The organism is Mesorhizobium sp. M0088 (genome assembly GCF_040322895.1).
In the GTDB taxonomy this organism is placed as follows: Bacteria; Pseudomonadota; Alphaproteobacteria; order Rhizobiales; family Rhizobiaceae; genus Mesorhizobium.
In genome coordinates, this window is record NZ_JAMYUI010000028.1 from 54,993 (window position 1) to 109,968 (window position 54,976).

The window sequence follows — 54,976 nt, forward strand, 5'->3', positions numbered from 1 at the left end:
CGCCTGAGCGATGGAGTTGACCGGGCGCTTGTTGGTGCCGGTGTAGTACTCGGTGATGACGACGATGAGACCGGTCACCACGAGGCCGATCAGGCCGCATATGAACAGGTTCTTGCCGGTGATGACCATGCCGGCGACTGTGCCGATCTCGCCCCAGCCGAGCGTCACCTGTGTGGCGACGCCGAGGCCGACGATGGACAGCAGGCCGGTGACGATCAGGCCCTTGTAGAGCGCGCCCATGATCGAGCCATTGGAACCGAGCTTGACGAAGAAGGTGCCGACGATCGAGGTGAGGATGCAGGCGCCGCAGATGGCGAGCGGATAAAGCATGGCCGCACCCAGAACGGCGGTGCCGCCAAAGAAGATGGCAGCCAGAACCATGGTGGCGACGACGGTCACCGCATAGGTTTCGAACAGGTCAGCGGCCATGCCGGCGCAGTCGCCGACATTGTCGCCGACATTGTCGGCGATCGTGGCCGGGTTGCGCGGATCGTCTTCGGGAATACCGGCTTCGACCTTGCCGACGAGATCGCCGCCGACGTCAGCGCCCTTGGTGAAGATACCGCCGCCGAGACGGGCGAAGATCGAGATCAGCGATGCGCCGAAGCCGAGCGAGACCAGCGAGTCGATGACGATGCGGTCATTGGGCTGGAGGCCCATGAAGTGGGTCAGGATGAGGTAGTAGATCGACACGCCGAGCAAGGCCAGGCCAGCAACCAGCATGCCGGTGATGGCGCCCGATTTGAACGCGATATCGAGGCCGGCAGCAAGGCTGTTCGATGCGGCCTGCGCCGTACGAACGTTGGCGCGAACGGAGACATGCATGCCGATGAAGCCGGCGGCGCCCGAAAGCACTGCACCGATCAGGAAGCCGATCGCGGCGGTGATGGACAGCAGCCACCAGGCGAGCACGAGGACGACGACGCCAACGATGGCGATGGTGGTGTACTGACGCGCCAGATAGGCCTGTGCGCCCTCGCGGATAGCCGCGGAGATTTCCTGCATGCGTGCATTGCCTTGATCGGCCGCAAGGACCGAACGTGTCGCCCAGATGGCGTAAAGGATTGAAAGCAGGCCGCAGGCGATGACGGCGGAAATAATTGTCATTGCCGGATTTTCCTCGATTGATGGCCCAAAAGAACCCCTCCCTGGGCCGTTGAGACAAAGACCGGATTCCGCGCACGGAATCCGCCTCTTCGCATCGGTGTATGCGAAACAGGGCTGCGAACGTCAAGATATTGTTCGGTTTTTGCCCGGCTTTCGCCTAAATGGTTAGACGGCGGCGTGCTTGGCAATGATGTCGCCTGATTAGATCGATTGAAATGACGCTGCGGCACTGAGCTGTCAGCTCCTCCCACCCGATCCGCTAGCCACGTGGAGCGTGAACGCGTCCGCCGGCGCCTATGCTTCTTTGCAAAGACCTGTAGGGTAGCCTATCTTCAGGATGGAACCGGAGCTAGCCCATGAATTTCAAAGCTATTATCCACGAAGCCGACGAAGGCGGGTTCTGGGCAGAGGTGCCGGCAATTCCGGGCTGCGCGACCCAGGGCGAAACCATGGAAGAACTTGTCCAGAATTTGCGTGAAGCGATCGAAGGCTGCCTCTCAGTAGAGCCGCTGTCATTCACGTCGGAGCCTGGGCGGATCGTGGAAATCGCTGTTTGAAGTCCATTTCCGGCAAGGAATTTGCGCGTGCCGTCGAACGGCAAGGCTGGAAGCTTTTGCGCATCGCCGGAAGCCACCACATCTATGGCAAGCAGGGAAGCATTGTTCGGCTTTCAATCCCTATTCATGCCAATAAACCGCTCAAAACCGGACTTCTACGACATCTCCTAGCGCTGGCTGAAATGAACGAGCGCGATATCTGAGATACTGTCGACTATTCGGCCTCTCTGCCCATGCGGCGCGCCGTGTAGCGCTCGATCGCCGACAGACCGTCATAGATCAGCACGGCAAGCGCTGCCACGATCAGGCCGCCCTGCAGGATGAAGGCGAGATTGTTGGACAACAGCCCGGCGATGATCACTTCGCCCAGCGTTTTGGCTGCCACGGTCGAACCGATGGTCGCGGTGGCAAGACTGATCACCACCGACAGCCTGATGCCGCCGAGAATGATCGGGGCGCTGAGCGGCAGCTCGACCTTGGTGAGCCTTTGCCAACCGGTCATGCCGGCGCCGCGCGCCGCCTCGACGACATTGGCCGGCAGCGTCGTCAGGCCGGTCAGTGCATTCTCGAAAATCGGCAGCAGGCCATAGAGAAACAGGGCGATCAGTGTCGGCTTCTCGCCGAAGCCGACGGCCGGTACGGCAAGCGCCAGCACCGCCACCGGCGGAAAGGTCTGACCGATGTTGACGAGGCTGCGCGATAGCGGCAGGAATTCGGCGCCGGCCGGCCTGGTGACCAGGATGGCAAGCGCCACCGCAACGATGGTTGCCGCCACGGTGGCGATCAGAACCGTGCGTAAGTGCAGCAGGGTCAGCGTCAGCAGGCTGCCCTGGTTGTAGATCACCGGCGCGTTGTTTTCGGTCAGCGGCTTCAGCAGCGGCACGAACCACCCGGGATTGGTGACGAAGGCGACAAGCAGCACCACCAATGCTAGCCTGAGCAGCGATGGAAGCCAGGCCTTCATGCCGGCCTCGCCGCACGCTTCACCAGCCCTTCGACGGTCACGCGGCCAAGCGGCTTGCCGTCGGCGCCTTTGACCGACAGCGCCGGCCGGCCCGACCACAACAATTCGGCCAGCGCGTCGCGCTGGCTCGCATCGCCGGGGATCGCCTCACCTTCGGCGGAGCCCTTCTCCACGGCATCGCGGACCCGGCCGAGCGACAGCAACCGGAACGGCCTTTCGCTGGCGCCAACCAGGGTCTCGACGAAGGCGCTTGCCGGCTTTGCCAGGATCTCGGCCGGCTTGGCGTATTGCACCAGCTTGCCGGCATCCATGACCGCGATCTTGTCGCCCATATGCACGGCCTCTTCCATGTCGTGGGTGACGAGGATGATGGTGGTGCCGAAGCGCTTCTGGATCGCCAGCAGATCTTCCTGCGCCTTGGTGCGGATGATCGGGTCGAGGGCGCCGAACGGTTCGTCCATCAACAGCACGTTGGGTTCGGCGGCGAGTGCGCGGGCAACACCGACGCGCTGCTGCTGGCCGCCGGACAGTTCGTGCGGGTAGCGAGGCCCGAAGGCTTCGGGATCGAGCTGATAGAGCGTCATCAGCTCGTCGACCCGGGCCTTGATACGGTCCTTGTCCCAGCCAAGCAGCACCGGCACGGTGGCAATGTTCTGTGCCACCGTGCGATGCGGAAACAGGCCGTGCCCCTGGATAGCGTAGCCGATGCTGCGGCGCAGCTCGTAGCCGGGCAGCGAACGATTGTCGGCGCCGTCGAGCTTGATGATGCCCGAGGTCGGCTCGACCAGCCGGTTGATCATGCGCAGCAGCGTCGTCTTGCCGGAACCGGACGTGCCGACAATGACGGCGATGGTGCGCGGCTCGATAACCATCGACACGTCATCGACCACGGTCGTCGCGTCATAGCGCTTGGTGATGCTTTCGATCTCGATCATGCCGTTTCAACCCTGCGCCTGGTGTCGGTCATTTCGATCACCGCATCGAGGATGATGGCGGCGGCAAAGGCGAGCGCGACCGTTGGCACCGCGCCAAGCAGCACAAGGTCCATCGCCGTCTGGCCCACACCCTGGAAGACGAACACGCCGAAACCGCCGCCGCCGATCAGCGCGGCAATGGTGGCGAGGCCGATGTTCTGCACCAAGACGATGCGGATGCCGGTGAGGATGACAGGAAAAGCCAGCGGAAACTCGACGCCGAACAGGCGCTGCCTGTCGGTCATGCCCATGCCGCGCGCCGCGTCGTTGGCCGCGCGCGGCACGCCGGCCAGACCGACCACGGTGTTGGCCACCACCGGCAGCAGCGAGTAAAGGAACAGCGCCACAAAAGCCGGTGCGGTGCCGATGCCGCGAATGCCGAGCGCGGCAGCTCCCGGCACATGCGTGGCAACCCAGCCGAGCGGCGCGATCAAAAGGCCGAACAGCGCGATCGAGGGAATGGTCTGGATGATATTGAGCACGGTGAGAACACCGGCGCGCAGACTTTCGAAACGATGGCAGAGAATGCCGAGTGGCAGGCCGACGACCACCGCCGCAAGCAGCGACCCTAGCGCCAGCGTTACATGCTTGGAGCCCTCTACCCAGAAACTGTCGGCGCGGTTGAAATATTCCTTCAGGATCGACAGATTGTCCCAGCTTCCCGAAATCAACAGCAGCCCGATCGCCAAAGCCGCGACCACAAGCACGCCAACCCGCGCCAATGGCGACAGGTTCAGCCTTGTCAGCACGTCGGCGAGCAAAAGCGTGAAGGCAAAGATCAGAATCCAGAAACCGGAGGCTGGCGAAACTCTGGCGAAGGTGTTGCCCGCCGGCGTGAGAAATGTTCCGGCGACACCGATCAGCAGCGCGAGCGCGGCAAGCGCCATCACGCTGGCGGCAAGGCGCAGCACGAGTGGTGTCTTGAACAGCGCAATGAGTGCCGCGGCGACAATGATGGCGAGCAGCAGCGTTCCGGTCGTTGCCGGCAGCGCCTCGAGAATCGAGCGCGCCTGGCCGGGGACGATGCGGTTGGCACGGAACGTGGCAAAGGGGGCGGCGAAGGCCGCATATGCTGATATCGCGGCGATGACCACGCCGAGCTTGTCGAAGCGGATGTTCACGCCCTGCCCCGTCAGTCGATCCGGCGCGCCACGAAAGCGGCGCGCCGGAATCGTCCTACTTCAGGAAGCCGTTCTTCTTCAGGAAGTCCTCGGCGACGCCCTTGACCGGCTCGCCGCCGACCTGAACGCGACCGTTCAGTTCCTGCAGGGTGACGAGGTCGAGCTTGGCGAAAACCGGCTTCAGCAGCGTCTCGATCTCGGGATGCTCCTTCAGCACCGCTTCGCGGATGATCGGCGCCGGCTGGTAGACCGGCTGCACGCCCTTGTCGTCGTCGAGCACGACGAGCCCGGACGGTGCGATGCCGCCATCGGTGCCGTAGACCATGGCCGCATTGGCGCCATTGGTCTGGTTGGCGGCCGCTGCGATGGTTGCCGCCGTGTCGCCGCCCGAGAGGGTGATCAATTGCTCAGGCTTCAGCGTGAAGCCATAGGTGGTCTGGAAAGCCGGAAGTGCGGCCGCCGAATTGACGAACTCGGCGGAAGCCGCCAGCACCACCTGACCGCCGCCCGCGACATATTTGCCGAAGTCGGTAAGCGTGGCGAGCTTGTTGGTCTCGGCGACTTCCTTGCGAAGCGCGATCGCCCAGGTGTTGTTTGCGGGCGACGGCGACAGCCAGACGATCTTGTTGGCGTCGTAGTCGAGCTTCTTGGCCGTTTCATAGGCCTTGGCGGCGTCTTTCCAGACCGGGTCGTCGGCCTTTTCGAAGAAGAAAGCGGCGTTGCCGGTATATTCGGGATAGATGTCGATCTCGCCGGCGGTGATCGCCTTGCGCACCACCGGCGTGCCACCGAGCTGGATACGGTCCGATGTCTTGATGTTGTTGGCGTTGAGCACGAGCTGGATGATGTTACCCAGCACGCCGCCCTCTGTGTCGATCTTCGAAGAGACAACCACCTGGGCATTGGCGGAAGCCACCGTGATGCCGAGCGCCAATGCCGCGCCGGCCAGAAACTTGACTGAAAACATTGTGGAACCCCTTGCTATGAACCGAAACGCGGTGACCGCATATGAGCATGGCTTCAACGGCCAGTCGGGGCACACGGTTTCATAACAATAGGTACAGACGCAATATTTTTGTTCCGAAGCGGTAAATTCGGCCGACATCGTGCTGACAGCGCCGTGTCAGGTGAAACGGCGATGGATCAGGCTTCGGCTTTGCGCAAGCTCGTCAGCTTGAGCGCGCCGAGCGCCACGAAGCACAGGACGGTAACCGGAAAGACTATCCAGTTCAGCATCTCCCAGCCCCAGGCGTTGTAGACCATGCCCGACATCAGCGAGGCGCAGGCGACGGAGCCGAACAGGACGAAGTCGTGGAAGCCTTGCACTTTGCCCTTTTCCGACGGCCGGTAGGTGGCGGCAACCATCGCGGTCGCGCCAATGAAGCCGAAGTTCCAGCCAAGGCCCAGCAGGATCAGCGACGTCCAGAACTGCCACAGCGCCAGGCCCGACAGAGCGACAATGGCGCAGCCGATGAGCAGGATCAGGCCTGTGGCCACAATGCGTTCGGCGCCGAAGCGATGGATCAGCGAGCCGGTGAAGAAGCTTGGCGCGAACATCGCCATGACGTGCCAGGAGATGCCGAGCGTCGCGTCGTTTTCCGAAAGGCCGCAACCGACCATGGCCAGCGGTGCGCCCGTCATGACGAAGCTCATCAGCGCATAGCTGCCGACCGCGCAGAAAAGCGCGGCGACGAAACGCGGCTGCGTGATGATTTCAGCCAGTGGTCTGGCGTCGCTGTCGGCGATCTCCACCTTGCCGGATGCTTTCGCCGGCAGCCGCAGGAACGACAGGATGATGGCGCCGACGGCGGCCAGCGGCAGGATGGAGATGAACGAACCGGCAAACATGACCGGCGCAAGCAATTCGCGGGTGAAGATGACGATCTGCGGCCCGAGGATGGCGGTGACGACGCCGCCGGCCAGCACGAAGGAGATGGCGCGCGCCTTGAATTCAGGCGGTGCGTTGTCGGCGGCGGCAAAGCGGAACTGCTGGACGAAGGCGCCGCCGACACCGATCGTGAGCAAGCCGAAGGCAAACAGCCAGAAGCCGCCCTGAAAAAGCGCCAAGGAGGCGATCAGGCCACCAAGCGCCGTGACGATCGTGCCGGTCATGAAGCCGCTTCGCTGGCCCATGCTGCGGATGATGGCCGCTGCAGGCAGCGCGCCGAGCGCCACGCCGATGTTGAAGCCGGTGATCGGCGCTGTCGCCAATGACTTGTCGGGACCAAGCAGATATTGCCCGGCCAGCGCGCCCACGGAGATGGCGATGGGGGCCGCCGAGCCGATGATCGCCTGCGAGGCGGCGAGGATCAGCGCGGTGCGGCGCGCCTCCTGACCGGTCTCGAGGGCGATCGCCGTCATGATGCGTCCTTGCCGCGCCCCTCGCCACGCACCCGGCGAGACACACGGTCGAGCACGGCATTGACCAGCTTCGGCTCGTCTTCCTCGTAGAAGGCCTTGGCGATGTCGACATATTCGGAGACGATGACGGCGACGGGTACATCCTCGCGCTTCATCAGTTCGTAGACGCCGGCGCGCAGGATGGCGCGCAGCGTCGAATCCAGCCGCGACAGGGGCCAGTCCTCGGTCAGCGCCTGGCGGATGATCGGATCGATGGTCTTCTGGTTCTCGACGACACCCGCCAGGATGGCGCGAAACCATTGCGCATCGGCCTCGCGATAGAGCGCGCCGTCAACTTCCTTGCCGAGACGAAAGGCCTCATATTCGGCGGTGATCTCGAAGACACCGCTGCCGGCGACATCCATCTGATAGAGCGCCTGCACGGCGGCCAGACGGGCAGCGCCGCGCTTGTTGGCGTGGCGCACCGTGGGCTGGCCGGGCGAAGCGGGTTCGCTCACGATCGCGCTCCCAATTGTTCCTTGAGGGCAATCATGGTCAGCGCCGCACGCGCGGCAAAGCCGCCCTTGTCGCCTTCCGAGCGCTTGGCGCGAGTCCAGGCCTGGGCGTCATTCTCGGTGGTGAGGATGCCGTTGCCGATGCAGACAGAGTCCTGCACGCTCAAATCCATGAGCGCTCGGCTGGATTCATTGGCGACAATGTCGAAATGATAGGTGTCGCCGCGGACGACGGTGCCGAGCGCGACAAAGCCATCATAATGTGTGCCGCCTTCCGTTGCGCCGTCCAGTGCAAAGGTGATCACCGCGGGGATCTCGAGCGAACCTGGAACGGTGACGACATCATAAGTCGCGCCCGCTTCATCGAGCGCGCTTGTCGCGCCATCGAGCAGCGCGTCGGCAAGGTCGTCGTGAAAGCGCGCTTCGACAATGAGCAGATGCGCCTTCGCCTTCGGACGAATGAAGGCTTTGCCGTGTTGGGATGTACCAGCCATAAAAGTCTCCGGGGAGTTGCCGGTGACTTAGGCCGAAGCCGGGTTCATCGCAAGCGAAGATGTTGCGCACGCCCGGTTTGCCGACCTATTCAGGTTCACCAACCTCGTTTTTGAGATGGCCGTCGAGGCTCTCAACCCAAGCCAGCACGGCCTGATGATCAATCACACGACCAGCGTCCACATCGGCCAAGGCCTCGAGCGTCCGTCGCCGGTATTCCTCTTCCGGCACAGCCGAGATCCGTCTATTCCTGACCATCAAAGCCCCTCTTTCGTGGCCTCCACCAGCCGCGCCGCGTAGCGGGCCATGGTATCGATCTCGAGATTGACGCGGTCACCGACCTTGCGCTCACCCCAAGTGGTCACGGTCAGCGAATGGTGGATCAAAAGCACGTCGAAGCGCGCGCCTTCGACCTTGTTGACGGTGAGCGAGGTGCCGTCGAGCGCAACCGAACCCTTGGGCGCGATGAACTTCGCCAGGTCGCGCGGCGCCTCCAGCGTGAAGCGCACCGCGTCGCCCTCATCCTTGCGCTCGACGATCTCGGCCATGCCGTCGACATGGCCCGAAACGATGTGGCCGCCGAGTTCGTCGCCGATCTTCAGCGCCCGCTCCAGATTGACCTTGGTGCCGGATTTCCAGCCCGAGGCCGTCGTCAGCCTGAGCGCCTCTTCCCAAGCCTCGACCTCGAACCAGCGCGCATTCGAGCCGCTGTCGGGCAAGGCCGTCACCGTCAGGCAGACGCCGCCGCAGGAGATCGAGGCGCCGATGGCGATGGTCTGCGGGTCATAGGCTGTGTCGATGCGCAGCCCCACCCCTTCCTTGAGCGGCTTGACGGAAGCGACAGTGCCGACATCGGTGACAATTCCGGTAAACATCGGTGTTGATCCCTAGAGGTCTCTTATCCACTCGGCGTAGCTGTCTTCGCCGAAACGCATCTCGCGCAGCTTGCGAAATCCTGCCGGGATATGGTCAGCGTCAACAGGCGATGCAATGCCGTCGTCGCCGATCGCTTCCGGCCCCTGGAACAGCACAATACGGTCGACCAGCCCATCGGCCAGGAAGGCGCTCGCCACCTTGGCGCCGCCCTCGACCAGCACGCTGGCCATGCCGAGCGCGGCCAGATCCTCGAGCAATTCCGGCAAGGCTACGCCGCCCTCGTGCGTCTCGGTGCCGATGAAGCGCACGCCGGCGCGCTCGAGTGCTGCGCGCCGCAGCGGATCGGCCTCCAGGCAGGCGGCGATATAGAGCGGCACCCGGTCGACGCCAGAAACCAGCTTCGAGGCCTCCGGCAACCGGATCTGCCGGTCGAGCACGATGCGGGCAGGCGAACGGTTCTCCAGCCCCGGCAAACGCACCGTCAGGGCCGGATCGTCCTCAAGGGCCGTGCCGATACCAACCAGTATGCCATCCGCCTCGGCCCGCATCAGATACACTTCGCGGCGCGCGATATCTCCGGTGATCGACACCTGCCCACCGCCTTCCCTGCCGATCTTGCCGTCGCTGGAAAGCGCAAGCTTGAGAATCACTTCCGGGCGTTTTCTCAACGAACGAATCAAATAGCCGGCCATCTGCTCGGCGGCTTGCTCGGCCAACACCTTCTCGACCACCTCGACACCGGCGGCACGCAGGATCGCGTAGCCCTTGCCGGACACGCGCGAATCGGGATCGCTGGCCGCACCGACGACGCGCGCGACACCGGCATTGACCAGCGCGTTGGCGCAAGGCGGCGTGCGGCCGTGATGGGCGCAAGGTTCCAGCGTGACGTAAGCGGTGGCGCCGCGCGCGAGCTCGCCGGCCTCGGCCAGGGCCTCGGTCTCGGCATGCGGGCGGCCGCCGACAGCGGTGACGCCGGTGCCGACGATCATCGGACCGTTGCCGTCATCGCGTACGATCAGCGTGCCGACGGACGGGTTGGTCGCGGTGCGCCCGGCATTTTTTCGCGACAGTCTGAGTGCCGCCGCCATGAAGCGGCGATCAAGGGCGGCCTGTTCGCTTGCAGTCATGCTCAGCTGGCTTCCTCTTCACCCTTGATTTCGTCGCCCTTGAGCTCGCCCAGCAATTCATGGAAATCCTTGGCCTCGCGAAAATTGCGGTAGACCGAGGCGAAGCGGACATAGGCGACATCGTCGAGCGACTTCAGCGCTTCCATGACCAGCCGGCCGACTTCTCCCGAAGCAACCTCCGTCTCGCCGGAACTTTCGAGCTGGCGCACGATGCCGGTCACCGCGCGGTCGATGCGCTCGGGGTCGACATTGCGCTTGCGCACGGCGATCTCCACCGAACGCAGCAGCTTGTCGCGGTCGAAAGGCACTTTGCGGCCCGATTTCTTGACCACGACGAGGTCGCGCAACTGCACGCGCTCGAAGGTGGTGAAGCGACCGCCGCAATCGGGGCAGACACGCCGCCTGCGGATCGCCGCGCCATCCTCTGCGGGGCGCGAATCCTTCACCTGCGTATCTTCTGACTGGCAATAGGGACAGCGCATGGAGAAGCCTTTGGTTGGCGAATCTGGTGAAGCGAAAGGCTTAGAGGTTTTTGCAGCGATGGCAAAGTGTCGCCAACAGCCCCTCGCCCTTCAGAGATAGCGAGGCGCAAGCAGGATTGCCAGCCTCGCCAGCCAGCCGCACCGCGTACCGATGTCTTCAGGGAGCTACGTCGGCGGTCGGGAATCCGCACGATGCACCGAGGCTGCGATAGGCCTTGGTGAAGCCGTCCATGGATATGCTTCCAACAGGCGCGTCGCCAAAGGAGACATCAAGCACCGATGCCCGGCGCATGGCGCGCAGGAGCGCCAGGCTGATCTTGGCCTGATTGTCCACGGTCCAGCTGAGCCGGCCGTGGACGGCGCCATCGGAATGGAGTTTGGCGGCGACACGGCCCTTGTCGTCGCCGAAGGTGGCGGCAATCGACTTGCCGGCCGGCAGACCCTTGTTGTCGACGGCGATGGTTATGGAGGGGTAGGCATCCGGCGGCAGTGCATCGCCGTTCGTGATGACGAGCGTCAAGGTACCGGGCACGCCGCCCGCGCCGATAAAGGCGGTCGAGGCAGCGCAGGTCTTGCGCAGATCCTCACCGGTGTCGACCTCGTCGACCAGGGTCGACCATCTGCCGAACGTTTCGAGCTTGGGTGCCACCTGGGCGGGCGCCGCCGGCTCGGCCTGAGGTGCGGGTTGAGCGGGCGCTGGTTGAGCAGAGGCGGTTTGCGCCAAGGCGATGCCGGGAAAGGCACGGCGATCAAAGCGGCCAGAGCGCCAACGGCACCAAGGTCGGCGAAACGAAATGGTCGCATCATCAAGGCTCCTGCCGGTCGCCCCGGCCTGCTGAAACGGCGCTTGTCGTTGCAGCAGGCGGTAAGACTTCCTATCGCGTCAGCCGAGATAGGGATAGAGCGGGAAGCGATCGGTCAGCGCCACGACCTTGGCCTTGACCGCAGCTTCGACAGCGGCATTGCCCTCGTCGGAATTCGCAACCTTGAGACCGTCCAGCACTTCGGCGATCAGCTTGCCGATCTCGCGGAATTCGGCCTGGCCGAAGCCGCGCGTGGTGCCGGCCGGGGTGCCGAGACGCACGCCCGAGGTGACGAAAGGCTTTTCCGGGTCGAACGGGATGCCGTTCTTGTTGCAAGTAATGTTGGCGCGGCCGAGCGCCGCCTCGGCGCGCTTGCCGGTGGCGTTCTTGGGCCTGAGGTCGACCAGCATGAGATGGTTGTCGGTGCCGCCGGAGACGATGTCGAGACCGGTTTCCTTGAGGCTGGAGGCGAGCGCCTTGGCGTTGGCGGCGACGCTCTCGGCATAGACCTTGAAGCTCGGCTTCAGCGCTTCGCCGAAGGCGACAGCCTTGGCGGCGATGACATGCATCAGCGGGCCGCCCTGTAGGCCGGGGAACACCGCCGAATTCATCTTCTTGGCGATGTCCTCGTCATTACACAGGATCATGCCGCCGCGCGGGCCGCGCAGCGACTTGTGCGTCGTAGTGGTCACGACATGGGCGTGCGGCAGCGGCGACGGATGCACGCCGCCGGCGACCAGGCCGGCGATGTGCGCCATGTCGACCATCAGATAGGCGCCGACCGCATCGGCGATCTCGCGAAACCGCTTCCAGTCCCAGACGCGCGAATAGGCGGTGCCGCCGGCCAGGATCAGCTTCGGCTTGGTCTCATGCGCGGTCTTCTCGATGGCATCCATGTCGAGCAGATGGTCGTCCTGGCGCACGCCATAGGAGACGACCTTGAACCATTTACCGCTCATGTTGACCGGCGAACCATGGGTCAGATGGCCGCCGGAATTGAGGTCGAGGCCCATGAACGTGTCGCCCGGCTGCAAAAGCGCTAGGAACACCGCCTGGTTCATCTGGCTGCCGGAATTCGGCTGGACGTTTGCGAAGTTGCAGCCGAACAGCTTCTTGGCGCGCTCGATGGCCAGTTCCTCGGCCACGTCGACGAACTGGCAGCCGCCATAATAGCGCTTGCCGGGATAGCCCTCGGCGTACTTGTTGGTCATGATCGAGCCCTGCGCTTCAAGCACGGCGCGGGAAACAATGTTTTCCGAGGCGATCAGCTCGATCTCGTGGCGCTGGCGACCGAGTTCGTTGCGGATGGCGCCGAAAATCTCCGGATCGGCGTCTGCCAGCGTGGTTTCGAAGAAGGATTCGAACTTGTTCGACACTGCCGCTGCTGTTGCCATGGCCTGAAATCCTCGGGGTTCGGGGGCAATTTTGATTTATGCAAGCCGTTGTCCCAAAACCGCTGCACACTTTTGGGCGACTTGCATTTGCCGCGCCATTAACACAGTTGTTTTCGCCCCGCCACGTTTGCGGCGCGAAATTTGCTGGCCGGATTGCGCCAGCCAGGCCCGCGGGCCGCTATTTCCTCGCCTTGCGGCCTTTCAGCAGTGCCTCGGTGAGCGTGATTTCGGCAAACAGCGCCTGCGACGTATGGTCGTTGATCTCGCCGCTGCGAAACATGGCGCGCACGGCCTCGCGCTCGGCTTCGATGCCGGCAGATCTCAATTCGAGTTCCAGCCTTCCGGCTTCGCGCGCCTCAGCGCGGGCCTCATCGGCTTCGTCCGAGGCGGCGATGCGGCGCCGGTAGCCGGCGACAATGCTGTCAGCAGCGGCAAGCCTGGCGCCGGGCACCTCGCCTCCCTCATCATCGGCGGCTCCGGCAATGCTCTCGATGCGCGCGATTGCCGCCTTGGCGGCGCCCACGCGCGCCAGGCGCTCCTCGGCGGCGCCGGCATCCTCACCGGGCTCGACCAGCCCCCTGGCGATCGTCGGCAGAGCGAGGCTAGCGATGACCAGCGAGCAGATGATGACGCCGGCGGCCAGGAAAATGACCAGGTCGCGCGCCGGAAACGGCGAGCCGTCCGGCATGGCGAGCGGCAGTGACAGGATGCCGGCCAGCGTAATGGCGCCACGCACGCCGGCCACCGAACCGGCGAGCCGCACGCGCAGCCCGAACGGCTCCACCTTGCGCTTGCCCAGACGCGCAGCGATGCCGGCCGCGATATCGCCCACCCAAATCCATAGGAAGCGCAACGCGATCAGGCACAGCGTCAGCGCGATGACGGTCGCGATCGGCTGGATGATCGGGTGCAGGCTCATGAGTTCCGGCGGCACATGGCGGATGATGTCGGGAAGTTGGAGCCCAAGCACGATGAAGAGAGCACCGTTGAAAACGAAGGAAAGCGTCGTCCACAGCGACATCGTCTGCATGCGCGCCGAGACGCCGAGGAAGCGAAACACGCCGGAGCCGCCGGTGAGCAGGCCGGCGGTGACAGCCGCCAGGATGCCGGAAGCTCCGACATGCTCGGCGCCGAGATAGGCTATGAAGGGCAGCAGGACCATCACCAGCACCCTGCGCTTCGGCCGGCACGCCGCCGATCCGGTTGAGCAATTGCAGCAGCTTGGCGGCAACGAACAGCGCCGCCACGCCGATCAGGATGCCGATCGCCACGGCATAGAGAAAACTGAGCGAAGCCGCGGCAAGGGAAAAGCTGCCGGTCAGCACCGCCGCCACGGCAAAGCGGAACATGACCAGCCCCGACGCATCGTTGAGCAGCGACTCGCCTTCCAGAATGTGCATCAGCCGGGCCGGGACGACATTCCTGTCGACGATCGAGGACACCGCCACCGCGTCGGTCGGCGACAGCACCGCGGCAAGCGCAAAAGCGACCACCAGAGGGATGCTCGGCACCAGCCAATGCAAGGCGTAGCCGAAGCCGACGATGGTGAAGAAGACCAGCCCTATGGCCAGATCCAGGATCGGTCCGCGCAGCGCCATCAGTTCACGCTTCGGTGCGCCATAGGCATCGCCGAACAGCAGCGGCGGAATGAACACCAGCAGAAACAGTTCCGGATTGATCTCGACATGGATGCCACGCACCGGCCACGCAAGCGCGGCACCGATCGCAATCTGCAGCACCGGCAACGGCACCCGTACCAGGCGAACCAGAGCGCCGGAAAGCGCCACGAAGACGAGCACGACCAGAATGAAGACGGCGACTTCCATGGTCCGGTTCCAGGCTTTCCGCCGACCATGCGCAAAGCTGGCCGATCCGTCCAGCCGCCCGTCCCGTGAAAAACGCCGCGGCAGCCAATCAATGAAAAAGGCCGCCCTGAGAGGCGGCCCTTTTTATATAAATCAAATGTTTATAGCGCAGACGTGATCTGCAGCTCGTTGTTGCCGTCAAGCGCGTAGACGTCGTCGCGGAACTGCACGACGCCCGGACCGGTCGACCAGGCCGAGAGATAGAGGAAGTGGACCGGCACCGGATTGGTGACCTGGATCGGCGTGTTTTCACCGGTCTTGATCGCCGCCTCGAAATGCTGGCGATCCCAGCCGGGCGTGTCGCGTAGGATCCAGGTGACGAGGTCGCGCACATTCTGCACGCGCACGCAGCCCGAGGAATCGAAACGCAACATCTTGCCGAACAGGCTCTGCTGCGGTGTATCGTGCATGTAGACGCCGTCAGGGCTCGGGAAATTGATCTTCACCGAGGCCATGGCGTTTTCCGAGCCGGGATCCTGGCGGAAACGGTACTTGGCGGCGTCGTCGGTCGACCAATCCACATTCATGGGATCGACTTCGCTGCCGTCCGGCGCGAACAGGCGGATGTGGCTGTTCTTGAGATAATCGGGATCTTTCCGCATCAGCGGAATGATGTCCTTGCGGACGATCGAGACGGGCGCGTTCCAGTATGGATTGACGATGATCTCGTTGATCTTGGAATTGACGATCGGCGTCTGCCGGTCGATCTTGCCGACGATCGCGGTGTGGCGAAGCACGACGCGGTCGTTCTCGACCGCTTCGACCTGCGCTGCCGGAATGTCGACCAGCACGTAACGGCTGCCCAGCGTGCCGGCCTTCTCGCGCAGCCGCTGCAGATTGGTCTGCAACTGGCCGAGCCGGATCTGCGCCGAAACGTTCATCGCCGCATAGGTGTATTTGCCGAGCGCACCATCGGCAGGCAGGCCATGGCGCAGCTGGAAACGCTTGACCGCCGAGTCGACATAGGAATCGAAGGCCGTCGAAATGCCGGCACTCTGCGACAGATCGCCGGAAACCATCAGCCGCTTGCGCAACGGCACCACATCGGGATCATCGACGCCAAGCTGCAGCTTCTTGGTCGCGGGAACCTCGACCCAGCCACCCTGCCCGACAATGTTCTGGTATTGCCCGACCGCCTGTTCCGTGAAGGCGACGGTCTGCGGGCTGAAGATCGGCAGCGTCGAGGCCACCTTGCCGCCCTCGCTGGCGCGGGCGTCGAACTGGTCGTCCCAATTGCCGCGCGCTGAGGATTTCAGGATATCACCGATCACATCTTGCGCATTGGCGCCGCCGGCGACCACCGCTGCTGCGAGCGCGGAGGCTCCGGAGAGGAAAAAACGACGGCTGGTTCTCATGGACGTTCCAGACATTTGTAGCAGTTCGATCACTTGCTGCGTTGATCACCGGGCGATCTCGCCCGCACTGTAAAATTGGCAATCTTAACAATTAGCCAACCATGCTCCGTATCACCTTGGTGTGACAGCGCCCAGGCGCGATACGGATTGCGGGTGAACGCATGGTCTTCACACCAGCATCACTGCCACTCTCGGTTCCATTGGAATATGGCGGCAACGTGGCCTTGGCCCGCGATTTGCATCGGGCGCCGCAGCGAAATGAAAGGCCCGTGCTTTTTCGGTATCGATCGGCATCCTTGATCGCGTCAAGCAGACGGCGGTTCGGCCGCTCCACGAGACGCGCTGCCTATCCTCACGATCCCTCAGTGTGAGGTTTCAACCTTTGGGCCCGGACCTGGCTTCGCCTTCAATTCCGAACATCGTTGCAACACCTCATGCTGGGGGTAGCGCAGGACTTTGTTGTCCTCGAGTTTGAGCAGCAGCTCCCGCCTCTTGTCTGTGCTCTCGCCGTCCGTACACGTCATATCCAGGATGACGACATCCAGGCGGTTGATCTTCTGAACCTTGTCCAACGTGCAGCGGACCTCCCACATCTCCATTGCTTTGTCGGTAAACGTCACTATCGAGTCATTGTTGTCACAGGGCTCGCTGCCTTCCCCAGCGAAAGAATCCTTCCACCATTCCTCGGCAAAAGCCGTTTGCGAGACCAACAAAAGCACTGCGGCAACCGAGCAAATCTTCGAGCGTTTTCCCTCACCCATAACGCGCCCCTCCAGGCCGTGACATTAGGCACTGCTGCAGCGAAAGCAAACCTGGCCGGATATTTGGGCTTTGGGATCAGGAAAAGAAAAGGCCGATGCCTCTCGGCACCGGCCCTGACTGAAGGTCGATATTTCGGCCGCGCTTCTGTGGCGCGGGCCGGATCCGATGCGGCGCCTTACATCCGGTAGGCGATGGTGTCGTTCCAGAAGCGGTCGAGCCGCTGCAAAGCGCGGTTCATCTGCTTGAACTCGTCGGTGTTGATGCCGCCGACCTGTTCGATCGAGCCGACATGACGCTCGTAGAGGCCGGCAACGACCTCCGCCACCTCGTTGCCCTTCGGCGTCAGCGAGACACGGACCGAACGGCGGTCGATGCGCGAGCGCTGGTGGTTGATGAAGCCGAGATCGACCAGCTTCTTCAGATTGTAGGAGACGTTCGAGCCGAGATAGTAGCCACGCGAGCGCAGCTCGCCGGCGGTCAGCTCGGAATTGCCGATATTGAACAGCAGCAGCGCCTGGATGGCATTGATGTCGGAACGGCCGTTGCGGTCGAATTCGTCCTTGATCACATCAAGCAGGCGGCGGTGCAGCCGCTCAACAAGCTGCAGCGATTCCATGTACAGGGAACGGATAGCCTCGCGGCGATCGTCGGATACGTTGGCGGTCTTCGCCGCCGGACGCGAATTGATCATTGTCTTTGCCTCTCGTTTGTCGCCCTGGTGATTTTTTGTTTTTCACCTTGATCGCGACACTATCGAATACTCATAAAATTCGACTTAAACGCTAGGGCTAACAAGAGCTTACCGGTAAGAGGTTTCGCAAGAGGCTTAACGAACGGTCACCCGAGCAAGGATAATTAACCTAAAGATTTCGGCAACGATTGCGGGGCTCATTCGAGGCGACAGCGGGGCCGCCAATGTGCTCAAGGGCTTAGTGGCGGACCGGGCGCTTCTGCAGGTAGATGACGACGCGGAAGACGATGTAGAGGACAGCCACCGCCGCATGCGAGACGACAATCAGCAAGCGATGGCCGAATAGCTCGGGAAAGCCGGCATACATGACCGTCTCGGTCACCGCGCAAATGAACCAGATCACCGGGCCCCAGGACGCCAGCATCCACAGGCCGGCAGCGGCAAAGGGGAAGAACACGGCGAGCACCACCGCCGCGACCTGCCAGTGCACGGGCATCAGGTCGAACCGCCACAGCGTACCCGGATAAAAGCCGATCAACCTGATCCAGTAGAGAATGCCGAACAGCAGGCAGTAGCCCGATATGACGCGCTGGAACCAGGCGAAGATCACCTCCACCCCGGAGGGCTGCAGCACGACGCGCCTCGAGGTCACCTCGCTCATATCAAGAGTTCCCGTTCGCCGAGCGGAGCGAAATAGGCATCGACATCCGCTTCGCTGACCGCAGCGAGGCTTGCCGGCCGCCATTGCGGCTTCGAGCCCTTGTCGATGATGGCGGCGCGGATACCTTCGTAGAAATCATGGCCGGCGAGCATCCGGTTGAGGATGCGGAACTCCATTTTCATGCAGGCTTCCATGGACAGCGTCAGTCCGGCGCTGATCTGCCGCCAGGCGACGCGCAGGCTGGTCGGCGAGCGGGTGCGGATCGTCGCCAGTGTCTTTGCCGCGAACTCGTCGGCGGCGGCCGCACGCTCGAGGCTGTCGATGACGCGGTTCAGGGACGGTTGCGAAAAATGGCGAACAATCGCCTCCAGCGTCGGCCTGTCGGTTTCTCGCCTTGCCTGCACGAAGAAGCCGCGCAGCACCGATTCCGGATCGCCGGTCAGCGCCAGGCGGTCGAGGAAGCCAGCCTGGTCCTCGGCCTTGATGGTATGGGTGGCCAGCCCCGACCACAGCGCATCGCCATAGCGGATGCGATTGCCGGTCAGCGCCAGATACATACCGAAGGAGCCGCCGAGGTCAGGCAGCAGGTGGCTGGCGCCAACATCCGGAAAGAAGCCGATGCCGACTTCCGGCATGGCAAATTGGGCATTCTCGGTCATCACCCGGTGCGAGCCGTGGAAGGAGATGCCGACACCACCGCCCATGACGATGCCGTCAATCAGGGCCACGTAAGGTTTCCTATAACTGTTGATGCGGGCGTTGAGGCGATATTCGTCGGCGAAGAACTCGACCGGCGGTTTTCCCGCCCGGCCTGTCTCATAGACATGCAGGATATCGCCGCCGGCCGAAAAGGCCCTGCCCTCTGCCTTGACGACGATGACGTCGATGCCCTGGTCGGCCTCCCAGGCGGAAAGAGCAGCGTCGAGCGCCCCGATCATGCGGTGCGTCAAGGCATTGAGCGCCTGCGGCCGCGTCAAGGTGACGACGCCGGCCCGGCCCAGATGTTCGAAGCGGATCTCGTCGCCTCCGCCAAAATCCATCGTGAAGAATCCCTCCCCCGGCCGCCGGGACTGAAGTGCTAAAGCGTGGCGCATGGGTGCGTCAATGGCGAGCACACCGGTGCAAGCTCTGGCCCGGACCAGGAGCCGGTACTAAAAATCGAGCTGCAATACTGAAAAACTGGATAGAGTTCATTGCAGCGCAGCTCTGGCGGGTCTTCGAACGGGACGATTGGTTATGACTCGATTTTCACGCTTTGCGCCGGTGGCAATTGGGCTGAGCATCTGCTTGGCTGTTCACCCTGTCATGGCGGGGACTTTGGAAGATCTCTACAGTTCGCAGACCATCGTCAACGGCAAGTCCGAGAAGAACCGCCAGTCCGGCTTCAAGCGCTGTCTCGACGCGGTTCTGGTGCGGATTTCCGGTGATCAGCGCCTGCCGGCGAAACCTGAAATGACGGTATTGCGTGATAAGGCGGGCAGCTTCGTCGCTGGCTTTCGCTACCGCGACCGCATGGAAGGCATTCCCAACCATGACGATCAAGGCACCTACGACCGGCCTCACAACCTTTACTGCCAGTACAAGCCTGAAGTGATCGACCCGGTGCTTGCTTCGCTCGGCAGCAGGCCATGGCTGACCGCGCGGCCACGGCTGGCGGTGTTTTTGGCGACGGAGCGCGGAACAATGCATTACGCGCTCGATGCCGATGGCGACCGTGGCATGCCGATGCGCGAATCGTTCGGCAATGCCGCCGTACCGCTGGCCATGCAGGTGGCTTTTCCCACGGCAGCACAGCTGGCGCAGGCCGGATTGGACGATCGGGCGCTTCGCAATGCCCAGATGACAAAGCTCGACACACTCGCGAAGAAGGCCGGCGCCGACCAAGCGCTTTCCGGCAGTCTCATCTGGAGCGACAAGGAACTGGGCTGGATCGCCGACTGGCGGCTGGCCATGGCCGGCAAGACCTACATCTGGCAGGTGCGCGGTGTCGGCTTCGACGAGGCTTTCCGTGTCGCCATCAGGGGCGCAGCACAGATTCTGTCAGGCAATGGGCAACCCGAATAGACCTCGACCGCGTCGCTGGCACAATCGTGCCGCATTGGTCAGCGGCGGGAGCTCGTGGTAAAAGCCTGCCCGAACGAGAGTATTGGCGATGAACAAATTCACCCCCGCAAAGCCCGCCGGCGCGCGCGGCGTCGACGAGATCACCGGCAGCCGCCGTCTGCGCCGCATGCGCAAGGCCGACTGGTCGCGCCGCCTCGTGCAGGAGAACCGGCTCACGGTCGACGACCTGATCTGGCCGATCTTCGTCGTCGAGGGCAAGGGTGTCCGCGAGCCGATCGCCGCCATGCCCGGCGTCTTCCGCCTGTCGATCGATCTCGCCGTCAAGGAGGCCGAGCGCGCGGCAAAACTCGGCATTCCGGCACTCGCCACCTTCCCCAATGTCGACATCTCGCTGCGCGACCAGACCGGCTCGCATATCCTCGATCCCAACAATGTCATCAACCGCGCCACCCGTGCGATCAAGGATGCGGTGCCGGAGATCGGCATCATCACCGACGCAGCGCTCGACCCGTTCACCAGCCACGGCCATGACGGCATCCTGCGCGACGGCATCATCGTCAACGACGAGACAGTGGAACAGGTGACCGCCGCTGCTGTCATCCAGGCGGCCGCCGGTGCCGACATCATCGCGCCGTCCGACATGATGGACGGCCGCATCGGCGCCATCCGGGACGCGCTTGACGCCAATGGTTTCCAGGATGTGGCGATCATGTCCTATGCGACCAAATTCGCTTCGGCCTTCTACGGCCCCTATCGCGAGGCGGTGGGCACCGCCGGCCTGCTCAAGGGCGACAAGAAGACCTATTACATCGACCATGCCAATTCCGACGAAGCGGTGAGAGAGGCCGAACAGGACATTGCCGAGGGCGCCGACATGCTGATGGTCAAGCCCGGCCTGCCCTATCTCGACATCATCCGACGGCTGAAAGACGAGTTCCAGATGCCGACCTTCGCCTACCAGGTGTCGGGCGAATATTCGATGATCAAGGCGGCAGGCGCCAATGGCTGGATCGACGGCGAGAAGGCAATGCTGGAATCGCTGCTCGCCTTCAAGCGCGCCGGCTGCGACGGCATCTTGACCTATTTCGCGCCCGAAGTGGCGGAACTGCTGAAGGGATAGCCGACATTGCTGCGAAGGCTGGGCAAGCATTTCAGATCATTGTTTGTCCCCGTGCCACGCGGCGACACTGCTACGCCCGGCTATCACGCCTACGTCACGCTCCATGACTGGATTGTGCCGAGCCTAAAACTGTCAAACGCTATCGGGCAGCTTTCGGACAAACATAAATCCGCGGTCGAGGCGATATGGGCAGAGCTGGAGAGCGGCCTCGCCGGCTGGAGGACGAAGCATCTGATTCTGGCAGCGGATATTGCCACTGAAGTCCGGGATAGCGTATCGGCGCCTGACCGCGCTGATACGGTCGTCTCCATTCTCGTCGACCAGTCCGGATCGATGCGCGGCCAGAAAATGCTGTACGCGGCTGCTTCAGTCGACATTGCACAGGAGTTTCTGCGGACACTCGGCATAAAGGTCGATATCCTTGGGTTCACCACGCGCAATTGGCGCGGTGGGGAATCGCGGCGCATCTGGAATGAAGATGGCCGGCCCAAAAATCCGGGAAGGCTGAACGACCTGCTGCACATTATCTACCGGCAGGCCGACGACAGCCGTCAGAGCAGTTTGGGTCATGTTCTCAAGCCGATGTTACGGCCGGACCTTCCCAAGGAGAACATCGACGGCGAAGCCATCGAGTGGGCCGTTGGGCGTCTGCGAGAACGACCCGAGGCCCGTAAGGTTCTGCTTGTTGTCTCAGACGGAGCACCCGTTGACGACGCCACGCTGCTGGCAAATGGAGCGCACTATCTCCAAGACCATATTTTGCAGGTGATTGGGCAGGTTGAGGCAGCCGGAGATATCGAATTGCTGGCCGTTGGTCTGGGCTTTGCCGTCGACCGATACTACCGGACGTCGGCGCATTGCGAGGCGCCCGACGAGCTTGCCGGGACGGTGTTGTCCCTCTTGCGGGACCATTTGATCGCTAAACGGGACAGTAAAGTCGAGTTGAGCTGACAAGGCTGCACCCCGCCTTTCGTACCCCAGCGTTGCAGGTCCGCTACGTTGGGAGATTGCTGCCGCCAGAAAACTGCTTGCAATTAAAAACCAGTTTGATACAAAACAACTGCTTGCAAAGTACAACTGGTTATCGGGGAGGCTCGCATGTCCAAACTTCGCGTCAACGCTTTCACCCTGTCGCTCGACGGCTATGGCGCCGGTCCCGATCAGGATCTGCAAAATCCTCTCGGCCTCGGTGGGGAATCCTTGCACAAGTGGTTTGTCGACACCCGCACCTTCCGTGAGATGGTGCTCGGACAAGATGGCGGCACCACCGACGTCAACGAGGCGTTCGCGGCGCGCAGCTTCGAAAATGTCGGCGCCTGGATCCTCGGCCGAAACATGTTCGGACCGATCCGCGGCGAGTGGCCTGACGACAGCTGGAAGGGCTGGTGGGGCGACAACCCGCCGTACCACGTGCCGGTTTTCGTGCTGACCCACCACAAGCGAGCGCCGATCACGATGGAGGGCGGGACGACCTTCCATTTCGTCACCGACGGCATCCATTCGGCGCTCGAACAGGCAAGAGCGGGCGCTGGCGGCAAGGACGTGCGGGTCGGCGGCGGCGTCGCCACCATCCGGCAATATCTGCAGGAAAAACTGATCGACGAGATGCATCTGGCGATCGCGCGGTGCTGCTGGGCACGGGCGAGAACCTTTTTACCGGCCTCGACATGCTCAAGCTCGGTTATGTCTGCAACGAGCAGGTGGCGACGCCGCTCGCCACGCACGTCATCATCAAGCGGGCGTAGGTGGAGAGCCAATCTCCCCCCTCGAGGGGGAGATTGCAGCTTCGTCTATCTCAATACTTCTCCGGCACGTAAAGCTCGCGCGGCAGCACTTGGCGTTCGTATTCGGGGTTGAAGACGCGCTCCGGCAGCGTGATCTCCTCGTGCGGCACCTCCTCGTAGGGCAATTGCTTGAGCAGATGGTCGATGCAGTTCAGCCGCGCGCGCTTCTTGTCGTTGCCCTCGACGATGAACCAGGGCGCTTCCGAGATGTTGGTGCGGGCGAAGGTCTCTTCCTTGGCCTTGGTGTATTGCTCCCAGCGCACGCGCGACTGCAGGTCCATCGGCGACAGTTTCCACTGCTTCATCGGATCATGGATGCGCATCAGGAAGCGCATCTGCTGTTCCTCGTCGGTGATCGAGAACCAGTATTTGACCACGGTAATGCCCGAGCGGACCAGCATGCGCTCGAACTCCGGCACGTCGTGAAAGAATTCTTCGACCTGATCGGGCTGGGCAAAGCCCATCACCCGCTCGACGCCCGAGCGGTTGTACCATGAGCGGTCGAACAGCACGATCTCGCCGCCGGCCGGCAGATGCGGGACATAGCGCTGGAAATACCATTGCGACTTTTCGCGCTCGGTCGGCGCCGGCAGTGCCACGACACGGCAGATGCGCGGATTGAGCCGCTGGGTGATGCGCTTGATGACGCCGCCCTTGCCGGCCGAGTCGCGTCCCTCGAAGATCACCACCAGCTTCTTCTTGTGGTAGGCGACCCAGGACTGCAGCTTGATCAATTCGGACTGCAGGCTGATCAGGTCGCGAAAATATTGCATGCGATCGATCGAAGGCGGATGCGAATTCTTGTAGATCTTGGCGATCTCCATCGACAGCGCCGGCTCCGACATTTCGAGCTCATAGTCTTCGTCGAGCGTGTCGGCGAGTTCGGCTTCAAGCCAATCCCTGGCCGCAGAATTCTGTTTTAGCTCGGTCATTATCGGCTGCTCCACTTGCAAGCTCTGTCGATCGGCGCCCCAAACTCCCGGCTTACAGCCCGGAACGGCAACGCCTGAGCCGACTTCAATATAGGCCCGCAATGACGGTTTTATTGCAGCCTGACCTGATCGCCATCACTGCAAAAACCCGCGAGGCATGATCGATCCGCCGCCCTGGCATGGAGACATACCGCGCAAATTGTCCTACAAATAGCAGCCACATTCGGGCGCCCTTCCCAACCCCTTCTCAATGCAATCGCGAGGACCGACATGGAATACCGCACTCTCGGCCGTTCCGGCCTGAAAGTATCGACGCTGACCATGGGCACCATGACTTTCGGCGGCGCCGGCGCATTTTCGGCTGTCGGCAAGACCGACCTCGACGAGGCGCGCCGGATGATCGATCTCTGCATCGACGCCGGCATCAATGTCATCGACACTGCCAACGTCTATTCGAACGGCATTTCCGAAGAAATCATCGGCGAAGCGCTCGGCGGCAAGCGCAAGGGCGACGTGCTGATCGCCTCCAAGGCACGGATGCGGATCGGCAAAGGTCCGAACGATGAAGGCCTGTCGCGCCATCACCTGATCCGCGAATGCGAGAAGAGCTTGAAGCGGCTCAGGACAGACGTCATCGACATCTATTTCCTGCACGAATGGGATGGCGTGACACCGCTGGAGGAAACCATCGCCGCGCTCGATACGCTGGTTGCCCAGGGCAAGATCCGCTATGTCGGCTGCTCCAACTATTCCGGCTGGCAGGTGATGAAGGCGCTCGGCGTCAGCGACAGCCATCATCAGCCGCGCTTCGTTACGCAGCAGATCCACTACACGCTGGAAGCGCGCGAAGCGGAGTACGAACTGCTGCCGATTTCCGTCGACCAGGGATTGGGCGTTCTGGTCTGGAGCCCGCTTGCCGGCGGATTGCTGTCCGGCAAATACCGCCGCGACAGCCCCACCGCCCGCCAGCTTGCAGGCTGGTCGGAACCGCCGATCCGCGACGAGGACCGGCTGTGGCGGATCGTCGATGTGCTTGTCGAGATCGGCGCGCAGCGCGGCGTGTCGGCAGCGCAGGTGGCGCTGGCCTGGCTGCTTGGCCGGGCGGCCGTCAGTTCGCTGGTGATCGGCGGCAGGACGGAAACGCAGTTCCGGGACAACATCGCGGCGGCAAGCCTGGTGCTTTCCGGCGAGGAGCGCGAGCGCCTCGACGTGGTGAGCCGGCCGCCCTTGCTCTATCCCTACTGGCACCAGCAATTGACGGCAAAGGACCGGTTTGGCGCCGCCGATCTGGTGATTGACCGAAGCGGCATCTGATCGGCAAATCGACGGCGATAGGTATCGGCCGCCGCAATGATGAGCCTGGCCCCTTCATTGCAACGCGCATCTTGCAAGCCTGGCCATCATCGACGCACTATCGCTTCAGCTGTTGTGTTTGACGGCTAATGCTCCTAGGCAGGACCAGAGCCGCGAGGCAGTGAAAAGGAGCCGATATGGCGCGACCACCAAATTACGATCAGGAACGCAAGGAACGCGACCGCCAGAAGGCGGCCAAGAAGGCCGAGAAGCTGGCAGCCAAGGTTGCAGCGAGGGAACGTTCGAAGCCCGAAGACGAGACTGAAGCCGAAACCGAAACGGCAAAGTGACGGCAAACGGCCCGCAGATGCGGGCCGCGCCTCAATTCGGATTGCCGCCCCGGATGTCGCCTTGTGTCAGGCCGGCGCCTTGTCGCTGACGAACACGTCCACTTCGCGTGCTGCCGCGATGAAGGCGCGCCTGGCGTTCATCGCCGGCTTGTCGCCGGCGAGTGCGTCATGGCAGGCCTGCAGGGCCGCGCGATGCTTGGGGCTGCGCTTGCCGGGCCAGCTGTTGAGGAGGTAGTCGGAAGCCTCACGCGCCGTGCGCAAGAGCTGAGTGCTTCCCGCCGCGACTGACTTCACAGTCACAGGTGTTTCAAATCGGTTGTTTTCCATGGCCGCTCCTTACGCCATCGGCGTCTGCGAAGCGAGGCGAAAGTGCGCATACGTCCAGACGCCGCTTTGCGCCCCTTCATTCACTCTTAAGCAGCAACGACGGCAAAGCCTCTGGCGCGAAGACCGCGCCGATCGTTGGCGAGCGACGTCACCAGCCGGTCGCGGCTGCCGACGATGTGGACCGAGAGCAGGCGCGCGGCTTCATCGGCGTCGCCAAGGCGCGTGGCCGCCAGAATGGCGCGATGTTCAGCCCAGGCGCGGGCAAGAGCCGCTTCGTCGCGAACCTCCAGCCAGCGCGCCCGCGACAGGCGCGTCATGGCATCGCGGACCGCCCTAAACAGGAATTCGTTGCCGGACAGACGCGCCAGTTCGATGTGGAAATCCATGCCGACACGATGCCATTCCTCGCGCGGCGTGTCGTTGTCGCAGGACTCGAGCATCGCCTCGATGACATCGACGGCGCTCCGGTCCGCCAGGCTGCATGTCAGGCGAAGTGCCGCAACCTCGACTGCTTCCCTATAGACGGCGATCTGCTCGAGTTCAGCCAGATTGATGGGCGACACCGTCCAGCCGCGCCCGTCCCTACCAACCAGGCCCTCGGTCTCAAGCCGCAGCAGTGCTGCCCTGACCGGGGTTCGCGACGCGCCGAAGCGGCTCTCGATCCAGCGCTCGGTCAGCTTCTCGCCGGGACCGATCTCGAGGCCCAGGATCATTTGCCGAAGCTGTTTCTCGACGCTCTGCATCTGCGACATTTTTGCTCCCGGTTTCCGGTCGTTATGGCTTCGGACCGTTTGACGACGATCACATTTGAGGTTGCATTGACAGCGGCCAAGCTTGCGTCCATGACGTGCACCATCTTGGTATCCCAATTTGGTATCCGCAGCAACCATCGATAAAGAGTTGCTGGGACAGGACATATGACATGCAGCAGCAGAGCACGCCCCCGGCAACCGACAGCACCTACAACATTCACTGGCGGCGCAATCTGTTCGTGTGCTTTGCCGGATCGTTTTCGACGCTTGTCGCCATGACGCTGCTGCTGCCGTTCCTGCCGCTCTATATCGAGCAGCTCGGCGCCGAGGGCCACGCGGCGATCGTGCAATGGTCGGGGATTGCCTATGGCGCGACGTTCTTCGCGGCGGCGCTGGTGGCGCCGCTCTGGGGACGTCTCGGCGACCGCTACGGCCGCAAGGTGATGCTGGTTCGCGCCAGCTTCGGCATGGCCATATGCATGTCGCTGACCGGCATGGTGCAGACGGTCTGGCAGCTGGTGCTGCTGCGGCTGCTGATTGGGTTTGCCGGCGGCTATTCCTCGGGATCGACCATCCTCGTCGCCATGCAAACACCCAAGGAGCGTTCCGGCCGGGCGCTGGGCCTGCTGTCGGCCGGTATCACGGGTGGGGCTCTGGTCGGTCCGCTGGTTGGCGGCGCCCTGCCGCCGCTGATCGGCATCCGCGCCACCTTTCTCCTCTCCGGCGGCGTCATCTTCCTGGCGTTCCTGGCAACCACGTTTCTGATCAAGGAGAATCCCCGGCCGAAAACAGCGGACGCCGCAGCGACGCAGAAGCGGAAAGGCGGCTGGTCACAAATCCCCGACAAGCGGCCTGTCGTCGCCATGCTGGCGACCGGCATGCTGTTGAGCTTCGCCACCATGTCGATCGAGCCGATCATCACCGTCTATGTGCAGCAGTTGATTGCGGACCAAAGCCGTGTGACGCTGATATCAGGCGTCGTCATGTCGGCGGCGGCCCTTGGCGCCATCCTGTCGGCCTCGCGTCTCGGCAAGCTCGCCGACCGCATCGGCCACTGGAACGTCATCATCGGCGCGCTTGCCGTCTCGGCGCTGCTGCTGATCCCGCAGGCCTTCGTCACGCAAAGCTGGCAACTCATCGGCCTGCGCTTCCTGATGGGCCTGGCGCTGGGCGGGCTCTTGCCGTGCATCACCAGCGTTATCCGTCACAATGTGCCTGACGGCGTCGGCGGCAACGTGCTCGGGTTGTCGATTTCCGCCCAGTATGTCGGGCAGGTCGCCGGCCCCCTGCTGGGCGGCTTTGCCGGTGGTCATTTCGGCATGCGCTCGGTGTTTCTGGGCACATCCGTCTTGATGGCGGGGGGCGCGGTGTATAACTGGCTCGCACAGTCGCGCCGCGAGCAGGACATGCTCGCCAAAGCCGGCAAGTCCTGACGGGATTGGGCATCCCCCTGATATCACGGAGCCATGGACATGAGCACGGCCGAACGACCTTCCGACAACAGCGGCCGTATCCTCGTCCTGGCCGGCGGCCTGTGCGGCGGCGCCGGCGTGGCGCTGTCGGCCGCGGCAGCGCATCTGGGCGGCGCCTTCGTCGGCACCGCCGCATCCTTCCTGCTGATGCATGCGCCGGTCTTCCTTGCCGCCGGATTGCTTGGCGCGAACCGGATGCTGCGCATCGGCAGCCTGATCCTGCTGGTCGGGCTCCTGCTGTTCTGTGGCGATCTGCTGGCCCGCGATTTCATCGGGTCGCGACTGTTCCCGCTGTCGGCGCCGATCGGCGGCACGCTACTCATTGCCGGCTGGCTGGCGATCGCTGCCTCGGCGCTGGTGCGCGTGCGTCCCTGACGCCTCGGCGCGCCCGCCGGCATCAAACGTCAAAGCGTGGCTTGCTAGTCTTGCCGACGTTCGGGCTTGATGAGCAATTCGCGATTGCGTCGCCGCAGCTTGGCCAACCAGCGCTCTTGCGGCCTTTTGGAAGCCGGCGCGATGCCCCAATAGTTGCGGTAGATGTCTTCGAACAGATAGCTAACGGGATGCATGATGTGCTTCCTTTAGATTCTTGAATCGATCCAATCGACAGGCGCGAAAACCGACCCCGCTCAGCTCCGCTTGCGCTCCACATGGAACCGCAACTCGCGAACCCATGGGCTGGCTTTGCCGCGGCGCTTCTGCGTCGTGGTGTTCGACGAGATGCTCCAGTCGTTGCGGTAAATGTCTTCGAACAGAAAATTGACGGGATGCATGGCACAACTCCCCTGAATATCTTGAATCGATCCAATTCAAAGAATCATCGCTCACTTGGATCGATTCAAATATACGCCTTGGCGAGGCTGCGATCAAGTCAAAATTTGAACCGATCCAACGAAAGTGTTAGATGGGAGGAATTCAGGAGACGAAGATGGCGCCATTTATCTCTACAAAGACAAGACCGGTCCGGCTGGCGGACATTGCCAAGGCGGCCGGCGTGTCGCACGGCACCGCGTCCAACGTGTTCGCCCGTCCGGAGATCGTGCGTGAGGAGGTCCGCGAGCGGGTCAAGGCGGCAGCCGAGGCCATGGGATATGGCGGCCCCGATCCCAAGGGCCGGCTGCTGCGCGCCGGCAAGGTCAATGCCATCGGCGTCGCGACCGCGGAACCCCTCTCCTATTTCTTCGACGACCCCTTTGCCCGGGTGATGATGGCCAGCATCTCGCAGGCTTGCGACGCGACCGGTGCGGGGATTTCGCTGGTCTCCGCAGCCAACAACGAACAGCTTGCCTGGAACATACAGAGTGCGCTGGTCGACGGTTTCATCGTCTTTTGCGTCGATGGCGGTTCAAGGCTGGTCGAACTGGCGCGTGAACGCAAACTCCCCTTTGTCGCGCTCGATCTCGATTCGGACGACGACGACGCCGTTGCAGCGATCGGCGTCGACAACATCGCCGGGGCTGGCCTGGCGGCCCGCCACCTGACCGAACTCGGACATCGCCGCTTTGCCGTGCTTGCCCTGCCCGTCGCGGACTCCGGCTTCGGCCCCACCACAAGGGAGCAGATGGAGAAGGCCCTCTATTCCGGGACGCGCGACCGCCTGCGTGGCTATTTCGCGGAACTCTCCCGCGTCGACATCGACGTCGAGCGTGTGCCGATCTACGAAACCGTCAATGACGAGGAAAGCGTGCGGGCCGGCCTCGATCATATTTTCGCCGGCGCCGAGACCCCGACCGCCATCCTGGCTATGTCAGACAGGATGGCCTTGCATGCATTGGACTGGCTGCGGCAGCGTGGCATCACGGTACCCGGCGACGTTTCGATCGTCGGCTTCGACGGTGTTCCGGAAGGAGCGGTTTCCAGTCCGCCGCTGACCACGATCGTCCAGCCGATCGCCGAGATGGGCCGTCTTGCCGTCAAGGCGATCCTTGAAAATGATGGCTCGTTCAGCCGGCAATCGCTGCCGGTCCAACTCGTGGTGCGAGCTTCATCCGGCCCCTCGCCCGCCTAAGCTCAACGGCCCATTCTTGTCGCCATGGTCGGCATCGCGAAGGATGCAGCATGGACGGGCGGTGCGGCGTGAGCCGGCCTGCTTTTGGCGGACCAGCCAAGTCCCGAAAGCCATTCGAGATAGTAGGCAAGCGCGAACTGCATGACGATGCCGGCCGATATCAACAGGCTGTCATAGGCAAATCCGCCCGGATTGATCAGCTTCAGCACCTGCGCCGCCATCGCGAGCACCGTGCCGGCAATGAAAACCGGCAACGATCGTTTGCCCAATATGGCAAGCGGATGATCGCGCCCGGTGCGAAACAGGTTCGAGATGGCGGGGAATGCCACGATCAGGTAGCTCACCGCCAATATATGCAGCAGCCTCGGCAGCGACAGAAATGTCTTGTCGAAGCCGGTCAGCACCGGAGGCAGGCCCAACCAGGAGATATGCCCCCAAAGCGGGCTGTGCACCCAGACCAGCGCGGTTGCGGTGTAGGCCAAGGCAGCGCCAACCAGCCAGCGATTGACCGGGATGGTACCGCCGCGACGCACATGCAATGCACCTGCCAGGCCGATGTTGAAAAGGAACTGCCACGACAGCGGGTTGAGAAACCAGAAGCCGGGCTCGGGATAGTTGGGCGGAGCAATTTGATAAACCCCCGCGACCAGCCACAGGGCGCCGGAGGCGACCAGTGCCAAGACCGGCCGATAGCTGACAATGAGCAGGAACACCGGCGTCAGCAAGAGCAGCACCGCATAGACGGGCAGTATGTTGTTGTAGCCGAGTTGGTGGCCGAGCGTCACGATGCCGATCAGCACCTGCGGCGTATTCTTGATCAACGGCTCGATGTTGATCATCGTCAAAAGCTCCGGCCGCCTGGCAAACACCGCCGCGGCGCAGAACATGGCCATCACCACCATGGTGGTGACGATGTGGGTGGCATAAAGCACACCGGCGCGGCGCAACATCTTCAGGGTTGCCAGCAGCCGGTTTCCGGGCTCGAATTTCCTGCCATAGGCGAGCGCGACCGAAATGCCGGAGATCAGCACGAAGACTTCCGCCGCATCGGAAAAGCCGAAATTCTTGTAGGTCAGATACTCGAAGGCGGTACCTGGCACATGGTCGACAAAGATTGTCAGCAGAGCGAGAGCGCGGAACACATCTATGCGCGTGTCGCGCTCAGTGCGATCGGGGACACGCGCATCGCGGTCCGAGACACGCGAATCGCGGTCCGGGGAAATCTGGGTGGTCATCGACAAAAAGGCCTCAAAGCTGGTTGTTCATGCCGGGCAATGCGACCCCCGGCGCACCGCTTCGATTCCTCCCGAAGGAATGTTATCGGCGGAGAAACGGACTGTAATGCGCCCGGTTCAATCAACTTTCGCGGAGCTTGAAAATATTGCGTTTTGAAGCCGGCAAATTGAGCGAAACCTCATATAATCAAGAGGATGCGCGATGATCGAAGAGACCTCACAAGATGGTGCGCTGCGGCGTGATCTGGCCTTCAGCTACCGGCTTTACAGCCCGGCGGATTCAACCGGCGAATGTCTCTTCCTGCTGCATGGATCGGGTGTCGACGAGACGACATTGGTGCCGCTGGCACGAGAGATCGCACCGCGGGCCAAGCTGATCGCGGTGCGTGGCCGCATTGTCCAGGGGGATGGTTTCCGCTGGTTCGCGCGCATCACGCCGACGCGCTTCGAACAGCACAGCATCCGCACCGAGACCGATGCCTTTGCGGGCTTCGTCGCCGACGCGGCCACACGCCACCATCTCGATCTCTCACGCGCGACGTTCCTCGGCTATTCGAACGGCGCCAATCTGGTTTCAAGCCTGATGCTGCTGCATCCGGAGCTCGTCGAGCGCGCCGCGCTGCTGCGGCCGATGCCGGTGCTCGATCACGTGCCGGCGACGGATTTGTCAAAGGTGCGCGTCCTGATGATCGCCGGCGCCGCGGATCTCACCTATTCGCCCTTCGCCCCTGCTCTGGTGACATTGCTCAGCCAGCATGGCGCCGAGATCGACGCCCGGATTGTCCCATCAGGTCATGAATTCGGCAGCGCCGACGCCGCAATCGTCAGACAATGGCTGTCGGGATCCGCGGCGGTGGCGCAGGCAAGCTGACAGGCTCGCCGCCACGACCAGCCGGCCTACCCTCGTCCCATCCTGTTCCAGGCGTCCAGCCCTGCAATCTTGTAGGCTTCGGCGAGCGTCGGATAGTTGAAGGTGTTGTTGACGAAGAAGTCGACGGTGCCGCCGAGATTGATCACCGCCTGGCCGATGTGGATGAGCTCGGTGGCGCCCTCGCCGATGATGTGCGCGCCGAGCAGACGGCGCGTTTCGACCGAGAACAACAGTTTCAGGAAGCCGGTGTTGACGCCCATGATATGGCCGCGCGAGGTCTCGCGAAAGCGCGCCACGCCGATCTCATAGGCCGCACCGCTTTCACGCACCTGTTCCTCGGACTGGCCGACCGTCGAGATTTCCGGCACCGCATAGATGCCATAGGGGAATGTTTCCGGTGGCGGCGGCAACGGCACGCCGAAGGCATGGCAGGCCGCCACCCGGCCCTGCTCCATCGACGTCGAGGCCAGGCTCGGAAAGCCGATGACGTCGCCGGCGGCGTAGATGTTGGGCACGCTGGTCTGGAAGGATTGCGGGTCGACCTTGATACGCCCTCTGGAGTCGGCATCGATGCCGACGACATCCAGACCCAGGTTGCCGACATTGCCGGTGCGGCCGGCGGCGTAGAGCACGACCTCTGAACGAATGGTGCGGCCATCGGCCAGTTCCACTTCGGCGGTGTCCGGCTTGGAGCGGATTTCCTTCACCGCGCTGCCCAGCCGAATGGTCATGCCGCGATCGCGCATCTGGTGGATGAAATCGTCGACGATCTCGCGGTCGACGAAATCGAGGATGGAGTTGCGCGGCTCGACCAAGGTTACCGGCACGTCGAGCGCGGAAAAGATCGTTGCATATTCGACCCCGATGACGCCGGCGCCGATCACCGTCAGCGTGCGCGGCAAGCGGTCGAGTTCCAGCATCTCGTCGCTGTCGAAGATTCGGGTCTTGTCGAAAGGCACATCGCGCGGCCGGTGCGGCCTGGTGCCGACCGCGATCAGCGCATTGGCAAAACCGACCTCGCTGTAATCGCCGGTGTCGGTGGTCAGGCTGACCTTGTTGGGGCCAAGGAATTTCACCGCCGCCCGGGCGCTCTTGACCGTGTTGCGCATGAACTGGTGCTGCAGCACCTCGACCTCATGGTCGAGCGTCTTATGCAGGCGCTCGACCAGATCGCCGACCGAGATATCCTGCTTGACCCGGTAGCCGCGCCCGTAGAAGCCGCGCTCACGCCAACCCGAAAGGTTGAGCACCGTTTCGCGCAGCGTTTTCGACGGGATGGTGCCGGTATGCACCGAGACACCGCCCAGACGCCGGCCGCGATCGACCACCAGCACCGATTTGCCGAGCTTGGCCGACTGCACCGCGGCCCGGCGACCGGAAGGGCCGCTGCCGATGACCAGCATGTCGTAATCCATATTGCCCCGTCCCCTGCCATGGGCGCTTTTGCTGCGCCGCAGCAAGCTAATGCTATCCGCGCCGCAAATTCAACCGGTTCAGATTGCGCCTGGCGCCTTGAAGGCCGGCGCACCGCAAGAAGCCCGATCTTGATTCCGCCACAGGCCTTCACCATTTCATGGCTGAGCGGTCCGCACCCTATGTCGGACCTTGTTACGAGGAAATGACATGAACGCGCGCGTTCTCGACGGCGAAATCATCACCAGCAGGCTCGACGATGTCAGGGCCTATGACGGCGTACGCACGAAGCGCATCCTGGCCTTCGTGATCGACTATGTCATCGTGGCGCTGCTCACCATCCCGTTTGCCATTCTGGTGTTCTTCCTTGGGCTTTTGACCCTCGGTCTTGGCTGGATGCTGTTCGGCGTCCTGGTACCGACTGTGGCCATCCTCTACATCTGGAACACGCTGGGCAGCACCGACCAGGCCACCACGGGCATGAAGATGATGGGCATCCGGCTCGACCGGCTCGACGGCAGGCCGATCGACGGCCTCACCGCGGTCGTCCATTCGGTGCTGTTCTGGGCCGGCAACGTCATCCTGTCGCCGCTCGTCCTGCTGGTGACGCTGTTCTCCGACCGCAAGCGCACCTTGCACGATCTTCTGCTTGGCACGGTCGTCAGCCGCACGGACCGCTGAAACGGCCCTCTGAAGAGCAGTCGCAACCGATTGAGCACAAATGTGAAGGCGTCGAGTCGACCACGCCCACATAATCCTGTTGAATTTTTCGCCATCCGCGCCAAAGGTAGAGCGATTCGAAGGAGTGTTTCCAAGGCTCGATGACGCAGCATCCGACCCAGTCGCCGCAGTTCTTCCTGACCGCGCCGTCGCCGTGCCCCTATCTCGACGGCCAGTTCGAGCGCAAGGTGTTCACGCACCTGGTTGGCGACAAGGCGGCGGAGATGAACGACCTCTTGACGCAAGGCGGCTTCCGGCGTTCGCAGAACATCGCCTACAGGCCGGCCTGCGAGACCTGCCGCGCCTGCGTTTCGGTACGCATCCTCGCCCAGGAATTCGTCGCCAGCCGCAATATGAAGCGCGTGCTGCAGCACAATTCCGACCTCGTCGGCCACATGCACAATGCCGAGCCTTCGACCGAACAATATTCCCTGTTCCGCAGCTATCTCGATGCCCGCCACCGCCGTGGCGGCATGTCCGACATGACGGTGCTCGACTATGCGATGATGGTCGAGGATACCCATGTCGACACCAAGGTGATCGAGTATCGGCGGCGTGGACCAGACACGTTCATCACCGGCAAAGGACAGGGCGAGCTGATCGCGGTGGCGCTCACCGACAAGATGGCCGACGGCCTGTCGATGGTCTATTCCTACTTCAATCCCGATTTCGAGGAACGGTCGCTCGGCACGTTCATGATCCTCGACCACATCGCCCGCGCCAGGGCGATGGGCCTGCCCCATGTCTATCTCGGCTACTGGGTCAACGGTTCGCGCAAGATGAATTATAAGATGCGCTTCATGCCGCAGGAGCATCTCGGCCCGAAGGGCTGGGAGCGCTACACCAACGAAGCGGTCGCGCGCTGATTAGTCTTTCCCAAGTCCGGGCTTAACATTTTTCAATCGAGACGATGCTGGTCTTTCCGCTGGTTGGCGGAGAGCGTGCGATTGCGCCGGTCCGCCATCCTCTCCCGAATTCATTGTGAAAGTCGCTGCATGTCGTCTCACGATACTCACACCAAAGGACTTCTGCTCACCGCATTTGGCGGGTTGACGCTGACCGTGGACATCCCGCTGATCCGGCTCGCCCACGGCGAGGCGTGGACAATCTTGCTGCTGCGCACCGGCTGCACCTTGGCCGCGGCACTGATCATGTGGACCATCTGGCGCTCGTTCAGCAAGAATGCGCCGCAGCTGATACCTGGCTGGTCGGGCCTGATCGTTGCCGCGATCTACGGGCTCGGCGCGATTGCGTTCATCACAGGCGTCTATAACACCTCGACCGCCAACCTGGTGTTCATCCTGGCCTTCACAACCATGTTCGCCGCGCTGCTTTCATGGGTGTTCCTGAAGGAGCGGCCGCGGCCGCTGACCCTTGCGGCATTGGCCATGATGATTGTCGGCGTCGTCATCATCGTCGGCGATTCCGTTGGCACCGGACATCTGTTCGGCGACCTGATGGCGTTGTGTTCGGCCTTCCTGATCGCCTGCGCCATCACCATCTCGCGCGCCAGCGGCAAGGATATGGGCTTTACCTCACTGATCGGCGTCGTCCTGCCCTTCGGGCTGGCGGCGTTCATGGTCTCCAACACCGGCTTTCAGGTGGAGGCGCCCTGGTGGATCATCCTCAACGGCGCCGTCGTCATGCCGATAGCGTTCTTCTGCCTTGCCGCCGGGCCGAAATACATTTCGGGCCCTGAAGTGGCGATGTTCTACCTGCTCGAAACCGTGCTGGCGCCGGTCTGGGTGTGGATGATCTTTGCCGAAACACCGACGCGCAACAGCCTGATCGGCGGCGCGATCCTGATCGTCACGCTGATCGCGCATTCGCTGTGGCAGCTTCACGAGGGACGCAAGCGGCGTGGCGACCTTGCGGTGCAACATCCGGTCTAAGGCGCGTTGAGATCAGGCGCTGGCCTTCTTCGCCACGTCGGGTTCCGGCAGGACCTCGATTTGCGGACCGGCTTCGATTTCGGCTGGCGAGCCCGGGACGACTTCATCGGCCATTTCCACCTCGCGAAGCCATTCGCGCCAGATCGCGACCAGCAGGGCCATCAGCACCGGGCCGATGAACAGACCGAGAAACCCCATGGTCTTGACGCCGCCGATCAGGCCGAAAAACGTCGGCAGGAAGGGCAGTTTTATCGGCCCGCCGACGAGCTTCGGGCGCAGTGTCTTGTCGACGATGAACAGTTCGACCGCACCCCAGAGGAACAGTGCCAGCCCGGCCATCGGCGAGCCGCTGGCGGCCAGATAGATCGAGACCAGCGTGAACGACAGTGGCGCACCGCCAGGGATCAGCGCCATGACGCCGGTCAAGGCGCCAAGCGTGACCGGCGACGGCACGCCGGCCAGCCAGTAGGCGATGCCCAGCACCAGGCCTTCGCCGATGGCGATCACGGTCATGCCGGTCACGGTCGACGAGATCGTCGCGGGCACGACGCGCGAAATCCGTTCCCATCTGGTCGGCAGGATGCGTTCGCCGAGACGGTCGACCTGGCCGGCAAAATGCTCGCCGTCGCGATAGGCGAAGAACAACGCGATCATCATGAACAACAATGTCAGGAGCAAGCCGAAAGCGCTGCCGCCGGCGGCCAGCACACCGCGATAGATGCTGCCGATGTTAGCGCCGCTGACCAGCTGGATCAGTTCACCAATGCCGCCGGGATGGCCGAAATTGGTCGTCCACTGCTGGTTCAGCCACTCGCCCACGACAGGCATGGTGGCGATCCAGTGCGGTGTCACCGCGCCATGACGGTTGGTCTCGATCGCCCAGGCGACCCATTCGCGGACCTCGTTGATCGCATAGGTGCCGGCGAGCGCGATCGGGATCACCAGGAAGGCTAAGATAAAGAGGATGGCTAAGGTCGCGGCGATGGTGCGGTTGCCACTGACCGCGACAAGCAGGCGGCGGTAAAGCGGCCAGCTTGCGAAAGCGATGACGAGCGCCGCCAGCACCGGAAACAGGAAGCCGTGGAAGAAATAAACGCCGGCGGCGACGATCAGCACCAGCAGCCAGCGCGCCGCCGACAGCGGCGGGATGACGGCGGACCTGAGCGGCGTCGACAGGCCGAACAGGCGTTGCTGCCGTTCCGGTTTCTGGATTTTTGCTTCCTTCAAACGCCTGGCTCTCCCAAACACCCCTCCTGTCTATGCACTGATATAGTGCAGCAATCGTGACGATAGTCCAAATGATTGGGGATCTCCCCCCTCGAGGGGGAGATGGCCGGCAGGCCAGAGGGGGTCGCCGCGCGTGAAGCGCTAACCTCCTCTGCCGGCGAAGGAAGTCGCGTCCAGTCGTGCCGACCCCCTCTGTCGCCTTTGGCGACATCTCCCCCTCAAGGGGGGAGATTAGCAGCGCTACCCAAATTTCCCCGTCCTCGGGAATCCCTTCGGCACCATCCGTCCGGCCGACGCGCGGGCACCGATCCACTCGGCCAGTTCCTCGCGCGACCTTGTGAAGGTGCGGTCGGCCGAATCCTGCCAGGAGAGGCCGGTCTCCAGCGTGAACGGTTTGAGATCGAGAAGGCCGCCATCCTTGTATTTCTGCAGCCGCACGCCCTTGCCGCGGCCCATCTCCGGAATCTCGGCGAGCGCGAACACCAGCATCTTGCGATTCTCGCCGACGATGGCGAGATGGTCGCCGGTGACCGGGATGCAGCGCTTGGCTTCGTCCGGCGCCTTGACGTTCATCACCTGCTTGCCCTTGCGGGTGTTGGCGACGACTTCCTCCTCCGGCACGATGAAACCGTTGGCGTCGTGCGAGGCCAGCAGCAGCTTGCGCTTCGGATCGTGAACGAAGGCGGTGACGATGTCCTGGTCATTGTCCATATCGACGATGATGCGGATCGGCTCGCCATGGCCGCGCCCGCCAGGCAGCCGGTCGGCGCCGATGGTGTAGAACTTGCCGCCGGTGGTGAAGACCAGAACCTTGTCGGTGGTCTGGGCATGGAAGGCGAGCTTGAGGCTGTCGCCCTCCTTGAAGGTCAGCGTCGAGAGATCGGCCAGATGCCCCTTCATCGCCCGCAGCCAGCCCTTTTCCGACACGACGACCGTGACCGGCTCGCGCTCGATCATGGCATGTGCGATGTCGGTCAGATCATGCTCGGGCGCGTCGGCGAACTGGGTGCGGCGCTTGCCGAGTTCGGTCTCCGGGCCGAACTTGTCGCGGATGTTGGTGACTTCCCATTTGATCGTCGCCCACTGCTTCTCGTTCGAAGCAAGCAGTGCCTCGATCTGCTTTTTCTCGGCGCTCAGGCCGTCGAATTCCTTGCGGATCTCGAATTCTTCAAGCTTGCGCAGAGCGCGCAGCCGCATATTGAGGATGGCTTCGGCCTGGGTGTCGGTGAGCGACCAGCGGGCCATCATCACCTGCTTTGGCTCATCCTCCTCGCGGATGATCCTGATCACCTCGTCGATGTTGAGGTAGGCGATCAGGTAGCCGGCAAGTATCTCCAGCCGTCGTTCGATCTCGCCAAGCCGATGTTTCGAGCGGCGGATCAAAACCTCGCGGCGATGCTCGAGCCACTCCTGCAGTACGCCCTTCAGCGACAGCACGTTGGGCACCTTGCCGCGCGACAGGACGTTCATGTTGAGCGGGAAGCGGCTTTCGAGCTCGGTCAGCTTGAACAACGATTCCATCAAGATGCCGGGATCGACCGAACGGCTCTTCGGCACCAGCACGACGCGGACGTCCTCGGCGCTTTCGTCCCTGATGTCCTCGAGCAGCGGCAGCTTGCGTGCCATCAGCAGTTCGGCGATCTTCTCGATCAGCCGCGCCTTCTGCACGCCGTAGGGGATTTCGGTGACGACGATGCTCCAGGTGCCCCTGCCCTGGTCCTCCTGGAACCACTTCGAGCGCACGCGAAAGCCACCGCGGCCGGTTTGATAGGCTTCGAGGATCGAGGCGCGGCTGTCGACGATGATGCCGCCGGTCGGAAAATCCGGCCCCTGGACAAACTCCATCAGCTTCGCCACCGGCGCGTCCCGGTCTTCGATCAGGTGAAGTGCGGCATCGCAAAGCTCGGCGGCGTTGTGGGGGGGGATCGATGTCGCCATGCCCACCGCGATGCCGGACGAGCCGTTGGCCAGCAGATTCGGAAAGGCGCCGGGCAAAACCACCGGCTCCTCGTCTTCTTCATTGTAGGTCGGCCGATAATCGACGGCATCCTCGGTGATGCCGGACAACAGTTCGGTCGCCACATCGGTCATGCGCGCTTCGGTGTAGCGCATGGCGGCGGCGTTATCACCGTCGATGTTGCCGAAATTGCCCTGCCCGTCGACCAGGGGATAGCGCATCGAAAAATCCTGCGCCAACCGCACCAGCGCGTCATAGATCGACTGGTCGCCATGCGGGTGGAACTTGCCCATCACCTCGCCGACGATGCGGGCGCATTTGGCAAAGCCCTGGTCGGGGTTAAGCCGCAGCAGACGCATGGCGTGCATGATGCGGCGATGGACCGGCTTCAGTCCGTCGCGCACATCGGGCAGTGCCCGGTGCATGATGGTCGACAGCGCATAGGCCAGATAGCGCTCTTCCAGCGCCTTCTTCAGATCGACCGGTTCGATATGATCGCCACCGCCATTTTCAGGCGGCAAAAGCCTTTTTCCCATGGGCTCGGACTAGCTGAGCGGGTGATTCGCGGCAAGAGCCCGACAGAGATACCGGCCCTTCTGCAACACGAAACCGCACCCCGGGGGATGTCGGCCAACATCAGCCTGTTACATGCGGGTTCTATGGCCAAGCGCGACGATATCCGGCTATCGGCTCTTCATGACAAATTCACCGGTTTGCGCAAAGACGGTGGGATCGGGTTTGCCTTTCATCGCGATTTTTGACCAATGTGCCGGGACACGCCTTTTTCCGGTCCAGTTCGTCACGGAATGGTGATGGCGCAAATAATTGAAAAAACAATTTCAGGACACTCTCAGGGACCTTGCGATGACAATCAAACGCTCAACTCTTAGGAAATTGGCCCTTTCGACCTTCTTGCTCACGCTGCCGCTGAATGCGGCCCTCGCACAGGATACGGCAGTGGCCGACCGGCTGAAGGCCGCGCTTGTCGCACAAGGTGTCGACATCACCTGGACCGGCGTGACCGGCGACAACACCAGCATGGTGCTGCAGGGCGTTGCCATCAAACCGGCGGCGGAGAAGGAAGCGCTTCCCATCGGCGACGTCAACCTCGAAGGTGTGACCGAGGCAAATGGCGGCTATGACATCGCCACCGTATCGACGGCTGCCTTCACACACAGCAAGGACGGCGTCACCCTCGACCTCAGCCCCTTCGTCATTCATGACATGACAGTTCCGGCCGACGGCGCCACCGGCCCGCTCGGCTCGCTGATGATGTACAAGTCAGCCGAACTCTCGAACATGACCGTCAAGGTCGCCGACAAGACCGCCTTCTCGATGGATGGACTTGCCATCGAGATCACGCCGCCGGCGGACGGCAAGGCGATGGAATTCACCGCCACCACGGAGAAATTCAACGCCGACCTGACGTTGGTGGACGATCCCAAGTCCAAGGAAGTCATCAACGCGCTCGGCTACCAGAACATCGCGGGCAATCTCGAAATGGCCGGCACCTGGCAGCCCACGGACGGCAAGATGGAACTGTCGAAATACGACATCTCGGTCGAGAATGCCGGCACGCTCGGCATGACCTTCAATCTCGGCGGCTACACGCTGGACTTTATCAAGTCGCTGCAGGAAATGCAGAAGAAGATGGCGGCACAGCCTGAAGGCGCCGACAATTCGGCGCAAGGCATGGCCATGCTCGGCCTGTTGCAGCAGCTTTCGTTCAACAGCGCCTCGATCCGCTTCGACGACGATTCGCTGACCAACAAGGTTCTGGACTATGTCGGCAAGCAGCAAGGCATGTCCGGCAAGGACATCGCCAACCAGGCCAAGGCGATCGTGCCGTTCGGCATGGCGCAGCTCAACAATCCGGAACTGACGGCGCAGGTTACGGCTGCGGTCAGCAAATTCCTCGATGATCCGAAGAGCCTCGAAATCTCGGCCGAGCCGCCAGCATCCGTGCCGTTCGCACTGATCATGGCGGGCGCCATGTCCAACCCGCTCGACCTACCGAAGACGCTCGGCGTCACCGTCAAGGGCAACGAAGACTGATCGAAGGTAGCTCCCTTCTCCCCGTCACTATACGGGGAGAAGGTGCCGGCAGGCGGATGAGGGGCAGCGCCGACGCCTGCAAATTGCAATTCGATGCCGAACCGATTGCCTGTCAGAAGGCGTTGGCTGCTATGGCTATTCGCCAATCGCCCGCATCCGCGCTGCCCCTCATTGTCCTGCCGGACATTTCTCCCCGTATAGAGACGGGGAGAAAGGGCAGTTGCAACGCCGCCGTCAGTCCTTCTTGGGCACGGCAACGCGCAGCGCCAGGTCGCGAAGCTGCTGCGGGCTCGCTTCCGACGGTGCGTTCATCAACAGATCGTAGGCCTGCTGGTTCATCGGGAACATGGTGATCTCACGCAGGTTCTTGGCGCCGAGCAGCAGCATGACGACGCGGTCGACACCGGCGGCCATGCCGCCATGCGGCGGCGCGCCATACTGGAAGGCGCGGTAGAGGCCGCCAAAGCGCTCCTCGACCGTGGCTCGGTCCAGCCCGACCGTCTCGAACGCCTTGACCATGGTTTCGGGCAGATGGTTGCGGATGCCGCCGCTCGCGATCTCGAAACCGTTGCAGACCATGTCGTACTGGAACGCCTTGATGCCGAGCAGATCCTCACCGTTCAGCGCGTCGATGCCGCCTTGCGGCATCGAGAATGGATTGTGGGCGAAGTCGATCTTCTTCTCTTCCTCGTTCCATTCGAAGAACGGGAAGTCGACGATCCAGCACAGTTCGAAGCAATCGCGGTTGATGAGGTTCAGCTCCTCACCAGCACGGGTGCGCGCCGCACCGGCAAAAGAGACGAACTTCTTGGGATCGCCGGCGACGAAGAAGGCCGCGTCGCCTTCAACTAGGCCGAACTGCAGGCGGATAGCCTCGGTGCGCTCCGCGCCGATGTTTTTGGCAAGCGGACCGCGGCCTATTATGCGATCGGACCATTTTCCGGTCGTTCGCGCATATCGCTCCTCATATTGTTCCTTGGTCTCGTTCTGTAGTCTTGGAAAATCATGCGGGATAACGAGGCCGTCGCCGAAACCTTCCTTGCCAAAAATTATATAGCCAAGTCCCGGCTGGCCCTCGCTGATGGCCCAAGCATTCATTCGATCACAGAGCGCCCTGCTCCCACCTTTGGGAGCGGGAATCGCCCAGACCTCGGCTTTCGGGTCGTTGGCGAGGATGCTGGCGAATATCTTGAAGCCGGAATCGCGAAAATGATCGGAGACGGCCTGCATCTCGATGGGGTTGCGCAGGTCCGGCTTGTCGGTACCGTATTTGCGCATGGCGACATCATAGGGGATACGCTGGAAATTCTGCGTCACCGGCTTGCCGTTGGCGAAGGTCTCGAAGACCCCGCGCATGACAGGTTCCATGGTCGAAAGCACGTCGTCCTGCTCGACGAAGCTCATTTCAAGGTCGAGCTGGTAGAACTCACCAGGGAGACGATCGGCGCGCGGGTCCTCGTCGCGGAAGCAGGGCGCGATCTGGAAGTAGCGGTCGAAGCCCGACACCATGATCAGCTGCTTGTACTGCTGCGGCGCCTGCGGCAGCGCGTAGAAGGTGCCGGGATGGATACGCGACGGCACCAGGAAGTCGCGCGCGCCCTCGGGCGACGACGCGGTGAGGATCGGCGTCGAGAATTCGGTGAAGCCGACCTCGCCCATGCGCTTGCGCATTTCCGCGATGATTTTTGTACGCGCAATGATGTTCTTGTGCAGCGTCTCGCGGCGCAGATCGAGGAAGCGGTATTTCAGCCTGATATCCTCGGGATAGTCAGGCTCGCCGAACACCGGCAGCGGCAATTCCTTGGCGGCCGACAGCACCTCGATCTCGCGGGCGAAGATCTCGATCTCGCCGGTCGGCAGATTGGCGTTGGTGGTCTCGGGCAAACGCGCCTTGACCTCGCCGTCGACCCGAATGACCCACTCGCCGCGCACGGTTTCGGCGACCTTGAAGGCAGGAGAATCCGGATCGGCGACGATCTGGGTCAGGCCATAATTGTCGCGCAGGTCGATGAAGAGCAGGCCGCCATGATCGCGCACGCGATGCACCCAGCCCGACAGGCGAACGGTCGAGCCGACGTCGCTCTTCCTCAACTGGGCACAGGTATGGCTGCGGTAACGGTGCATTGTCATTGGTAAAGTCCGGGGTGCTCTAGTTGCCGGCCAAGGCATCGCGGCCCGGCCCTGAAAATTTGCGCGAAAAGCGCATGGGAGGCCGGATTTGTCAAGGCAAGCGGACTTCCGTGTCCATGGTGTTCGCCGCCCGGTAGCCGGAGCGAGGCAGCGCGAGGATCAGCGCGGCGCTCAGCCTGTGAAGGAAACCGCCACAGGGCCACAACCGTCAGGCTTGCTCTTCAGCTTCATCGTTGCCTTCCAGTTTTTTCCGCAGCGCCGTCATGACCCTGTGCGTGGTGTTGATGTCCTCGACCAGCAGGCCATCCGCGAGGTTTTCGATCCAGGGCGCCTGCAAATGCATCGCGGCATCGAAAGTCTGTCTTCCCTTGTCAGTCAAAACGACAAGCTGTGCACGCTGATGATGCGGGTTGGCCTCGAAGGCGACGAGCCCTTCCCTATGCAGGTCGTTGACGATCCGTTGGACATTCTGGCGGCTGGCTCCCAGATCGCGCGCCAGCCACGCGACCGGCTGAGGGCGTTCGGCGGTCACGACAGCGCCGAGAACCTGCCAGCGGGCGCTCGTCAAACCGAGGTCGGCGACCAGCCTGTCACCCGATGTGAGCATTCGGCTGTTGAGCCTGAACAGGTCGAGAATGAGATCGGTCAAGGCATTGCCGGCAGGTGTTCGCTTGGCATCAGGCATATGACATCCTATATTGCTATTGACATTATGTTGTCAAATAGATATGTAATCAAGGTAACAGATTGGCACCATAACACCAATTAACGGAGCTTATCATGTCGCTCATGCGCCCACTGAACCCCGCTTTCCCGATCGACCGCCAGATCGCGATCGATGCTACCTCCGTCGTGCTGGTCAACGTCTTCACGCTCGACAAGGCCGACGAGCAGACCTTCCTCCATGCATGGCAGGATGATGCGGTCTTCATGAAGCAGCAGCCCGGCTTCATCTCGACCCAGCTTCACCGCGCAATCGGCGAAAGTCCGGCCTATTTCAATTATGCCATATGGGAAACGATGGCTGACTTCCGGGCCGCGTTCTCGCATCCCGAGTTCAGGGCGAAGCTCTCGGCCTATCCGTCCTCGGCCGTCGCCTCTCCGCATCTGTTCCAAAAGGTGGCGGTGCCGGGCATCTGCCTGGCGTAGACGGGTTGCAAGAACGGTGGGAAAGCCATGATCAAGGTCATTCATCCAGTCGCCGGTACGGTCGCGATGCTGACGATCGCAAGCCTCTGGCTGTCGACGGTCCTCAGTGAGATGTTTGCCTCCCAGGTGGCGATAGCCGCCGTCAAGATGGCCGTACCGTGGAGCTTCCTATTGCTCGTTCCAGCGCTGGCGGCGGCGGGAGGTTCGGGCTTTGCGGCGGCCAAGGGCCGGCAGGCCGGGCTGATCGGCGCGAAGATCAAGCGCATGCCATGGATAGCCGCCAATGGTCTCCTTGTTCTCATCCCCTCCGCACTCTTCCTCGCATCCAAGGCGAGAGCCAGCGAGTTCGACACCAGCTTCTACGCCGTGCAGGCGCTCGAATTGGCCGCCGGCGCGACGAACATCACGCTACTCGGCCTCAACATGCGCGACGGGTTCAAAATGAAAGGCCGGCTCCGCCGTCGGCCCGCTCGGCCCGTCAAAGCATCACCTCTATGAGCCAAGCGCCGACAGCCGGAGGCGATGGGAAAGGTGATCGACGACCAGTAAAGCGTTGGCGGAAGAGGTCTCCGCCCGGTGAAGACGAATCTCCGCCCCGGGCAGCGGCGGCACATGGCGGCCTGGATGGACGCCGCGCAGGCCAGGCGCAAGCATGCTGCCTTTGACCACCGTGACCGCCAGGCCCTGTTCAACAATTGCCTCCGTGGCTGAGAGGCTCGGGCTGACATAGGCCAATCGCCATGGCCGGCCTGCCTTGTTGAGCGCCTCAATTGCCCAGGAACGAAACAGGCAATCGGGGCTCGACAGAGCGACGGGCAGCGGATCGAGTTCCTCGACGGCTCGCGTCGCCGCCGCTGCCCAAATCGCCCTTTCGCGGCATATCAAATCTCCCTCGGTCGTACCTTCCGGGTGCATGGCGATGACGGCGTCGAACGAGGACCCAAGCCGTTTCAGGAGCCGGGCGGTAAGACCAATCTCCATTTCGACCTGCACCAACGGAAATCGCTCGGCGATGCCAGAAAGGAGGCGCGGCAGGATCTTGGTGCCATAATCTTCCATGACCCCGATGCGAACCTGTCCGGCCACCTGCTGACCGGAAACACGCGCAATCGCCTGCTCATTGAGAGCAAGTATGCGGCGGGCATCGATCAGAAAGCCCTCCCCGGCGGCGGTGAGTTCAACGCGGGCTGTCGAGCGCCGGAACAAGATGGTCTCGATGCGCTCCTCAAGACGTTTCACCTGCAAGCTGATGGCCGCCTGCGTTCTATTGAGCTGCTCGGCGGCTCGCGTGAACGAGAGGCGCTCGGCAACGACGACAAAGGCCCGCAGAAGGTCCGGATCGAGATTCGGGATGCTCATAGGGGAATGTTATCAAACTCATTGAGCTTATTCGATTCCTTATGGCCCGCCTTCCCGATATCCCGGTTCCGAGCCAGCAAGGTCGGGAACCATGGAAGTCACAGGAGTGCTCGCCGCGATTCTCTCCAGCGCTTTTGGGGGCACCGCCGTTGGCGCAACGCGATATCTCGCGGGCGCGCTCGATCCTCTGGCTATCGGTGCCGTCCGGTTCGGCGGCGGCTTTCTGGTTTTGGCCGCCGTCGCTCTCTGGCGGCGAGACAGGTGGCCGCCGAAGAGCGACTGGCTCGGCACTGGCGCATTGGGTCTTCTGTTCTTCGGGCTGTTTCCGGTGCTCTTCAATGGAGCCCTTGTCTACACGACGGCCGCGCGAGGTGCGCTTGCGCTTTCGACACTGCCTCTGCTCACCATGCTTGCCGCGGCAGTTCTGAAGATCGAGCCGCCGACCATCCGCAAGATCGTCGGTGTCCTGATCGCAATGGCAGGAGTGGCCGTAGCGCTCGGCACGAGCCTGACGACTGCTCCCCCAGATGCCTGGCGCGGAGATCTTCTCATGGTCGCGGCCGCTTTCTGCATGGCGCTCTACAACGTCTGGTCGAGACCATTTCTATCCCGCACCGCGCCAATCCCGTTCGTGGCGTTTGGCATGGGCGTGGGCGCGGTCTGCCTATCGGTCCTGGTGGTTTCGAGCGGAGGCTTCGCGCGACTTGCCACTCTCAGCGCACCTCAGTGGATCGCGAGCGCTTATCTGGCCATAATTTGCGGCGCCTTCATTTTCTTCCTTTGGGCATTCGCGCTCGAGCGCGCGCCGCCGACACTGGTTGCCGTCTCCGTTGCGGTGAATCCGGTGACGGCATCGATCTTCGGTGTTGTCTTCTTGGGCGAACAAGTGAGCGCGAACCTGATTGTCGGGCTGATGGCAGTCCTCGCAGGAATAGGCGTCGCAACGGGAGCAGCCGAGCGGCTTGGCCTGTGGCCCGACGATCGGCAGTCACGTCGAAGGCAGCCCTGAGCGCTGACCAAGCAAAACGGGGGAAACGAATCCAGGCGAATACAGCGATCATCCCTGTTGGCGCAGGGAATTGCTGCTGGCGTTGGCCAGGGCGATGGTCCAAGAAGGGATCACCGACACGTGATCGCCTCTTCATGTCCTCCATCCGCCCGATGATCCCGCTTCTTCTCGCCGCCGGCATCTTGCTCGGCGGCAATGGGCTGCAGAGCACGCTGATCGCGCTGCGCGGCGCGCAGGAAGGGTTTTCGGCTTCCGACATCGGCCTGATGGGCACCTTCTACTTCGCCGGCTTCCTGCTCGGCTGCCTGGCCATCACCCGCATCATGAAGGCGGTCGGCCATATCAGGGCATTTTCGGCGCTGGCGGCAATCGCCTCGGTCGGCACCTTGCTCCTGGTGCTGGTCATCGATCCGGTGATGTGGTGCGCGGTGCGCCTTGCTGGCGGCTTCTGCTTCGCCGGGCTGTTCACCATCGTCGAAAGCTGGCTGAATTCCGGCGTCGGCAATCACGACCGGGCACGCGTGCTGGCGATCTACCGGATGGTCGACATCGGTTCGGTGACATCAGCCCAGTTCCTGATCCCGGTCTTCGGCGCCGGCGGTTTCGCCATCTTCGCCATCATGTCGATGATGATCACCTTGTCGCTGGTGCCGGTGTCGCTCGGCGACCGCTCCAACCCGGCACCACCCGAAGAGGTCAAGCTCGACCTGGCGCGCGTCTGGCGGATTTCGCCGCTGGGCTGCTTCGGCTGCATCGCCGTCGGCGTCACCAACAGCGCCTTTCGCACCCTGTCGCCGGTCTATGCCGAGCAGATCGGCATGTCGGTCGCCGATGTCGTCACCTTCGTCAGCGTCGGCATCTTTGGCGGCGCCATCATCCAGTATCCGCTTGGCTACCTCTCCGACCGCTGGGATCGGCGCCGCGTGCTCTTGATCACGACCTGCTGCGCGATGCTTTCGGCGCTGGCGCTGGTGTTCATCGCCGGCAGCAATCCGGCGCTCAACTTCATCCTCATCTTCATCTTCGGCTGTTTCGCCATGCCGCTCTATTCGCTGTCGGCGGCGCATTCGAACGATCGCGCCGACACGGGCGAGTTCGTGCTGATCAATGCGGCGCTGATGCTGTTCTATTCCTTCGGCGCCATTGGCGGCCCGTTCGCCGCCTCGACGGCGATGCAATATTTCGGACCGGGCGCCCTGTTTGTATTCAGCGCGGTGGTCTATGCGATCTTCATCGCCGTCATCCTTTACCGCATGCAGGCCCGGTCCGGTGTGCCGGCAGGCAGGCGCGGCCGCTTCACCGCGCTTCTGCGCACTTCGACGGTTTTCGCGCGGCTGGCCAGGAGAACCGACGATTCCGATGGTCCGGGAACCTGATGATGGCGGTGCCAAAGCTTGACGAAAGCCCCGGCGGCTGAAATCTAGGAAGACCTTACTCCTGTCAAAAGCGATTTGATGCACGTCATCACCACCCAGAAAGAACTCGAGACCGTTCTCGCCGCTTTCGAAAAGTCGGATTTCGTCACCGTCGACACCGAATTCATACGAGAAACGACGTTTTGGCCGATCCTGTGCCTCATACAGATGGCCGCACCCGGCGTGACGGCGTTGATCGATCCGCTGGCTCCCGATATCGACCTGAAGCCGTTCTTCAGGCTGATGGCCAACGAGGCGGTGGTCAAAGTCTTCCACGCCGCGCGGCAGGATATCGAAATCATCGTCCACCTCGGCGATCTGGTTCCGCATCCGGTGTTCGACACGCAAGTGGCGGCGATGGTCTGCGGCTTCGGCGACAGTGTTTCCTACGATCAGCTCGTGCAGCGCATCACCGGTGCGCGGCTCGACAAGTCATCGCGTTTCACCGACTGGCGCCATCGGCCGCTTTCCGACAAGCAGCTCGACTACGCGCTGGCCGACGTCACGCATCTCATCGAGGTCTATCAGCACCTCAGCGCCGAATTGGAGCGGGAAAACCGCGCCCATTGGCTCAACGAGGAGATGGGGGTGCTGACCTCACGCGAAACCTATGATCCGCATCCCGAGGATGCCTGGAAGCGGCTGAAGATGCGGCTGCGCAAACCGCAGGAACTGGCGATCGTGCAGGGCGTTGCGGCGTGGCGCGAGCGCGAGGCGCGCGAACGCGACGTGCCGCGCGGCCGCGTACTCAAGGACGACGCGATCTACGAGGTGGCGCAGCAGGCGCCGCGCGACGCGGCAGCCCTTGGCAAGCTGCGCACGACGCCGAAGGGCTGGGAGCGCTCCTCGACGGCAACGGCGCTGCTTGGCGCGGTCAACACCGCGCTTGCTTTGCCCAAGGAAGAGATGCCGAAACTGCCGAAGAGTTTCCAGCCGCCCGAGGGCTCGAGCGCCGCGGCGGAACTGTTGAAGGTGCTGCTGCGGATCGTCGCCGAAAAGGAAGGCGTCGCCTCCAAGGTGCTGGCCTCCAGCGACGACATCGACCGTATCGCCGCCGAGGGCGAGGAAGCCGACGTACCAGCGCTGCAGGGCTGGCGGCGCGCGGTGTTCGGCGAGGCCGCGCTCAAGCTGGTACGCGGCGAGATCGGCATCAAATTCGACAAGCGCAAGATCGCCGTGTTTGATCTTTAGGTGTCCTTCGCGGACTTCCCTTCTCCCGCAAGGGGAGAAGGAAAAGGTGCTCTGCTCAGACCACGGCGAGCAGGTGTAGCGCGAACCAGATCCATCCCAGCAGGAGAATCACCGCGCTGACGAAGAATGACCGGCTGCGCAGCAGCAGATTGTTGCTGGTCAGGTGAACCCAGGCATGGAAATAGCGCGACGCGACGAAAATCCACATCAGCGCCAGGGTCAGATAGTTGACGCCGTTGGTCAGGTGCAGCGTCAGGCACAGCACATAGAACAGCACCGGCAGTTCGAACTGGTTGGTGAGATTGGCGGCAACGGTGAGGCTGGAGGCCGGCTCGGTCGAACGCACCTTGAACTGACCGGGCTTCGCCTCGCCTGACCTGATTGCGCCGTATCTGCGGCGGCCCAGGACGCCGTAGACGATGTAGATCAGCAGCACATGCGCCAGAACAGGCCAGAAAATCGCGGTCTGGTTCATGAAGTGTCCCCTGCCCGGTCGGGCCTTTGCGGCATCAAGCCTGGCGTTTCTGGCCTGCCAGCAAGAAGGCAGCAATGACGATCACCGGGATGGCGAAAAGCGCGAATTTGGTGACGGTAAGCGCCGAAGCCAAAGACAGCGAGTCCGGGTTCGCCGACAGGAAATCGGACAGAAGCCGCGCTACCGCGATGTTCTGGGCGTAGTCGGCAAGCGTGTAGGGAAGCACCAGGACCAACGCGAAAATCGACTGCAGCTGCGCCGGCAGCACGCGGAAAGCCTTCAATCGCCGGCCGGTGGCCAGGATGAGGCTGACCAGCGTGACCGACAGCAGCGCCGGGAACAACAGATCGAAGGTCAGATAGTGCCAGACGAGAATGATCTCGCCGCCGCGCCGGCCGAGCGCTGTCAGCCAGGCCATGCCTTCGTCCGGCGTAAACCCTAAAATGCGCATGTCGAGCGACGGCAAGCCGCCGCTCAACTGGCGGAAATAGAAGAATTCCAGTGCCGTCATGGCGATGAAAACCACCGCCGACAGGAAACAGAGTGCGCCCGCGTGGCGCGACAGCCGCAGGATCGTCGCTGTCAGGTTCCGCCCGAGCCCATACTGGTCAGGCTCCGCCGGGATAGTTCGGGCTTTCGCGGGTAATCGTGACGTCATGGGCGTGGCTTTCACGAAGTCCGGCATTGGATATGCGCACAAAAGTGGCGCGCTCGCGGAAATCGGCAAGATCACGGCCACCAACATAACCCATAGCGGCTTTCAGCCCGCCTGCAAGCTGGTGCAGCACGCCGGACACAGGTCCTTTGTAGGGAACCTGCCCTTCGATGCCTTCCGGGACCAGTTTCAGCGTGTCGCGCACCTCGGCCTGGAAGTAGCGATCGGCGGAGCCGCGGGCCATGGCGCCGACCGAGCCCATGCCGCGATAGGCCTTGAAGGAGCGGCCCTGGTGCAGATAGACCTCGCCCGGGCTTTCGTCGGTTCCGGCCAGTAGCGAGCCGATCATGGCCGCACTGGCGCCGGCGGCGAGCGCCTTGGCGAGATCGCCGGAATATTTGATGCCGCCATCGGCGATCACCGAGACGCCGGATTTGTGCGCCGTCTCGACCGCCGACATGATGGCCGAGAGCTGCGGCACGCCAACGCCGGCAACGATGCGGGTGGTGCAGATGGAACCCGGGCCGATGCCGACCTTGACGGCGTCGGCGCCGGCGTCGATCAGCGCCTGCGTGCCCGCGGCGGTGGCGACGTTGCCAGCCAGGATGCGGACCGAGTTGGATAGTTTTTTCGCCCGCGTGACGGCGTCGAGCACGCGTTGTGAGTGGCCATGCGCGGTGTCGATAACCAGAAGGTCGACACCGGCATCGATGAGACGTTCAGCGCGCTCATAGCCATCATCGCCGACGCTGGTGGCCGCGGCGGCGCGCAAGCGGCCCTGGGCGTCCTTGGTGGCGTGCGGGTTGAGCTGCGACTTCTCGATGTCCTTGACCGTGATCAGCCCGACGCAATTGCCCTGCCTGTCGACGACCACCAGCTTTTCGATCCTGTGCTGGTGCAGGAGGCGCTTGGCCTCGTCCTGGTCGACGTTCTCCTTGACCGTGATCAGGTTGTCACGGGTCATCAATTCATGGACCTTCTGCGCCGGATCGGACGCAAAGCGCACGTCGCGATTGGTCAGGATGCCGATCAGCCGGCCGATCTTGTGGCCGCCGCTGCCGCCGTTCTCGACCACCGGAATGCCCGAGATCGAATAGCTGCGCATCAGGCCCAGCGCGTCGGCGAGCGTCGCGTCGGGGCCGATGGTGACGGGATTGACCACCATGCCGGATTCGAATTTCTTGACCTGCCGCACTTGCTCGGCCTGTTCGGCCGGCGAGAAATTGCGGTGGATGACGCCAATGCCGCCGGCCTGGGCCATGGCGATGGCAAGCCGCGCCTCGGTGACGGTGTCCATCGCCGCCGACAGGATCGGTACGTTGAGGTCGATGTCGCCGGCGATGCGGGTGCGGACATCGGTCTCGCCGGGCATGACCTCGGAATGACCCGGCTGCAGCAGCACGTCGTCAAAGGTCAGCGCCAATGCGCCGGTGGACGTTTCGATGATTTTTGCCATGGCCAGTCCCTTGAATATAAAAAGCGGTGGGGGAATACAAAAAAGCGCTGGACCGGAATGGACAGCGCCGACTCGTTTCTTCCCTTTCAGGATTGGCGCTGGCTGGTACCACGTCCCGGCGCCGATGAAAAGCCGATGATTTCACGCTCCCGGAAAGGTGACTTTTCGGCGAAGGGATGCCACCCGTGGTTGCCGGTCGCACAAAAGTGACAGCAAATTAATGCGACATCCCGGCGAAGGCATGGTAACCGCCCGCCTCAAGGCCGACTGCAACCGGCAACGCAACATTCAAGTCTGGACGCGTTCCTTGAACCGCACCATCCCGCTTATACTGGCGGTCGCCCTTTTCATGGAAAACATGGATTCGACGGTCATCGCGACATCGCTGCCGGCGATCGCCGTCGACATCCACACCAGCCCGATCGCGCTCAAGCTGGCGCTGACTGCCTATCTGGTCTCGCTGGCGATCTTCATTCCGATCAGCGGCTGGATGGCAGACCGTTTCGGCGCCAAGAATATCTTTCGCGCCGCGATCGCGGTCTTCATCGTCGGCTCGATCGCTTGCGCGCTCTCCGGTTCGCTGCCGGCTTTCGTGGTGTCGCGCTTCCTGCAAGGCATCGGCGGCGCCATGATGACGCCCGTCGGGCGGCTGGTGCTGGTGCGCGCGACACCGAAAAGCGAACTCGTCGCGGCGATGTCCTGGCTGACCGTTCCGGCGTTGGTCGGGCCGTTGGTCGGGCCCCCAGTCGGCGGCTTCATCACCACCTACTTCACCTGGCATTGGATCTTCCTGATCAATGTGCCGATCGGCGTGGTCGGCATCTGGTTGGCGACGCGTTTCCTGCCGGAGACCGAACCCGCGCAGACCCCGCCACTTGATTTCATCGGCTTCGTGCTGAGCGGGCTGGCGGCATCCGGCGTGGTGTTCGGCCTGTCGGTGGTCAGCTTGCCATATTTGCCGCCAATCGTCGGTGTCACCACCGTAGCGGTCGGTCTCGTATCGGGCGCGCTCTATCTGCTGCACGCGCGGCGCGCCAAAAACCCGCTGCTGGCGCTCGAACTGTTCCGCAACCAGGTGTTCCGCTCTTCGGTGCTTGGCGGCTCGCTGTTTCGCATCGGCATCGGCGCCGTGCCCTTCTTGCTGCCGCTGATGTTCCAGATCGGCTTTGGGCTGACGCCGTTCCAGTCCGGCATGATCACCTTCGTCTCGGCGATCGGCGCCATCGGCATGAAATTCGTCACCGCACTGATCTTCCGCGTCGCTGGCTTCCGCCGCGTGCTGGTTGTCGGTTCGCTGGTCGCCGCGGCCTCAATCGCCATCTACGGCCTGTTCACACCCGATACACCCTATCTGCTGATGCTAGCCATGCTGCTCGTCGGCGGCTTCATCCGCTCGATGTTCTTCACCGGCGTCAATGCGCTCGCCTATGCCGAGGTTTCGGCTGAAGACACCAGCAAGGCGACGCCGATTACAGCGGTGTTCCAGCAGTTGTCGGTCGCGCTCGGCGTGGCGCTGGCCGGCGGAATCCTGGAAGTATCGACGTCAATCCATGGCGGCCCGCTGTCGCTGGACGATTTCCACACCGCCTTCTTCATCGTTGCAGCGGTCTCTGCGGTGGCATCGCTATCCTTCATCCGGCTGGCGCCCGATGCCGGCAACGCCGTCTCCGGCCACGGCCGGCTGACCACACCCAAGACGCTGGAAACGGTGAGCCCACCTAGCAACTGATGGCAGCCTACGCTTCGGGCTCGCCTTCTGGACGACCCGATTCGCCTGACGGCGGACCGGCGGTGCCCTGTCAGTCGTCGGCGTCCCCCGGCCCTTCGCTATGGCTCCGGGCGCTCGAGGCCTTCGGAACGTCCACTGGACGTTCCGATCCGCCTGACGGCGGACCGGCCTCTCGCCCTTTAAAATCTTTGGCCAGCAAATAGAGCTCGACCGATTCATCCCGCGACGCCGGCGGCTTGACGTGATGGACGGAGCGGAAGTTCTTCTTGAGCATGGAGAGCAGCTCGTTTTCGGCGCCGCCCTGGAAGGTCTTGGCAAGGAAATGCCCGCCCGGCTTCAGCACCGACAGCGCGAAATCGGCGGCCACCTCGCACAGATGCATGGTGCGGATATGGTCGGTCCGCTTGTGGCCGGTGGTCGGTGCTGCCATGTCAGACAACACGATATCGGGATCCCCCCCCAGCGCCTCGGCCAGCATTTGCGGTGCTGCCGGATCGAGGAAATCCATCAGCAGCACCGGCGCGCCGGGCACGGCGTCCATTTCGAGATAGTCGATGCCGATGACATGCGGTTTGTCGGCCGTCGATTTCGTCCGCGCGGCGGCGACCTGGCACCAGCCGCCGGGGGCGGCGCCGAGATCGATCACCTTCATGCCGGGTTTCAGGAGATGATGCTTGTCGTCGATCTCGATCAGCTTATAGGCCGCGCGCGAGCGATAGCCGTCAGCCTTGGAGCGCTGGACATAGGGATCGTTGATGTGGCGCTGCAGCCAGCGGCGCGACGATTCCTTCAGCCCGCTCTTCTTCTTGATCCGCGTCTTCAGCACGCGAATGCTGGCGGATCCTGGTTT

At 62.7% G+C, this 54,976-nt stretch carries 56 protein-coding genes and 3 pseudogenes (2 of these 59 only partly in view); 23 read left to right on the forward strand and 36 right to left on the reverse strand.

All coding sequences use genetic code 11. The features are described from left to right. Window positions 1-1,107: the 5' portion of a sodium-translocating pyrophosphatase gene (locus NKJ67_RS28320; protein WP_127267856.1), read on the reverse strand. 1,035 nt of this gene lie to the left of the window's left edge; 1,107 of the gene's 2,142 nt are visible here — the first part of the coding sequence; its start codon is at window positions 1,105-1,107; its stop codon lies off the left edge, out of view. A gap of 356 nt (window positions 1,108-1,463) precedes the next feature. Here NKJ67_RS28320 and NKJ67_RS28325 point away from each other — a divergent pair, with 356 nt between their 5' ends. After that, window positions 1,464-1,664: a type II toxin-antitoxin system HicB family antitoxin gene (locus tag NKJ67_RS28325; RefSeq protein WP_127329711.1), complete on the forward strand. Its 201-nt coding sequence runs from the start codon at window positions 1,464-1,466 to the stop codon at window positions 1,662-1,664. Further along, the gene (locus NKJ67_RS28330; RefSeq protein ID WP_127396164.1) at window positions 1,661-1,867 is read left to right on the forward strand and encodes a type II toxin-antitoxin system HicA family toxin; all 207 of its coding nucleotides are present in this window, start codon (window positions 1,661-1,663) and stop codon (window positions 1,865-1,867) included. Before NKJ67_RS28325 ends, NKJ67_RS28330 begins: the two co-directional genes overlap by 4 nt. Window positions 1,868-1,878: 11 nt before the next feature. On the opposite strand, the gene NKJ67_RS28335 is transcribed toward NKJ67_RS28330, so the two are convergent. The 19 genes and pseudogenes from NKJ67_RS28335 to NKJ67_RS28425 all read right to left on the reverse strand — a co-directional run bounded on the left by NKJ67_RS28335 (window position 1,879) and on the right by NKJ67_RS28425 (window position 19,126). Continuing rightward, window positions 1,879-2,628 (reverse strand): ABC transporter permease, encoded by a 750-nt coding sequence (locus NKJ67_RS28335; RefSeq protein ID WP_127329715.1) that lies wholly within the window; start codon window positions 2,626-2,628, stop codon window positions 1,879-1,881. Beyond that, on the reverse strand, window positions 2,625-3,563 hold the full coding sequence (locus NKJ67_RS28340) for an ABC transporter ATP-binding protein (RefSeq protein WP_352584477.1): 939 nt from the start codon (window positions 3,561-3,563) through the stop codon (window positions 2,625-2,627). Before NKJ67_RS28340 ends, NKJ67_RS28335 begins: the two co-directional genes overlap by 4 nt. Beyond that, on the reverse strand, window positions 3,560-4,723 hold the full coding sequence (locus NKJ67_RS28345; protein ID WP_352584479.1) for an ABC transporter permease: 1,164 nt from the start codon (window positions 4,721-4,723) through the stop codon (window positions 3,560-3,562). Before NKJ67_RS28345 ends, NKJ67_RS28340 begins: the two co-directional genes overlap by 4 nt. Window positions 4,724-4,778: 55 nt before the next feature. After that, window positions 4,779-5,690 carry a glycine betaine ABC transporter substrate-binding protein OsmF gene (gene osmF / locus NKJ67_RS28350; RefSeq protein ID WP_127322450.1) on the reverse strand — a complete coding sequence of 304 codons (912 nt, stop codon included), beginning with the start codon at window positions 5,688-5,690 and terminating at the stop codon, window positions 4,779-4,781. A gap of 176 nt (window positions 5,691-5,866) precedes the next feature. Then, on the reverse strand, window positions 5,867-7,084 hold the full coding sequence (locus NKJ67_RS28355; protein ID WP_127810700.1) for an MFS transporter: 1,218 nt from the start codon (window positions 7,082-7,084) through the stop codon (window positions 5,867-5,869). Then, a complete protein-coding gene (gene nusB, locus NKJ67_RS28360; protein ID WP_127322245.1) occupies window positions 7,081-7,581 on the reverse strand; it encodes a transcription antitermination factor NusB in 501 nt (166 codons plus the stop codon). Before nusB ends, NKJ67_RS28355 begins: the two co-directional genes overlap by 4 nt. After that, a complete protein-coding gene (ribH, locus tag NKJ67_RS28365; RefSeq protein ID WP_013532245.1) occupies window positions 7,578-8,072 on the reverse strand; it encodes a 6,7-dimethyl-8-ribityllumazine synthase in 495 nt (164 codons plus the stop codon). The genes nusB and ribH overlap by 4 nt, the downstream gene beginning before the upstream one ends. Before the next feature lie 85 nt (window positions 8,073-8,157). Beyond that, window positions 8,158-8,295 (reverse strand): annotated as a pseudogene (locus NKJ67_RS28370) (hypothetical protein); the annotation flags it as partial. A gap of 32 nt (window positions 8,296-8,327) precedes the next feature. Beyond that, complete coding sequence (locus tag NKJ67_RS28375; RefSeq protein ID WP_352584483.1) at window positions 8,328-8,945, reverse strand: riboflavin synthase; 618 nt, start codon at window positions 8,943-8,945, stop codon at window positions 8,328-8,330. 12 nt (window positions 8,946-8,957) lie between these two features. Beyond that, window positions 8,958-10,073 (reverse strand): bifunctional diaminohydroxyphosphoribosylaminopyrimidine deaminase/5-amino-6-(5-phosphoribosylamino)uracil reductase RibD, encoded by a 1,116-nt coding sequence (gene ribD / locus NKJ67_RS28380; protein WP_352584485.1) that lies wholly within the window; start codon window positions 10,071-10,073, stop codon window positions 8,958-8,960. Between the two features lie 2 nt (window positions 10,074-10,075). Then, window positions 10,076-10,555 carry a transcriptional regulator NrdR gene (nrdR, locus tag NKJ67_RS28385; RefSeq protein WP_023810227.1) on the reverse strand — a complete coding sequence of 160 codons (480 nt, stop codon included), beginning with the start codon at window positions 10,553-10,555 and terminating at the stop codon, window positions 10,076-10,078. A gap of 157 nt (window positions 10,556-10,712) precedes the next feature. Beyond that, entirely contained in the window at window positions 10,713-11,204 is a 492-nt protein-coding gene (locus tag NKJ67_RS28390) for a hypothetical protein (protein WP_352584487.1), read from the reverse strand. Between the two features lie 234 nt (window positions 11,205-11,438). Continuing rightward, a complete protein-coding gene (gene glyA / locus NKJ67_RS28395; RefSeq protein WP_013532252.1) occupies window positions 11,439-12,752 on the reverse strand; it encodes a serine hydroxymethyltransferase in 1,314 nt (437 codons plus the stop codon). Window positions 12,753-12,930: 178 nt separating this feature from the next. Continuing rightward, a pseudogene (locus NKJ67_RS28400) lies at window positions 12,931-14,578 on the reverse strand (Na+/H+ antiporter). A gap of 140 nt (window positions 14,579-14,718) precedes the next feature. Next, window positions 14,719-15,972 carry a L,D-transpeptidase family protein gene (locus NKJ67_RS28405; RefSeq protein ID WP_292563120.1) on the reverse strand — a complete coding sequence of 418 codons (1,254 nt, stop codon included), beginning with the start codon at window positions 15,970-15,972 and terminating at the stop codon, window positions 14,719-14,721. A 362-nt stretch (window positions 15,973-16,334) separates the two neighbouring features. After that, window positions 16,335-16,733, reverse strand: coding sequence for a hypothetical protein (locus NKJ67_RS28410; RefSeq protein ID WP_128305709.1), 399 nt, complete (start codon window positions 16,731-16,733; stop codon window positions 16,335-16,337). Between the two features lie 176 nt (window positions 16,734-16,909). Further along, window positions 16,910-17,425: a transcriptional regulator LdtR gene (ldtR, locus tag NKJ67_RS28415; RefSeq protein WP_008875359.1), complete on the reverse strand. Its 516-nt coding sequence runs from the start codon at window positions 17,423-17,425 to the stop codon at window positions 16,910-16,912. Window positions 17,426-17,663: 238 nt separating this feature from the next. Continuing rightward, window positions 17,664-18,086, reverse strand: a complete 423-nt coding sequence (locus NKJ67_RS28420; protein ID WP_023810222.1) for a DUF6163 family protein — start codon at window positions 18,084-18,086, stop codon at window positions 17,664-17,666. Next, on the reverse strand, window positions 18,083-19,126 hold the full coding sequence (locus NKJ67_RS28425) for an enoyl-CoA hydratase/isomerase family protein (protein WP_127288842.1): 1,044 nt from the start codon (window positions 19,124-19,126) through the stop codon (window positions 18,083-18,085). Before NKJ67_RS28425 ends, NKJ67_RS28420 begins: the two co-directional genes overlap by 4 nt. A gap of 247 nt (window positions 19,127-19,373) precedes the next feature. Here NKJ67_RS28425 and NKJ67_RS28430 point away from each other — a divergent pair, with 247 nt between their 5' ends. The 4 genes and pseudogenes from NKJ67_RS28430 to NKJ67_RS28445 all read left to right on the forward strand — a co-directional run bounded on the left by NKJ67_RS28430 (window position 19,374) and on the right by NKJ67_RS28445 (window position 23,015). Then, window positions 19,374-20,150: a DUF8605 domain-containing protein gene (locus NKJ67_RS28430; protein ID WP_352584490.1), complete on the forward strand. Its 777-nt coding sequence runs from the start codon at window positions 19,374-19,376 to the stop codon at window positions 20,148-20,150. A gap of 88 nt (window positions 20,151-20,238) precedes the next feature. After that, window positions 20,239-21,270, forward strand: a complete 1,032-nt coding sequence (gene hemB, locus NKJ67_RS28435) for a porphobilinogen synthase (RefSeq protein WP_023810219.1) — start codon at window positions 20,239-20,241, stop codon at window positions 21,268-21,270. A 6-nt stretch (window positions 21,271-21,276) separates the two neighbouring features. Next, window positions 21,277-22,221, forward strand: a complete 945-nt coding sequence (locus NKJ67_RS28440) for a cobaltochelatase CobT-related protein (RefSeq protein WP_352556310.1) — start codon at window positions 21,277-21,279, stop codon at window positions 22,219-22,221. 147 nt (window positions 22,222-22,368) lie between these two features. After that, a pseudogene (locus tag NKJ67_RS28445) lies at window positions 22,369-23,015 on the forward strand (dihydrofolate reductase family protein). A gap of 50 nt (window positions 23,016-23,065) precedes the next feature. On the opposite strand, the gene ppk2 reads toward NKJ67_RS28445, so the two are convergent. Further along, window positions 23,066-23,986, reverse strand: coding sequence for a polyphosphate kinase 2 (gene ppk2 / locus NKJ67_RS28450; protein WP_352584492.1), 921 nt, complete (start codon window positions 23,984-23,986; stop codon window positions 23,066-23,068). Window positions 23,987-24,256: 270 nt separating this feature from the next. On the opposite strand from ppk2, the gene NKJ67_RS28455 reads away from it, so the two are divergent. Together NKJ67_RS28455 and NKJ67_RS28460 are read left to right on the forward strand one after the other, a co-directional pair. Then, on the forward strand, window positions 24,257-25,300 hold the full coding sequence (locus NKJ67_RS28455; protein WP_352584494.1) for an aldo/keto reductase: 1,044 nt from the start codon (window positions 24,257-24,259) through the stop codon (window positions 25,298-25,300). Between the two features lie 176 nt (window positions 25,301-25,476). Beyond that, window positions 25,477-25,629: a hypothetical protein gene (locus tag NKJ67_RS28460; protein ID WP_013532262.1), complete on the forward strand. Its 153-nt coding sequence runs from the start codon at window positions 25,477-25,479 to the stop codon at window positions 25,627-25,629. A gap of 66 nt (window positions 25,630-25,695) precedes the next feature. Here the strand turns inward: NKJ67_RS28460 and NKJ67_RS28465 are convergent, their stop codons facing one another. Both NKJ67_RS28465 and NKJ67_RS28470 read right to left on the reverse strand, forming a co-directional pair. Next, the gene (locus NKJ67_RS28465) at window positions 25,696-25,956 is read right to left on the reverse strand and encodes a DUF982 domain-containing protein (RefSeq protein ID WP_013532263.1); all 261 of its coding nucleotides are present in this window, start codon (window positions 25,954-25,956) and stop codon (window positions 25,696-25,698) included. Window positions 25,957-26,042: 86 nt separating this feature from the next. After that, entirely contained in the window at window positions 26,043-26,708 is a 666-nt protein-coding gene (locus NKJ67_RS28470) for a GntR family transcriptional regulator (RefSeq protein WP_128305704.1), read from the reverse strand. A gap of 170 nt (window positions 26,709-26,878) precedes the next feature. Here NKJ67_RS28470 and NKJ67_RS28475 point away from each other — a divergent pair, with 170 nt between their 5' ends. Together NKJ67_RS28475 and NKJ67_RS28480 are read left to right on the forward strand one after the other, a co-directional pair. Beyond that, window positions 26,879-28,141, forward strand: a complete 1,263-nt coding sequence (locus NKJ67_RS28475; protein WP_352584496.1) for a multidrug efflux MFS transporter — start codon at window positions 26,879-26,881, stop codon at window positions 28,139-28,141. A 39-nt stretch (window positions 28,142-28,180) separates the two neighbouring features. Next, window positions 28,181-28,555 carry a DUF423 domain-containing protein gene (locus NKJ67_RS28480; RefSeq protein ID WP_352584498.1) on the forward strand — a complete coding sequence of 125 codons (375 nt, stop codon included), beginning with the start codon at window positions 28,181-28,183 and terminating at the stop codon, window positions 28,553-28,555. A 44-nt stretch (window positions 28,556-28,599) separates the two neighbouring features. On the opposite strand, the gene NKJ67_RS28485 is transcribed toward NKJ67_RS28480, so the two are convergent. Next, on the reverse strand, window positions 28,600-28,749 hold the full coding sequence (locus tag NKJ67_RS28485; protein ID WP_127288860.1) for a hypothetical protein: 150 nt from the start codon (window positions 28,747-28,749) through the stop codon (window positions 28,600-28,602). A gap of 60 nt (window positions 28,750-28,809) precedes the next feature. Next, window positions 28,810-28,953: a hypothetical protein gene (locus tag NKJ67_RS28490; RefSeq protein WP_352584500.1), complete on the reverse strand. Its 144-nt coding sequence runs from the start codon at window positions 28,951-28,953 to the stop codon at window positions 28,810-28,812. 155 nt (window positions 28,954-29,108) lie between these two features. Here NKJ67_RS28490 and NKJ67_RS28495 point away from each other — a divergent pair, with 155 nt between their 5' ends. Beyond that, window positions 29,109-30,188: a LacI family DNA-binding transcriptional regulator gene (locus tag NKJ67_RS28495; protein WP_352584502.1), complete on the forward strand. Its 1,080-nt coding sequence runs from the start codon at window positions 29,109-29,111 to the stop codon at window positions 30,186-30,188. A 2-nt stretch (window positions 30,189-30,190) separates the two neighbouring features. Here NKJ67_RS28495 and NKJ67_RS28500 read toward each other — a convergent pair whose 3' ends face one another. Beyond that, the gene (locus NKJ67_RS28500; RefSeq protein ID WP_352584504.1) at window positions 30,191-31,423 is read right to left on the reverse strand and encodes an OpgC family protein; all 1,233 of its coding nucleotides are present in this window, start codon (window positions 31,421-31,423) and stop codon (window positions 30,191-30,193) included. Window positions 31,424-31,625: 202 nt separating this feature from the next. On the opposite strand from NKJ67_RS28500, the gene NKJ67_RS28505 reads away from it, so the two are divergent. Beyond that, entirely contained in the window at window positions 31,626-32,294 is a 669-nt protein-coding gene (locus NKJ67_RS28505; protein ID WP_352584506.1) for an alpha/beta hydrolase, read from the forward strand. Window positions 32,295-32,320: 26 nt separating this feature from the next. On the opposite strand, the gene sthA is transcribed toward NKJ67_RS28505, so the two are convergent. Further along, window positions 32,321-33,709: a Si-specific NAD(P)(+) transhydrogenase gene (sthA, locus tag NKJ67_RS28510; RefSeq protein ID WP_352584508.1), complete on the reverse strand. Its 1,389-nt coding sequence runs from the start codon at window positions 33,707-33,709 to the stop codon at window positions 32,321-32,323. Window positions 33,710-33,917: 208 nt separating this feature from the next. On the opposite strand from sthA, the gene NKJ67_RS28515 reads away from it, so the two are divergent. The 3 genes from NKJ67_RS28515 to NKJ67_RS28525 all read left to right on the forward strand — a co-directional run bounded on the left by NKJ67_RS28515 (window position 33,918) and on the right by NKJ67_RS28525 (window position 36,319). Further along, window positions 33,918-34,388: an RDD family protein gene (locus tag NKJ67_RS28515; RefSeq protein ID WP_352584510.1), complete on the forward strand. Its 471-nt coding sequence runs from the start codon at window positions 33,918-33,920 to the stop codon at window positions 34,386-34,388. 140 nt (window positions 34,389-34,528) lie between these two features. After that, on the forward strand, window positions 34,529-35,293 hold the full coding sequence (locus NKJ67_RS28520) for an arginyltransferase (protein WP_023810205.1): 765 nt from the start codon (window positions 34,529-34,531) through the stop codon (window positions 35,291-35,293). Between the two features lie 129 nt (window positions 35,294-35,422). Continuing rightward, a complete protein-coding gene (locus NKJ67_RS28525) occupies window positions 35,423-36,319 on the forward strand; it encodes a DMT family transporter (RefSeq protein WP_127267506.1) in 897 nt (298 codons plus the stop codon). 12 nt (window positions 36,320-36,331) lie between these two features. On the opposite strand, the gene NKJ67_RS28530 is transcribed toward NKJ67_RS28525, so the two are convergent. Next, window positions 36,332-37,546 (reverse strand): AI-2E family transporter, encoded by a 1,215-nt coding sequence (locus tag NKJ67_RS28530; RefSeq protein WP_127267505.1) that lies wholly within the window; start codon window positions 37,544-37,546, stop codon window positions 36,332-36,334. Window positions 37,547-37,786: 240 nt separating this feature from the next. Beyond that, window positions 37,787-40,039 carry a DNA topoisomerase IV subunit A gene (parC, locus tag NKJ67_RS28535; RefSeq protein WP_352584513.1) on the reverse strand — a complete coding sequence of 751 codons (2,253 nt, stop codon included), beginning with the start codon at window positions 40,037-40,039 and terminating at the stop codon, window positions 37,787-37,789. Here parC and NKJ67_RS28540 point away from each other — a divergent pair. Beyond that, entirely contained in the window at window positions 39,995-40,264 is a 270-nt protein-coding gene (locus NKJ67_RS28540) for a hypothetical protein (RefSeq protein ID WP_127258120.1), read from the forward strand. The two genes, parC and NKJ67_RS28540, sit on opposite strands and share 45 nt — an antisense overlap. A 103-nt stretch (window positions 40,265-40,367) precedes the next feature. Further along, window positions 40,368-41,558, forward strand: a complete 1,191-nt coding sequence (locus NKJ67_RS28545) for an aq_1923 C-terminal domain (protein WP_352584515.1) — start codon at window positions 40,368-40,370, stop codon at window positions 41,556-41,558. A gap of 234 nt (window positions 41,559-41,792) precedes the next feature. Here NKJ67_RS28545 and aspS read toward each other — a convergent pair whose 3' ends face one another. Then, window positions 41,793-43,682 carry an aspartate--tRNA ligase gene (gene aspS / locus NKJ67_RS28550; protein WP_352584540.1) on the reverse strand — a complete coding sequence of 630 codons (1,890 nt, stop codon included), beginning with the start codon at window positions 43,680-43,682 and terminating at the stop codon, window positions 41,793-41,795. 214 nt (window positions 43,683-43,896) lie between these two features. Beyond that, complete coding sequence (locus NKJ67_RS28555; RefSeq protein WP_127271416.1) at window positions 43,897-44,373, reverse strand: MarR family winged helix-turn-helix transcriptional regulator; 477 nt, start codon at window positions 44,371-44,373, stop codon at window positions 43,897-43,899. A 95-nt stretch (window positions 44,374-44,468) separates the two neighbouring features. Between NKJ67_RS28555 and NKJ67_RS28560 the strand changes: the two genes are divergently transcribed. Together NKJ67_RS28560 and NKJ67_RS28565 are read left to right on the forward strand one after the other, a co-directional pair. Beyond that, window positions 44,469-44,837: an antibiotic biosynthesis monooxygenase family protein gene (locus NKJ67_RS28560; RefSeq protein ID WP_127271415.1), complete on the forward strand. Its 369-nt coding sequence runs from the start codon at window positions 44,469-44,471 to the stop codon at window positions 44,835-44,837. A gap of 27 nt (window positions 44,838-44,864) precedes the next feature. Next, a complete protein-coding gene (locus NKJ67_RS28565) occupies window positions 44,865-45,335 on the forward strand; it encodes a hypothetical protein (protein ID WP_352584518.1) in 471 nt (156 codons plus the stop codon). Here the strand turns inward: NKJ67_RS28565 and NKJ67_RS28570 are convergent. After that, window positions 45,330-46,196 carry a LysR substrate-binding domain-containing protein gene (locus tag NKJ67_RS28570; RefSeq protein ID WP_352584520.1) on the reverse strand — a complete coding sequence of 289 codons (867 nt, stop codon included), beginning with the start codon at window positions 46,194-46,196 and terminating at the stop codon, window positions 45,330-45,332. The genes NKJ67_RS28565 and NKJ67_RS28570 overlap by 6 nt on opposite strands. Window positions 46,197-46,287: 91 nt before the next feature. Here NKJ67_RS28570 and NKJ67_RS28575 point away from each other — a divergent pair, with 91 nt between their 5' ends. The 3 genes from NKJ67_RS28575 to rnd all read left to right on the forward strand — a co-directional run bounded on the left by NKJ67_RS28575 (window position 46,288) and on the right by rnd (window position 49,811). Beyond that, window positions 46,288-47,205 carry a DMT family transporter gene (locus NKJ67_RS28575; protein ID WP_352584522.1) on the forward strand — a complete coding sequence of 306 codons (918 nt, stop codon included), beginning with the start codon at window positions 46,288-46,290 and terminating at the stop codon, window positions 47,203-47,205. Window positions 47,206-47,339: 134 nt separating this feature from the next. Beyond that, window positions 47,340-48,581: an MFS transporter gene (locus tag NKJ67_RS28580; protein ID WP_352584524.1), complete on the forward strand. Its 1,242-nt coding sequence runs from the start codon at window positions 47,340-47,342 to the stop codon at window positions 48,579-48,581. Window positions 48,582-48,659: 78 nt separating this feature from the next. Further along, complete coding sequence (rnd, locus tag NKJ67_RS28585; protein WP_352584526.1) at window positions 48,660-49,811, forward strand: ribonuclease D; 1,152 nt, start codon at window positions 48,660-48,662, stop codon at window positions 49,809-49,811. Window positions 49,812-49,866: 55 nt separating this feature from the next. On the opposite strand, the gene NKJ67_RS28590 is transcribed toward rnd, so the two are convergent. From NKJ67_RS28590 to guaB, 3 genes are read right to left on the reverse strand one after another with little or no spacing between them, the layout of a single operon-like run. Further along, window positions 49,867-50,286, reverse strand: a complete 420-nt coding sequence (locus NKJ67_RS28590) for an MAPEG family protein (protein ID WP_352584528.1) — start codon at window positions 50,284-50,286, stop codon at window positions 49,867-49,869. A 34-nt stretch (window positions 50,287-50,320) separates the two neighbouring features. Further along, a complete protein-coding gene (locus NKJ67_RS28595) occupies window positions 50,321-50,944 on the reverse strand; it encodes a hypothetical protein (RefSeq protein WP_352584530.1) in 624 nt (207 codons plus the stop codon). After that, window positions 50,895-52,397, reverse strand: coding sequence for an IMP dehydrogenase (gene guaB, locus NKJ67_RS28600; RefSeq protein ID WP_352584532.1), 1,503 nt, complete (start codon window positions 52,395-52,397; stop codon window positions 50,895-50,897). The genes NKJ67_RS28595 and guaB overlap by 50 nt, the downstream gene beginning before the upstream one ends. 307 nt (window positions 52,398-52,704) lie before the next feature. Between guaB and NKJ67_RS28605 the strand changes: the two genes are divergently transcribed. Next, the gene (locus tag NKJ67_RS28605) at window positions 52,705-54,126 is read left to right on the forward strand and encodes an MFS transporter (protein WP_352584542.1); all 1,422 of its coding nucleotides are present in this window, start codon (window positions 52,705-52,707) and stop codon (window positions 54,124-54,126) included. A 70-nt stretch (window positions 54,127-54,196) separates the two neighbouring features. On the opposite strand, the gene NKJ67_RS28610 is transcribed toward NKJ67_RS28605, so the two are convergent. Continuing rightward, on the reverse strand, window positions 54,197-54,976 hold the 3' portion of the coding sequence (locus tag NKJ67_RS28610; protein WP_352584534.1) for an RlmE family RNA methyltransferase. Its footprint extends 18 nt past the window's final position; only the last 780 of its 798 coding nucleotides appear in the window; its start codon lies off the right edge, out of view; its stop codon occupies window positions 54,197-54,199.

Bases quoted from the DNA above. Each gene is read 5' to 3' on its own strand.
- NKJ67_RS28325 (WP_127329711.1), top strand. From the start codon at position 1,464: ATGAATTTCAAAGCTATTATCCACGAAGCCGACGAAGGCGGGTTCTGG.
- NKJ67_RS28335 (WP_127329715.1), bottom strand. From the start codon at position 2,628: ATGAAGGCCTGGCTTCCATCGCTGCTCAGGCTAGCATTGGTGGTGCTG.
- NKJ67_RS28340 (WP_352584477.1), bottom strand. From the start codon at position 3,563: ATGATCGAGATCGAAAGCATCACCAAGCGCTATGACGCGACGACCGTG.
- osmF (WP_127322450.1), bottom strand. From the start codon at position 5,690: ATGTTTTCAGTCAAGTTTCTGGCCGGCGCGGCATTGGCGCTCGGCATC.
- NKJ67_RS28355 (WP_127810700.1), bottom strand. From the start codon at position 7,084: ATGACGGCGATCGCCCTCGAGACCGGTCAGGAGGCGCGCCGCACCGCG.
- ribH (WP_013532245.1), bottom strand. From the start codon at position 8,072: ATGGCTGGTACATCCCAACACGGCAAAGCCTTCATTCGTCCGAAGGCG.
- NKJ67_RS28375 (WP_352584483.1), bottom strand. From the start codon at position 8,945: ATGTTTACCGGAATTGTCACCGATGTCGGCACTGTCGCTTCCGTCAAG.
- ribD (WP_352584485.1), bottom strand. From the start codon at position 10,073: ATGACTGCAAGCGAACAGGCCGCCCTTGATCGCCGCTTCATGGCGGCG.
- nrdR (WP_023810227.1), bottom strand. From the start codon at position 10,555: ATGCGCTGTCCCTATTGCCAGTCAGAAGATACGCAGGTGAAGGATTCG.
- glyA (WP_013532252.1), bottom strand. From the start codon at position 12,752: ATGGCAACAGCAGCGGCAGTGTCGAACAAGTTCGAATCCTTCTTCGAA.
- NKJ67_RS28405 (WP_292563120.1), bottom strand. From the start codon at position 15,972: ATGAGAACCAGCCGTCGTTTTTTCCTCTCCGGAGCCTCCGCGCTCGCA.
- NKJ67_RS28410 (WP_128305709.1), bottom strand. From the start codon at position 16,733: ATGGGTGAGGGAAAACGCTCGAAGATTTGCTCGGTTGCCGCAGTGCTT.
- ldtR (WP_008875359.1), bottom strand. From the start codon at position 17,425: ATGATCAATTCGCGTCCGGCGGCGAAGACCGCCAACGTATCCGACGAT.
- NKJ67_RS28420 (WP_023810222.1), bottom strand. From the start codon at position 18,086: ATGAGCGAGGTGACCTCGAGGCGCGTCGTGCTGCAGCCCTCCGGGGTG.
- NKJ67_RS28425 (WP_127288842.1), bottom strand. From the start codon at position 19,126: ATGGATTTTGGCGGAGGCGACGAGATCCGCTTCGAACATCTGGGCCGG.
- hemB (WP_023810219.1), top strand. From the start codon at position 20,239: ATGAACAAATTCACCCCCGCAAAGCCCGCCGGCGCGCGCGGCGTCGAC.
- ppk2 (WP_352584492.1), bottom strand. From the start codon at position 23,986: ATGACCGAGCTAAAACAGAATTCTGCGGCCAGGGATTGGCTTGAAGCC.
- NKJ67_RS28455 (WP_352584494.1), top strand. From the start codon at position 24,257: ATGGAATACCGCACTCTCGGCCGTTCCGGCCTGAAAGTATCGACGCTG.
- NKJ67_RS28460 (WP_013532262.1), top strand. From the start codon at position 25,477: ATGGCGCGACCACCAAATTACGATCAGGAACGCAAGGAACGCGACCGC.
- NKJ67_RS28465 (WP_013532263.1), bottom strand. From the start codon at position 25,956: ATGGAAAACAACCGATTTGAAACACCTGTGACTGTGAAGTCAGTCGCG.
- NKJ67_RS28470 (WP_128305704.1), bottom strand. From the start codon at position 26,708: ATGTCGCAGATGCAGAGCGTCGAGAAACAGCTTCGGCAAATGATCCTG.
- NKJ67_RS28475 (WP_352584496.1), top strand. From the start codon at position 26,879: ATGCAGCAGCAGAGCACGCCCCCGGCAACCGACAGCACCTACAACATT.
- NKJ67_RS28480 (WP_352584498.1), top strand. From the start codon at position 28,181: ATGAGCACGGCCGAACGACCTTCCGACAACAGCGGCCGTATCCTCGTC.
- NKJ67_RS28485 (WP_127288860.1), bottom strand. From the start codon at position 28,749: ATGCATCCCGTTAGCTATCTGTTCGAAGACATCTACCGCAACTATTGG.
- NKJ67_RS28490 (WP_352584500.1), bottom strand. From the start codon at position 28,953: ATGCATCCCGTCAATTTTCTGTTCGAAGACATTTACCGCAACGACTGG.
- NKJ67_RS28495 (WP_352584502.1), top strand. From the start codon at position 29,109: ATGGCGCCATTTATCTCTACAAAGACAAGACCGGTCCGGCTGGCGGAC.
- NKJ67_RS28500 (WP_352584504.1), bottom strand. From the start codon at position 31,423: ATGACCACCCAGATTTCCCCGGACCGCGATTCGCGTGTCTCGGACCGC.
- NKJ67_RS28505 (WP_352584506.1), top strand. From the start codon at position 31,626: ATGATCGAAGAGACCTCACAAGATGGTGCGCTGCGGCGTGATCTGGCC.
- sthA (WP_352584508.1), bottom strand. From the start codon at position 33,709: ATGGATTACGACATGCTGGTCATCGGCAGCGGCCCTTCCGGTCGCCGG.
- NKJ67_RS28515 (WP_352584510.1), top strand. From the start codon at position 33,918: ATGAACGCGCGCGTTCTCGACGGCGAAATCATCACCAGCAGGCTCGAC.
- NKJ67_RS28520 (WP_023810205.1), top strand. From the start codon at position 34,529: ATGACGCAGCATCCGACCCAGTCGCCGCAGTTCTTCCTGACCGCGCCG.
- NKJ67_RS28525 (WP_127267506.1), top strand. From the start codon at position 35,423: ATGTCGTCTCACGATACTCACACCAAAGGACTTCTGCTCACCGCATTT.
- NKJ67_RS28540 (WP_127258120.1), top strand. From the start codon at position 39,995: ATGATCGCCACCGCCATTTTCAGGCGGCAAAAGCCTTTTTCCCATGGG.
- parC (WP_352584513.1), bottom strand. From the start codon at position 40,039: ATGGGAAAAAGGCTTTTGCCGCCTGAAAATGGCGGTGGCGATCATATC.
- NKJ67_RS28545 (WP_352584515.1), top strand. From the start codon at position 40,368: ATGACAATCAAACGCTCAACTCTTAGGAAATTGGCCCTTTCGACCTTC.
- aspS (WP_352584540.1), bottom strand. From the start codon at position 43,682: ATGCACCGTTACCGCAGCCATACCTGTGCCCAGTTGAGGAAGAGCGAC.
- NKJ67_RS28555 (WP_127271416.1), bottom strand. From the start codon at position 44,373: ATGCCTGATGCCAAGCGAACACCTGCCGGCAATGCCTTGACCGATCTC.
- NKJ67_RS28560 (WP_127271415.1), top strand. From the start codon at position 44,469: ATGTCGCTCATGCGCCCACTGAACCCCGCTTTCCCGATCGACCGCCAG.
- NKJ67_RS28565 (WP_352584518.1), top strand. From the start codon at position 44,865: ATGATCAAGGTCATTCATCCAGTCGCCGGTACGGTCGCGATGCTGACG.
- NKJ67_RS28570 (WP_352584520.1), bottom strand. From the start codon at position 46,196: ATGAGCATCCCGAATCTCGATCCGGACCTTCTGCGGGCCTTTGTCGTC.
- NKJ67_RS28575 (WP_352584522.1), top strand. From the start codon at position 46,288: ATGGAAGTCACAGGAGTGCTCGCCGCGATTCTCTCCAGCGCTTTTGGG.
- NKJ67_RS28580 (WP_352584524.1), top strand. From the start codon at position 47,340: ATGTCCTCCATCCGCCCGATGATCCCGCTTCTTCTCGCCGCCGGCATC.
- rnd (WP_352584526.1), top strand. From the start codon at position 48,660: ATGCACGTCATCACCACCCAGAAAGAACTCGAGACCGTTCTCGCCGCT.
- NKJ67_RS28590 (WP_352584528.1), bottom strand. From the start codon at position 50,286: ATGAACCAGACCGCGATTTTCTGGCCTGTTCTGGCGCATGTGCTGCTG.
- NKJ67_RS28595 (WP_352584530.1), bottom strand. From the start codon at position 50,944: ATGACGTCACGATTACCCGCGAAAGCCCGAACTATCCCGGCGGAGCCT.
- guaB (WP_352584532.1), bottom strand. From the start codon at position 52,397: ATGGCAAAAATCATCGAAACGTCCACCGGCGCATTGGCGCTGACCTTT.